Origin of the sequence: Mycobacterium sp. Root135 (assembly GCF_001426545.1) — a bacterium.
In the GTDB taxonomy this organism is placed as follows: domain Bacteria; phylum Actinomycetota; class Actinomycetes; order Mycobacteriales; family Mycobacteriaceae; genus Mycobacterium.
The window spans coordinates 1-56,795 of record NZ_LMEZ01000005.1; the positions used below are offsets into that span (position 1 = coordinate 1).

The window sequence follows — 56,795 nt, forward strand, 5'->3', positions numbered from 1 at the left end:
ACCGTGCACCCCGGCTTGGTGCACCCACCGTCGCGGGCGATCAGCATCAGCCGCTGCGCCCGCGACGCGGTGCGGCGGGCCCGGAACAGGTTCAGCGCCGACCCCGTCGCCCCGTCGAACACCGCCAGAAACAGGTTCGCCCGCCCCGCCAACCCGATCACGTCGCGGATCGGCATCACCGTGCCACCCCCGGTCACGCCGACCCCGGCCCGACTCTCCAAATCCTGCAGGGTGGTCCTGATGATGATGGTGGCCGGCAATCCGTTGTGCCGACCCAGCTCACCGCTGTCCAGCATCCGCCGCCCGACCGTCATCAGCGCGTCGTGCTGACGCTGGCCCAACGTGCGGTGGTCGTCGTCGATCTGCTGCTGGGTCGGGGTCCCCGACACACACGGCTGCTCGTCGTCCGGGTTGCACATCCCCGGCGCCCCCAGCGTGGCGAACACCGCCTCGAACACCGCCCACGCCTGCGGGGTCAGGGTCGCCGTGAGACGCACCATCCCGTCGGGCTGCTGCGGCCCCTTGGTCGCACTCCGGCGCCGGGCCCGTTCGGTGTCATCGGGTTCCGGGCCGTCTTGGTCGAGCAAGAAGATGGTCCGATCGGCGTTGTCCTTGAGCTGCTTGGGTCCCACGCTCATCGCCGTCCTGACCAGGTCGGCTTCGATCTGCCCGCGGGTGGTGTCGTCCACCGCCGGCGGAATGCGACTCATCGCATTGGCCAACACGGCCACGTGCTCACGGTTGACCAGACCGTGGGACTGCGCGATCGCCGTGCACGCCAACACCGGGTCCAGCGGTGCCCCGATCAGCGTCTGCCGGGCGGCCAACAACCCGGCCTCCTCCAACCGTCGACCCGCCTCACTCGGCGAGATCCGCCACCGCACGGCCATCACCTCACGCCAGGACTTCGCACCCAACGCCTTCGGTGTCGTCTCGGCCTGCAGCCGGGTCAACAACCGATGCCCCAACACGGGAAGCTGACACGACAGCGTCTCCAGATCGTCGAGCACGCCGAGCACCTCGGGTGAGGTCAGCTGGTCGAAGGACAACGCCGCCACCGCATCATGGGCCGCACGCAGCGCAGTCACCGCCGCCTGCACCCCACCCACGTCCATACATCGAACATACGTTCGAANGGTCGAAGGACAACGCCGCCACCGCATCATGGGCCGCACGCAGCGCAGTCACCGCCGCCTGCACCCCACCCACGTCCATACATCGAACATACGTTCGAAAATTGAAGACTCTCTGACGTTTTCCTTAAGAAGTTCCTAAGGCCTGTCGGTCTCCGCTCAGCCCTCCCGAAGCTCGACACCTTGACCGCCTAGTTCCTCGACGAACTCAATTCAGCGTCTGGCGCCGTCGGAGGCCGCGACAGCCCATCGGGAGGTGCGACGACGGCCATCACCAGCCCATCGATTCGCGGCTGCTGAGCACAGCGTTCAGCTAGCGGGCCATCCATTCAAGCGGCGCCACGCTCGAGGCCGGAGCGACGGTACAGGCTCGAGTTCTGAAGGGCGGGTGGACGATACGCCTGATCCAGGGCGAGCCTAGCTAGCGGGACCGTCACCAGGCTTGTCGGCGGTCTTGTTCGTCGGCTTATCTTGCCCGGTAACCGTTTTCACGGTCTTCTGTACGTTGCCCTGCACCTCGCCAAGAACCTTCTGGATCTGCTTCTGGCCGTCCTTGGCGATCTTGTCCAGCCGCGCGGTCGCCCTCTTGAGGGAGGCGTCGGCGTTGGCCTGCGCTCGCTTGGCCGCCGCCTCGGGGGTGGTCGACTTTGCGGGTGGGGTCTTCACCGGCGGCGTGGTGACGGCCGGGGCGGCCTCGGTCTCGGGGACGTCGGTCTTTGGGGCTTCGACCTTTGGGGCTTCGGTGTTGGCGTCGCCCTTGGGGACGTCGGTCTTGACGTCATCGCTCTTGGCAACACCGTTGTCGGACAACGGCTTCGCCGTCGGCGGCGCGGGAGTCTGCGACCGGGCCGCCAGTGGCATCAGGCCTTGCGCCCCCGCGGTACCGGCACCGATCGCGAGTGCGGGCAGGTCGGCGATGCCGTTCAACGGGTTCAGGACGTTGCCGGCACCCGGTAGTCCCTTCAGGCCAAGGAGACTGGCGATGATTGCCAGCGGGTTGACAACGGGGGTCTTGCTGACCGGCCCGTCGTCGATCGCCTTCTGGACACCCGCTGCCAATTGCAGCAGAAGGTCACCGGGCACCTTTTCCCAGTCGATTCCCGACGGCAGCGTGCCGAAGGGGGTGATCACATTGGCCTGGTCGAGGGTGCGGTCGTAGACCGGTACGCCGTCGACGACGGTGCGCTTGACGTCGGTGTAGCCGAGGTTGACCAGGGTGGTCAGCGCTGGCTCGAGTGCAGTGGCGAGCGGGTTGTTGAGGTTGGCGCCGGTGAAGAGGTTGATCAGGTCGATCGGCAGCTTGACCGGTTCCAGCAGGGGCAGGGCGTCGTTGACCGGGACCGTGACGTATAGGTTCAACGCGAGTGGTTCACCACCGGCGGTGTTGGCGAGCGCCGCGGCGAGTTGGGGCGTCAGCTGATTGGTGAGCACCTCGGTGAGGCTGGCCGCGTCGATTCCACGCAGCAGGTACGTCGGGAAGAGAAGTGCGGCACCGGAATTGAGGAGCGATACCGGGTTCGGCCAGGCAGGCACGTCGGACAGCGGGTCGTATTCGGCCGTGGCGTCGACCTTCACGGGAATGAGGTTCGCCGCACCGAGCACGATGCCGGTCTGGCCGATCGGGATGTCGAGTCCGGTCCCGTCGGAGCTGCTGGTCACCTCGGTGTCAGGGGTGACGGTGTCGATGCCGAACAACGCGGCCAGCGGGTAGGCGCGCGCGAAGAGTCCGCCGTTGGCGCGACCGGGGTTGCGGAGCAGGATCATCGGAAGGACGGTGAGGCTGCCGAGTAGCGGGTCGACGCCGACGTTGTTCGCGCCGCCCGGTTGGTTCGCGAGGTCCTTGACGATCTGCGGGTACGCCATGCCCGCGGCGAACGCACCGAGTCCGAAGCCGACGACGACCGGAACCCGGACGTCGACCACGCTCTGGTCGGCACCGGGGAGTCCCGACACGATCCCGATGATGGAATCGAGCGTGCCCTTTTCGATGATGTTCAGGTTGCCGGTCGGGATGGCCTTGAGCACGCTGACCAAGTTGATCCCGAGATAGGGCGTGCCGTTGACTTCGTCGGCCACGGAATTGGGGAACCCGGGCACCCAACCCAGGTCAATGCCAAGGAACTTCAACAGGCTGAACGGCGGGCCCGCGGTGATGACGTTGACGCCAAGCGCCGTGCCGGACAGGTTCAGCGGGTCGAGCAGGTTGAAGCCGAGCAGCTTGAGCAGCGCGGCGACGTTGGTGATGCCCGCAGCGTCCAGAATGGGGCCCAGCACCGGGATCGAGCCGACGTTGACGGTGACGCCGGTCAGCGCGTTGACCAGCGCGTTGCCCAACGCCGCGTTGACGGCGGCTTCCGGGTCGTAGCCCAGGTTCTTCAGTACCCCGGACAGGTTGACGTTGTTCAGCAGCGCCGTCTCCAGCGCCGCCCCAAGCGCCTGGAAGGAGTCGTAGGTCTGCCCGCCGAAGCCGAAGGTGAGATCAGGGATCGAGGCCGGATCAGGGGCGCCAGGCGCCAACTGCATCGGCGGCAGCCCCGACGACCCGGCGGTCGATGCGGCATTCGCCAAGGGTGGCGGCGCTGCACTGATTGCTAGTGCCGTCACGGTTGCGGTGGCGATACCCGCCGTGGCGATCCGGGTGGCCATGTGAGTGCGTTTCCGATGCTGTGATGCCACGACCAGTCCATTCACCGAGCTTTACAGGAATATGTGAGCACGGTAACACGCAGTACACAGGGAAAGAAGGGTTGCTGAATATTAACGTTGGCGTAATGACCAGATTCGCCAATTCGTTGCTATCGGCAAACGTGGGTGGCGTCTACTTTGCGCGAAGCAAGGGCGTCAGCCGCCGAATCGCGCGGATCTCGGAGTCCCGATACGGCCGCCCGTCCGGCCCGAGGAGGTCGCTGAACCACACCTTCGGGTTGGGGTCCGGCCGATCCCACGAGTCCCATGGCAGGAACGTCTGGGTCTTGCCCGCAACCAAACCCCAGTTGAACGCCCCGACGTCGAGCCGCTGGGCGATGGGCAAGATTCCCTCCACGCTGCTGCCCAGTGAGCGCGCCAGGTACTCGGTGCAGAGGATCGGCCGACGCAGGGGGGTCAGCTCGGCGACCCGCGCCTCGAATCCCCTCGGCTCGGCGTAGGAGTGAAAGGTGGTCACGTCGGAGTTGTCGAGCTGGATGCCCGCGATGGTGCTGCGTTTGCCGGGGTTCGCCCACTCGCCCTGCCACACACCGCTGGTCAGGGGCTGAGTCGGGTCGACCTCGCGCGCCCATTGGAAGACCTGCGGGAGCAGCGCCGCGACGAGGTCGTCCTTGTCCGTCCGCTCGACCTTGCGATAGACGGTCGCCGGATTGTCGGGCTCATTCCACAGATCCCACCCCAGCACGCGGTCGTCGTTGCGGAACTGGTTCATCACCCCCGTGACGTACTCCTTGAGGACGCCGACGTACTTCCGATCGCCGAGGCGTTCGGCGCCGGGGCTCTGCACCCAGCCGGAGTTGTGCACTCCTGGTGCGGGCGCACGCTGCGGGCCGAGCGCGGGTCGCGGGTCCCAGCAGGAGTCGAAGAAGACGAAGAGCGGTTTGATGCCACGCCGCGCCGCGACGGTCACGAACTGCATCAGGCGGCGGAGGAATCCGCGGCGGTCCTGGGTCCACAGCAGGTCGTGCAGGAACACCCGGATCGTGTTGAGCCCGATTCGCCGGGCCATGGCGAGCTCGGCGTCGATGCGCCGAATGTCGTAGGTCTCAGACTGGAACATCTCGAGCTGGTTGATCGCGTTGGACGGAATGTAGTTGGCGCCGACCAGCCCACGATGGGCGCGATGCCAACCCTGGGCCCGCTCGACCGACCATCGTCCGCCTCCCGCCGCGGTCGCCAGGGGCGTCTGGGTCAGCGCCGCCCCACCCGCCAGTATCAGCGGAATCTTGAGGGCCGTCCTGCGGTGAAGCACGCGATGTGCGGGTTGCCCTGGGCCGGGCACGGAATCGCCAACCAAGCTGCGGCCCTCGATTCTGAAGACGGCGAAAAGCGTTGTGGCACAACACCCCTGGCGATGACGTCACGACCACGAGGTCGTGCATCCCTCCCCACGCCCCACCGTACGTGAAGCCCGCGCCGGAGGCACCCTTCCTCAGCGGCGGGTCGGCACCGTCCAGGCGCTGCCCTGCTCGTGGTCGAGCACCGTCATCCCCTTGTTCTTCAGCGCGAAGACGTAGACCGCCAGGCTGACGCCGATGACGACGGTGACGTAGACGATGAACTCGCCGATGCGGTCGGAGCCCTTGGCCGCCTGATACAGCAGGGGCGCGGTGCCGCCGAACGCGGAGTTGGCGAGCGCGTAGCCCAGTCCGACGCCGAGCGCCCGCACCTCGGCGGGGAACAGTTCCGCCTTCACGATGGCGTTCACCGACGTGTACCCGGTGAGGATGACGTACCCGACCGCCGTCAGTGCGAAGGCCAGCAGCGGTGACGTGGCTTGCGGCAGGTAGGTCAACAGCACGTAGGTGTACAGCACGCCGCCGACGCCGAAGAACACCAGCAGCACCTTGCGACCGACCTTGTCGCTGAGCAGACCGCCAAGCGGTTGCAGGAGCATCAGGAAGATCAGCCCGGCGAGGTTGATCCACGTCGCGGTCAGCGCCTGGTCGGCGCCGAAGGTCGACTTGACGATCGCCGGCGCGTTGATCGTGTAGGTGTAGAACGCCACCGTGCCGCCCGCGGTGATGAGGAAGACCAGCAGCAGGGGTCGCCAGTAGGTGGTGAACAGCGCCTTCAACGATCCTGCGGCCTTGTCGGTGCCGGCCCGGACCGCCTCGAGGTAGGAATCGCTGAGCGACTCGTCCATCGAGCGGCGCAGCCACAGCACCACCAGGGCGGCGATGCCACCGATGAAGAAGCCGACGCGCCAGCCCCACGCCGTCACGGTCTCGACGTCGAGGAAGCTCAGCAGGATGAGGAGCGTGAACTGCGCGAGCACGTGACCGCCGATGAGGGTGACGTACTGGAACGACGACAGGAAGCCGCGCCGATGCGGGGTGGCCGCCTCGGACATGTAGGTCGCCGACGTCCCGTACTCCCCGCCGGTGGCGAAGCCCTGCACCAACCGGGCGAGGATCAGGATCACCGCCGCCCACCAGCCGATGATCTCCCGCGTCGGCATGACGGCCACCACGAACGCGCACGCCGACATCACCGTGATGCTGAGCATCAGCGCCGACTTGCGTCCGCGGCGGTCGGCGTATCGGCCGAAGAACCACGAGCCCACCGGCCGCATGATGAAGGTCACCGCGAAGATGCCGTAGATGTACAGCGTCGAGTTCTTGTCGGCCTTGTCGAAGAACTGGGCCTCGAAGTACGTGGCGAACACCGTGTAGACGTAGACGTCGTACCACTCGACGAGGTTTCCCGCCGAGCCCTTCATGGTGTTGAGCACCGCCCGTCGGGTGCTCGTCGGCGCGAGGGTGGGGCCGGAGGGTGTGCTCGGTGACGCGGCCGATTCACTCATCCGGCGACGATAACGGCCTGCCCCGCCGAGTGCACGCATGTTGACGGCCCTGCTCGACGTTTGCGTTCGTCATGCGTGCGGTCGGCGCGGCGATATGCGGCCCACCCGGGTGGGCCGGCGTCGCGTCCGGTAGTACATGGACCATGCGGAACGACTTCCACGGCGAGCTCAACTCCCTCATCGAGACGTTGAGCGAGATGTGCGGCCTCGCCGGTCTGGCGATGGAACGGGCCACCCAGGCCCTGCTGCAAGCCGACCTGCCGCTCGCCGAACACGTCATCACCGACCACGACCACCTGACCCACATGCAGGCCCAGGCCGAGGAGGCCTCCCTGCTTCTGCTGGCCCTGCAGGCGCCCGTCGCCGGTGACCTGCGCGTGGTGGTGAGCTCTATGCAGAACGTGGCCGACGCCGAACGGATGGGCGGCCTGGCGTTGCACGTCGCGAAGATCGCCCGCCGTCGGCACCCGGATTACGCGGTCCCCGAGGAGGTCAACGGGTATTTCGCCGAGATGGGGCGCATCGCCGTCGACCTCGGCAACAACGCGAAGGACGTCGTGTTGTCCCGCGACCCCGAGCAGGCCGCTCAGATCGGTCGCGACGACGACGCCATGGACCAACTTCACCGGCACCTCTTCTCCATGATGATGGACGACCGGTGGAGCCACGGGGTGGCGGCGGCGGTCGACATCACCCTGCTCGGACGCTTCTACGAGCGCTTCGCCGACCACGCCGCTCAGATCGGGCGCCGGATCGTCTTCCAGGTCACCGGGGAGAACCCAGAGACAACGTGACCCAACGGGGTTTGCTGGGCGGGGTGCCGCCCCGTCGCGGTGGCCCCGGTCACATCCCCGCCAATGTGGGCGCTACGGTGGCGCCCGCCACTCACCTGCTGTGATGCTCATCGCCCTGACGCCGTAAAACTTGGCAGCTCCCGGCACCGGTGCCACCATGGATGAGGTGTTGACGAGAACTGCCGAACTTCGACTTGGACCGCGCCGATGAGCGCCCAATCGTTTGCTCAGCACTTCCGCTGGAACGTTCGCGCGTTGCAGCGCAATCCACTCACCCGCGCCAGCGACCGACTCGAAGCACTGACGTTCGTGGCGCTGTTCCTGATGACCCTGCTGGCCATCCCCGTCGCGATGCACGTCGCCGACCGGGCGTACGACTCGACGATGCAGTTCGTCGACCAGGAAGTGCAGACCCGCCACTCCGTGCAGGCGCACGCGGTGACCAGCACCGCCACCCCGACCGACTTCGGCACGCCCCTCTACGTCGACGCCAAGTGGAGTGAGGGTGGCCGCGAACGCACCGAACGGATCGCCAGCCCAGGGTCCGTCGCCGCCGGCGCGCCGATCACCGTATGGCTCGACGATGCGGGCAAGGTCGTCGGCGCACCCCTTCGACCGGCCGACGCGTCGGTCAACGCCACCAGCGCGGGGTGGTCGGTCTGGCTGCTCGCGGTGGTCTTCTGCGGACTGGTCGGGCTGGCCGTCCGCAAGGCGCTCGACCGTTCCCGGGCCAGGTCTTGGGACCGGGCGCTACAACTCTTTGCCTACGGCGACGACGGCTGGGCCAACCGCCGCAGTTGAGTCCTAGACTCGATCGGGTGAACGAACCGGCGGTCACCGAGGACGGCCACTACTTCGTCATCAAGGGGCGCCGGTGGCGCGCGACCGATCCCGCGATCCCTGAGGCGCGCCGGGCCGAGCTCACCAAGATCCTGATGGCGTGGCGCAGAGAAGTGCGCCGCACCAAGGGAACTGACGAGGAACGGGCCGCCCGCGCTGGCGTGCAGGCCACCAAGGTTGCGCTCGGCGAGCGGGGAACGACACCGTGGTGGGAGCAGACCGACGAGCAGCGGCAGGCCAGGTGGGAGGCCGCCGTGCTTAGCCCCGCGTCGTCGAAACCAACGTGAAGGTGCGCACCCGCCCGGGAATCGTTGCGCTGCACTGAGACAGCAGCGGTTCGGACAACTGCTCGCCGACGACGACCTCGACTGCGCCGGAATCGGCGGCGAGTACCACACGCGTCGCGCCGTCGCCCGGCTCCAACCGCACCGGCGCCCAGGCCTGCACGCGGTCGTCCCCGTAGGTCTCGCGAGCGAAGTACTGCGCAGCCTGCACCACGTGCGGTAGCGACGTCCGACCGCGCAGCAGGCCGTTGTCCACCCGCCCCTGCGCGTACAGCGTCACCAGGTTGGCGGCGTCCGTCGACTCGACGCGGCCGTAGCACAGCCCCTCGGGCAGGATCAGCATCGTGGCCGCGAACCTGTCGCCACCCAAATGCGAGCATTCCCAAGTAGATTCGGGATATTGCGCCGCGATCGCCGCCGCCGCGCCGCGGCCCCGGACGGCGCAGCACTGGTCGTGCCGCCCGTGCGCGCACACGGCCACCAACGGCCCGTCGACCGCGTGCCCGTCGGACCCGTCGAGCGCCAGCTGCAGGTACCCGTCCGGGCCGTCCACCTCGCCGTGGAACAGTGCTTCGGCACCGAGCTGAGAACGGGCGACGAACCACCGCCAGCGCCGCGTCGCAGGCCGGCGGCCCGGCCGCCGGATGGCCGCGATCCGCATCCCCGCCTGCTCCGCCCTACGCACGATCGCCCGTCCCAGCCCCGGGTCGACCACCGACGGCGAGTCCATGAACGCCGAAGGCCCCCAGGCGCCACACAATTCGAGCATCAACCACGCCGACCCGGCCGACGCCGTGCCGTACATGGGGTCGACGCGCTCCCGCGACATGTCGCTGCAGGGCCTCCAGTCGGCAGGAAGCGTCATCCGCCGGCCGGCACGACGACCGCCTCGCGAAGCAGTCGACGGATCACCACTTCCCCGTCGGCCGCGTCCAACCCGGGCAGCGCACCGGCGTCGGCGACCAATCCGGCATGCAACGCGGCGATCGCGTCGGCGCAGACGTCGGGGAGGCTGATGGTGCGGTCGGCCAGAACCAGGTGCACCCGCCCGTCGTGGCGACGAACCGAGGCGACCAGGCCGTGGCGCCAACGGACCGCGACGGTGGCCGCCCGTTCCGCCGCCGCCAACGAGGCAAGCGGGCGGACCGCGACGGGCCGGGTCCGATCGGCGAATCGCGACCGCATCCTGGTCGCGGCGTCCTCGCCGAGCTCGTCGACGTGATCGCGCAGCCGATCGGCCAGCTCGGCGACGAGCTTGGTGGCGGTGGCGGCCATCTCGCTCTGGTCGGTGACGTCGACTGCCGCGGGCAGCGACCGTCGGAAGTCGGCAACGCCCTCCAACTGGTCGACGACCGCGCGCACCACGTCCATCCCGGTGAAGGGGGCGACGCCGATGGTCAGGTGCACCGACGTGTCGCCAAGCGCGCGAGCAGAATGGATCCACCCGCGGGGCAGATATAGCGCGTCGCCGGGGTTGAGCACGGCGTCGACGACGGGTTCGTCCCGGACGCGTTCAGCGATGGCGTCCCGATGATCGGTCCACGGTTGCGACGCCAGTGGGTCGACGTGGACCGGTTCGTGGACGGTCCAGTGCTTGGTGCCTGCGGTCTGCAACACGAAGACGTCGTGGACGTCGTAATGCGGGTCGAACCCGCGGTTCTGCGGCGGCGTCACGTACGCGTTGGCCTGCACGGGATGACCCAGGTCGTCGACCATGCCTCTGACGAAGTCGATGATCGGCGGCCACAGCCGGTGCAAACCCTGCAGCACTATCGTTGCGCCAGAAGCGAACTGGGCAAGTACCTTGGCCGAGTCGACCTGGTCGGGCATCTCGGCGCCGAAGCCGGCCGAACCCAGGTAGGCGTCCCGCGCCACCAGCCCGCCCTCTTTGGCCACCCTGATGAACGGGGCCCGCACACCGCGCTCGGCCAGCAGCTCGTCGACGTCGGTCGTCGAGAGCAGGTCGTCGAAGTCGCGGGGCAGATCCGCCGCCCTGGTAAGCAACGGCAACCGCCCCCAGTGTTCGCGGGCGAACGTCTGGGGGTCGGTGCCGATGCAACGGTTCAGCATGGTGCTGAATCAGGCAGTGCCGTCCGCGCCGCCGTCGTGACCATCGGGGTTCGAGCCACCGTCGGCCGGACCCTCGCCACCGGCGCTGCCGTCCGCACCACCGTCATGGCCCTCGGGGTTCGAACCACCGTCGGCCGGACCCTCGCCGCCGGCGCTGCCGTCCGCACCACCGTCATGACCACCGGGGTTGGAGCCACCGTCGGCCGGACCCTCGCCGCCGGCGCCGGTCGTCGTGATGTCGTCGTCGTTGATCGCCATGGAACCATCTCCTTCATCGAACCGCATCGGGGCTTGCGCAGGTAGGCCCTGCTACGTCGCGGTGACTGCGGGTTGCCCACCGGCGAGGTTCGTAAACCGAAGGTACGGCTGGCCTAACCGCCGGGTGTCCCGTCGGACGGCCGCGCGGCGAGGAGCGCGTCGATCATGGCGGGGTCGACGTCGGCGGCGAACATTCCGACCCGGCCGATCGGGAACGAGTCGAGCATCTTCTGCAGGTCGACGCCCTCGGGCATCAGAGTCGCGGCATCCGGTGCGCCACCCATCATCTCGGTGACCGCGGCCTGCAGGATCGGGCCGGCGACGGGATCGGCCAGCACCTCGCCGATCGACGACGCGCGCGACAGCGGCAGGGTCACGGGGTCGCCGGCGACCTCGACCGGCACCGTCGCGCGGACGTCGCGACTGGAGGCGGCGACCTCCAGAATGTAGGTGCCACCTTCGACGATCCAGGACTCGACGCGAACGTCCCAGTACGCCAGGTCCTTTCGCCGCACCCGCAGGGTCACCTCGCGCGTCTCGCCCGCCTCGAGTGCGACGGAGGCGAACGCCTTCAGCTCGCGCGGAGGGCGCTGCGTGACGGCCGCGGACAGCGACGAGTAGAGCTGGACCACCTCGCGGCCGGCCACCGACCCGGTGTTGGTCACCTCGACTCGGACGTCGACGTCTCCGTCGGCCAGGGTCGACGCGGACGCCGGTCCGTACTCAAAGATGCTGTAGGACAACCCATGACCGAAGGGATAGGCGACGTCGAGATCACGGGCGTCATACCAGCGGTACCCCACGAACAGCCCCTCGCCGTAGCGCACGTGAGAGAACTCGCCGGGGAAGTCCAGGTAGGCGGGGTTGTCCGCGAACCGCAGCGGAATGGTCTCCGACAGCTTGGCCGACGGGTTGACCACACCGAAGAGGACGTCGGCGGTGGCTCCGCCGCCCGCCTGGCCAAGCAGCCACCCCTCGAGGATCGCAGGCACACCGGCGGCGAAGGGCAGTGCGACGACGCCGCCGTTGGACAGCACGACGACGACGTTGGGGTTGGCGTCGACGACGGCCTGAAGGACGGCAAGTTGCGCGGCTGGGAGGTCGACGTCGTCGCGGTCGTAGCCCTCGGACTCCAGCCGGGCGGGCAGGCCCAGGAAGACGACGGCGACGTCGGCACCGGCCGCCGCGGCAACCGCCTCGTCCCGCAAGCCCGCCGACTCGGCCTCAGAGACGTCGACCGCGGTGCTGAAACCGGCGGCGTAGGTCACCGATCCGGTTGCCAGCGACCGTATTTCGTCGAGCGCGTTGTCCAGCCGGGTGGGGCTGATCATCGACGAGCCGGCGCCCTGGTACCGCGGTTCGGCGGCGAAGGCGCCGATCACGGCGATGTCGGCGTCCTTCGCCAGCGGCAGCAGGCCGCCGTCGTTCTTCAGCAGGACGATGGAACGCCCCGCCGCCTCCCGCGCCAGGGCGTGGTGGGCGTCGACGTCGAGCGAAGCGGACTGCTCGACGGCTCCCCTGGTCCGGTCGACAAGCGCCAGCACGCGACCGGCCGCGGCGTCGACCACGTCCGCGGCCAGCGATCCGTCGGCGACCGCCGCCACCAGTTGGGCGTTGGTCCTGCCGCGCGACCCCGGCATCTCCAGATCAAGGCCCGCGGCCAGCGCCCGGACGCGGTCGTCGACCGCACCCCAGTCCGACACCACCACCCCGTCGAAACCCCACTCCTCCCGCAGCACCGTGGTCAGCAGCCACCGGTCCTCCGAGGCGTACACGCCGTTGACGCGGTTGTAGGAGCACATCACCGTCCACGGGCGGGCGTCCTCGACGACGCGTTGAAAGGCACGCAGATAGATCTCGCGCAGCGGCCGTGGGTCGACGTCGGCGCTGACGCGCATCCGGTCGGTCTCCTGGTTGTTGGCCGCGAAGTGCTTGAGCGACGCACCGACGCCACGACTCTGGACGCCGTCGACCATGGCCGCGCCGAGCACCCCGGCGACGACGGGGTCCTCCGAGAAGTACTCGAAGTTACGCCCGCACAGCGGCGATCGCTTGATGTTCACGCCCGGCCCGAGCACCACGGCGACGTCCTCGACGGCCGCCTCGGCGCCGATCGCCTCACCGACGCGCCGGACGAGTTCGACGTCCCACGACGAGCCCATGGCGACGGCGGGCGGGAAGCAGGTGGCGGGCACGCTGTCGCCGAGCCCCAAATGATCGCCCGACCCACGCTGCTTGCGCAGGCCGTGCGGACCGTCGGTGAGCATGATCGAGGGAACGCCATGGCCCTCGAGCGCCACGGTGTGCCAGAAGTCAGCGCCGCTGAGCAGCGACGCCTTCTCCTCTAGGGACAGTCGGGCCAGGGGTGGGGTCGTCATGCCGTCCATGGTGCCTGCCGGCCCGTGGACCCCGTCAGTCGACGAAGCCGCCGAGCCACCTCGCCACGCTCCTGGCGAAGGACTCGGGCACCCGATCGGGATCCATCAGGTCGTTCTCGGCCCACAGGCTGCGCTCGTCGGCGACCGTCTCGGGTGTGAACCGAAGCAGGGTGCGGCCCGAACCGCGCAGCGCCTCGACGGCAGCGAGGAAGGACCCGCGTTCGGCGTGCTCCCGCTCGAAATCCTCGACCTCGACGCCGAGGTGCTCGCAGACGAGCGCGTTGCGCAGCGTCACGACCGTCCGGGCGACGTCCGAATCGTCTGGGCCAACCGCTTCTACCGCCACGTCACATTCGCTGTCGAAGCCCAGCGAGCGGTTGTTGAGGTTCGACGAGCCGACGCGGAAGAGTCGGTCGTCGACCGCCATGACCTTCGCGTGCACGTACACGGGGGTGCCACCGTCGGTCACCGGCCAGTAAACCCCGAGCCGGTCGTGCAGGTCGGCCGCCCACAACCTCTTCAGCATGCGGTAGCGGGCGCTGTCCATCGAGCGCTCCTCGAGCGGGCTCTCTGACTTGCGCGGAATCACGATCACGATCTCCGGACCGGCCTTCTCGCGCAGTCGCGCAGCGAGGGCGTCGACCAATGTCCGCGACGCGAGGTACTGGTTCTCCAGATAGATGGTCTCGCGCGCGGCCGCCATCCCCGCGAGGTTCAGCGCCTCAACCTCGCGTATCTCGGCACCGTCGCCGAGCCGGGGCATGGTGCGCGCGATGGCGACGTCGACGTCGTGCAGCGTGGGTGCCAGCGCGCCGGGCCAGACGTCCCTGGTGGACTCGACCGGCTCGAGAGATTGCCCGGTCGCGGTGAACCAGCGGTCGCGGGCGACGTCGCCGAGCGCCCGCGCCGCGGCGCCGTTCACCGCGGCCGCCACCTCGTGCCGGGGCCCGTGGGGCTCCCCGAGCGCGCGCCGGAGCCTGTTCTCGTCGAGGTGTTCCGGGGTGTCCCACCGGTCCACGGTGAAGTCGATGCCACCGCAGAAGGCCACGGCGTCGTCGACCACGACGATCTTCTGGTGGTGAACGGCACCCGTGGGGTGCGCGCCGTCGATGGCGAAGTGCATGCGCTCACTGCTGAAGCGGTTCATCACCGAGACGGGGGTGACGCCCGCCCACAGCCCTTCGAAGGCAGGCAGCAACCTCAGATTCGATCGCAGGACGTGCACCTCGAGCGAGGACCGCTTGCGGACCAACGACCGGAGGAACGGCCCCAGCTCGTTGTACCCGGGCAGCGTCTTGCCGCCGGGTTCGAACACCGTCCTGGCGTCGAAGTCCCACCCGATGAGCAGGATGCGGTGCTTGGCACGCAGCATCGCCGCCTTGGTGTGGCGGAAGTAATCGGCCGCATCCACGATGAAGGCGAACTGCTCGGCACGCTCGAGGCGCCAGCACGTCTCCCCCGGCACCAGCAGGCGGTCGCCGGTCACGCGCGGCGCTGACATAGCGCCGTGTCTATCACACCGAGGGCGCCACGCGGTCAGCCCATGGCAACGCTTGCTCGAGTTGGGCGGCCAGCCGGATCAGCAAAGCCTCACCCGCCAGGGGTGCGACGAACTGGACGCCAAGCGGCAGCCCGTCTGCCGTCTGGTGAAGGGGCAGTGAAATAGCCGGTCGCCCAGTGAGATTCGCGAGCTGCGTATAGGGCACCCAGCCGAGGTTCTTGTCCACCATGTCGTCGACGATCTTGGTGTAGCGCAACAGCCGGGCGGTGCGCGTCTTGAGAAGCACGTCGGCGCTGCGTTGCAACGCCACCGGAAGGTCGAATTCGCCGATCCTGGGCGGAGGGGTCGCCAAGGTGGGCGTCAGCAGCAGGTCATGGGTGTCGAAGAAGTCCGTCAGCCGGCGGGTGTGCTGGTGTCGTCGTTCGACGGCGGCCACGTAGTCGACGCCGCCGGTCGCGCGGCCGAGGGCCGCCATGATGAGCGTGTCCCGCTCGAAGGACTCGTCACCCGCACCCGTCAGCCGCTTGGCCTCGGCGACGTCCCACGCGACGTGGACGAACCAGGTGAGCAGGAAGTCCTTGGCCAGTACCGCGTCGTCGTATGGCGCCGTGGTCAGTTCGACGACGTCGTGACCGAGGTCGGTCAGGGCGCGGACGGTGGCGTCGACCGCCGCGAATGCCTCGGGGTGGGGCGACGGGTTGATCGACGACGGTACGTGCACGCCGATCCGCAGCCGTCCCGGATCCTCGCCGACGCACTGCGCGAACGGCGAGGTGGGCAGTCCTGGCACGTAGGGTCCGGACGACTCACCGCCGCTGATGACGTCGAGCATTCCTGCGGTGTCGCGGACCGTGCGGGAGACCACGCCCTGGACGGCGGCGCCGTGCATGGGCTCACTGCTCGCCGGACCCGAGGGCGTCAGTCCGCGGCCCGGTTTCAAGCCGACGAGCCCGCAGCAAGCCGCCGGAATGCGGATCGACCCGCCGCCGTCGTTGGCGCCCGCACACGGCACGATGCCCGCGGCAACCGCGGCGGCCGACCCGCCGGAGGATCCGCCGGGCGTCCGCCCCAGATCCCATGGATTGCGCGCCGGCCCCCACACCGCGGGCTCGGTGACGCCCTTGGCGCCGAATTCAGGGGTGTTGGTCTTGCCGAAGATGACCAGCCCGGCGTCGACCCACCGCTGGACGATCGTCGCGTGCTGCGCAACGGGAGTCGACGTGAGCGCACGCGACCCCGACGAGGTCGGCAGGCCCGCATAGTCCTGAGCCAGGTCCTTGACGAGGAACGGGACACCGGCGAACGGACCGACGAGATCGCTTGTCGGCGTTGCCGGTACGTCGCGGACGATCGCGTTGATCCTCGGGTTGACCGCCGCTGCCCTGTCACGCGCCAGCTCGAGCAACTCGGCCGCCGACACCTCCCTGCTGGCGACGAGGTGGGCAAGGCCGGTGGCGTCGTAGCCGCGGTACTCCTCGAAATTCATGCCTCACTGTAGAACTCGACGAACCGGGCCGGACCCCGAAGGATCCGGCCCGGCACGAGAAGAGACGATCAGTGCAGGTCGAACCGATCGAGGTTCATCACCTTCACCCACGCCGCGACGAAGTCCTCGACGAACCGCTCCCGGTTGTCGTCCTGCGCGTAGACCTCGGCGACGGCGCGCAACACCGAGTTCGACCCGAACACCAGGTCGTTGGCGGTAGCCGTCCACTTCAACTCACCGGTGACGCGGTTGGTCCCCTCGTAGACGTTCTCGCTGGTCTGCGACGGCTTCCACGACGTCCCCATGTCGAGCAGGTTGACGAAGAAGTCGTTGCTCAGCACGCCCGGCCGGTCGGTGAAGACGCCGTGCTTGTTGCCACCGTGATTGGCGCCGAGCGAACGAAGTCCGCCAATGAGCACCGTCATCTCGGGAGCGGTGAGGTCGAGGAAGTACGCCTTCTCGACCAGGAGCTTCTCCACCGCCGTCTTCTCGCCGGGCCGAATGTAGTTGCGGAACCCGTCCACCCGCGGTTCGAGTACCGCGAAGGACTCCACGTCGGTCTCGGCCTGGGTGGTGTCGGTGCGGCCTGGCGCGAAGTGCACGTCGATCTCGTAGCCCGCGTCCTTGGCCGCCTTCTCCACCGCGGCCGACCCGGCCAGGACGATGACGTCGGCGAGCGACACCTTCTTCCCATCGGTCGCCGAGGCGTTGAAGTCCTGCTGGATCTTCTCGAGCGCGGGCAGCACCGAAGCCAGTTCGGACGGCTCGTTGACCTCCCAATTGCGCTGCGGCTCAAGGCGAAGGCGTGCACCGTTGGCGCCACCGCGCTTGTCGGTGCTGCGGAAGCTCGACGCCGCCGACCACGCCGTCTTGATCAGTTGTGGCACCCCGATGCCGGCGTTCAGCACTGCGGTCTTGAGCGAGGCGATGTCGTTCTCGTCGACCAGGGAGTGGTCGACCGCGGGGACGGGGTCTTGCCACAGCTGCGGCTCGGCCACCCACGGTCCGAGGTAGCGGGTGACGGGTCCCATGTCACGGTGCAGCAGCTTGTACCAGGCCTTGGCGAACGCCTCGTTGAGCTCCTCGGGGTGGTCGAGCCACCGCCGGGTGATCGGGCCGTAGACGGGGTCGACCCTCATCGAGACGTCGGTGACGAGCATCGTGGGCTTGCGCTTCTTGGTGGAGTCGAAGGGGTCGGGGATGATCTCCTCGGCGTCCTTGGCCTCGAATTGCCATGCGCCGGCGGGACTCTTCGTCAACTCCCACTCGTGGCCGTACAGCAGTTCGAGGTAGGCGTTGCTCCACTTGGTCGGGGTGGGGGTCCACACCACCTCGAGCCCGCTGGTGACGGTGTCGCCGCCCTTGCCGGAGGCGAAGGCGCACTTCCAGCCAAGGCCCTGCTGCTCGATGGGAGCGCCCTCGGGCTCGGGACCGACGAGCTCGGCGTCACCGGCGCCGTGGGTCTTGCCAAGGGTGTGGCCGCCGACGATCAGCGCAGCGGTCTCCTCGTCGTTCATGGCCATCCGGCCGAAGGTCTCGCGGATGTCGTGGGCGGCGGCCAGTGGATCCGGCTTGCCTTCCGGGCCTTCGGGATTGACGTAGATCAGGCCCATGGTGGTGGCGCCGTACGGTTCGGCCAGCTGACGCTCGCCGGAGTACCGCTTGTCGGTGCCAAGCCAGGTGTCCTCCTGGCCGAACAGGATCTCCTCCGGCTCCCAGATGTCCTCGCGACCGAAGCCGAAGCCGAACGTCTCGAAGTCGGCCGACTCCAGTGCGACGTTTCCGGCGAACACGATCAGGTCGGCCCAGGAGATCTTGTTGCCGTACTTTTGCTTGACGGGCCACAGCAGGCGGCGGGCCTTGTCGAGGTTGGCGTTGTCGGGCCAGCTGTTCAGGGGAGCGAAGCGCTGGCTGCCCTGGCCGCCGCCACCGCGTCCGTCGAAGATCCGGTAGGTGCCTGCGGAGTGCCAGCTCATGCGGATGAACAGGCCGGCGTAGCTGCCGTAGTCGGCGGGCCACCAGTCCTGCGACGTGGTGATCACCGAGAGGACGTCGGCCTTCAGCGCGTCGACGTCGAGCTTGGCGAACTCCTCGGCGTAGTCGAAGTCGGCGCCGAGCGGATTGCCCTTCTCCGACTGACGATGCAGCACTGCGACGTCGACCTGCTCGGGCCACCAGTCCTGATTCCTCAGTGGCGCATGCGCTTTGGGCTCGGGAGAGTGGATCGCCGGATTTTCGCTCTCGCTGTTGGACTGAGTTCCGGAGGCGGGAGCTGGCGGGCGGCTATCGGATGTATCGGTTGACACGACATTCCTTCCAGGGTTGGCGAAACGGGCTGTGTTTCACGACTCTGATCGAGCTGGGCTCACCGTCGAGCAGTCGGGACAATAGCCCCAGTAGATGACTTCCGCCTCGTCGACCGTGAAGCCTTCGAGGTGGCCGTCGCCGTCGGCGGGGACGAGGCAGGGTGCGTCTCCGACGGCACAGTCGACGTCGGCGACGGCGCCGCACGATCGACACACCACGTGATGGTGGTTGTCGCCGACGCGGGACTCGTAGCGCGCCACCGACCCGGCGGGCTGAATGCGCCGCACCAAGCCGACGGCGGTGAGTGCGCTCAGCGCGTCGTAGACGGTTTGGTGGGAGACGTCGGGAACTTGGGCGCGGGTGGCGCGGGTGATCGTCTCGGTGTCGGCGTGCGGGTTTGCGTACACGGCGGCGAGCACCGCGACCCGTGGCCGCGTTACCCGCAGCGCCGCCTCTCGCAGCAGCCGCTGAAACTCGACTGAAGCACCCACGTCATCCGTTTTAGTACGTTGTCTGGAATGAGTCAAGAGTTCTTCCTGACTGGATCGTGACCCCAGTTCATCAGCGAGAAGCGCCAGGCGGAATCGTTCACATCACCCGACGGACGTTGCGCGAGATGGCGTTTGACGTACCCGACCACCTGTCGCATGTGGTCGTAGTCGCCAAGGGAGAGGTCTGACTTCTTCGTCCCCAAGATCTTCACGATGTGACGTCCGCTGGCGTGCCCCGTCGACTCGGTCGCACCGCCCAACTTCTGCCCAACTGCCTTCGACTCGTCGCTCTTCAGCCACTTCTCGAGCTCCGACGCCGTCATGTTGACCGCCGCGGAGAACTCCTTCCACGTCCGCTGCCGTTCGACGTCGTCTGCCACCAACAGCTCTTACCCCAGGGGTGAGCGGGAAAACACGGCCCTCGGCGATTGCGCGCTCAGACCTCGGGCTCGGTGCGTCCCGCCATCGTCGTGAAGTCCTCCTGAACGATCTCGCCGTCCTGGTTGACGATCCAGCTCTTGAGGGTGAGCACGTCCGCACCGAACGCCCGCCGCAGCGAGTCGATGCGGATGCGACATCGCAGGACGTCCCCGGCCTTGATGGGAAGGAACATCTTCAGGCTCTGCTCGGCCTGGATGAGCCTCTCGTCGGTGATGACGATGTTCGCGTGGTCGAAGAACGCCATCTGGGCTCGGTATCCGAGGATCGAGATGAACGTCAGCGGAGCCAGGATCGCGTCGTGTCCGAGCGCCTGAGCTGCATCCTCGTCGTGATAGGCGGCGTCCTGGTTCTTCACCGCCACCGCGTACTGGCGGACTTCTTCACGTCCGACCACGAACGGCTCGGGATGCTCGTAGGTCATGCCGACGATGTCTGGGGACAGGGCCATGGCTGACGAATGTAGCTGGTCGAATCCACCCAGTTCGCGAGTACGACCATCTGGGCGCATTGTTACAAGTCCGCGTTACGGGGTAAGTACGCACGGCCCGTTCCTTCCCCGGGCGAAAGGGCTGCGCATGATCGTCGTAAGACACCACCGGCTACCTGCATGACGTCGCGCCTGCACATAGCGCTCATCGCTCACAACCGGTTCCCCATCCGCCAACCGTTCGCCGGCGGCCTCGAGGCCCACGTCTGGCATCTGGCTCGCGCGCTCGCCGACGAGGGCCATCGCGTCACCCTGTTCGCCGACGCCAATTCGGACCTCGATTCCGAGGATCCCGGCCTGACGATCGCACCCTTGCCGCGCACCGCAGCCGCGGCCGTCCCCTTCCCGTTGCCAGGCGCGGTAAAGGAATCCGACCACCATGCGTTCCTCAATTTGATGCGGCACCTCGTCGACGAGAGCGCCCACGACATTGACGTCATCCACAACCACTGCCTTCATCACGTGCCGATCCATCTGGCACCGCGGTTGCGCACACCGATGCTGACCACCTTCCACACGCCGCCGTTCCCATGGCTCGAGTCCGCGATCGGTGCGACCGGCGGCGCGGGCTCCGCCTTCGCCGCGGTGAGCGGCTTCACGGCCGACACGTGGCGCCACGTCGTGGCCGACCGAATGCACGTGGTACCCAACGGCGTCGACCCGTCCCGGTGGCCGGCCGGCCCTGGCGGTGAGCATCTGGTGTGGTCCGGTCGGCTCACTCCTGAGAAGGGGACGCACCTCGCGATTGCGGCGGCGGCGGTGTCCGGACGTCGTCTGGTAATGGCGGGCCCCATCGGCAATGCGGACTACTTTCGCGAGGTCATCGCGCCCAAGTTGAATGAACGCGTCTGCTACGCAGGACATCTCGATCAGCAGGAGTTGGCGACGTTGGTCGGAGGCGCGGCGGCTGCCCTGGTGACGCCGCTCTGGGACGAGCCCTACTGCCTGGTCGCCGCCGAGGCGGCCGCGTGTGGCACCCCCGTCGTCGCCTTCGCGCGCGGTGGAATCCCCGAGGTGATCGACGCCAAGAGTGGTCGCCTCGTCGCCCCCGGCGACGTCTTCGCGATGGCAGCGGCGATCCCCGCGGCGGTGCTCCTGCCCCGAGACGGGGTGCGCGACAGTGCCATCGCCAGGTGCAGCGCCCGTTCCATGGTGACGCGCTACCTCGCCATCTATCGCGACCTCATCGACGAACGGAAGTCTGCCGACAATGATTGGCTACTACGTGCATCACCACGGTCGGGGGCATCTGGCCAGGGCGACCAGCATCTGCGCACACCTGCGTGAGCCCGTCACCATCCTGTCGTCACTCGCGGTCCCCGAGCGGCCAGGGGTCTCGGCGGTTCGGCTCCGGCGCGACGACGAAGGCACCACTGCCGCCGGGGCCGACGCAGGAGGGGCACTGCACTGGGCACCCCTGCACGACGCGGGCCTTCGCGAACGCATGGCCATGATCACCGAGTGGGTCTCGACCCACCGACCGCGGGTGATGGTGGTCGACGTGTCGGTCGAGGTGACGCTGTTGGTGCGCTTGCTCGGCGTCCCCGTCGTCGTGGTGGCCATGCCCGGCGACCGGACCGACCTCCCTCACGAATTGGCCTATGGCACGGCGGAACACATCGTGGCGGCGTGGCCGCAAAAGCTCTACGAGCCACCGTGGTTGGTGCAGCACTCCCGGAAGACGACCTACGTCGGCGGCATCAGCCGCTTCGGCGGTCGCCGACGGCCATCGCCTCCCGCGCGGGACCGCCCAAGCATTCTGGTGCTCAACGGATCTGGTGGTGCCGACCTGACGACTGACACGGTAGATCGTTGTGCTGCAGCACATCCCGAGTTCTCGTGGACGACGCTTGGCGTGAAGGGCGGCCCATGGGTTGAGGACCCCTGGCCCGCGTTGTGCGCGGCCGACGTGGTGGTCTCGTCAGCGGGCCAGAGTTCCGTCGCCGACATCGCCACGGCGGGGCGGCCTGCGATCATCGTCGCCCAGGACCGGCCGTTCGCCGAACAGCGGGCCACCGCAGGGGCCTTGCACCGCGCGGGACTTGCGGTGGTACGACCCCAATGGCCCGACCTCGCGGACTGGCCCCACCTCGTCGACGACGCACGCGCCCTTGGCTCGGACGTCTGGGACCGATGGCAGACGTCCCATTCGGCGGCACGGGCGGCTGCGCTGATCGACCAGGCGGCCGCGTCGTGAAGACCTCGATCGTGACGGCCGTCCGCGGTCGCGCCACACACCTCTCCAGGCAGTTGGAAGGCGTTGACCGCAGCGACATTCGGGCCGACCGTCACGTCGTGGTGGCGGTCGACGACGACCACGCGCTCCAGACGGTACGCAGCCGCGACGACCGGACGCTCGGAGTTCCGCTACGGACGGGTTCGGCGCGCATCCCGATGGCAGCGGCCCGCAATCTCGGCGCCCAGGTGGCGATCGACGAGGGCGCCGAGTTGCTCGTCTTCCTGGACGTGGACTGCATCCCCGCGCCCGAGATGCTCACCCACTACCTTGCCGCGGCACACGATCCCGCGCACGCCGGTGCGTTGCTCTGTGGACCCGTCACCTATCTGCCACCCCCTGGCACCGACGGGTACGACGTGCAACGCCTGTCCACCCTCGCCGATCCCCATCCGGCCCGACCCGCTCCGCCGGCCGGCGTCACCGAGAAAGGCGCGGAGTACGAACTCTTCTGGTCGCTGTCGTTCGCCGTCACCACGTCGGTCTGGCAGCGCGTCGGCGGTTTCTGCACCGACTACACGGGCTACGGCGGAGAAGACACCGACTACGCGCAACGCGCAGCCGCCCAATCGGTGGGGCTGCGGTGGGTCGGCGGCGCCCACGCGTTCCACCAGTTCCACCCGATCTCCGATCCGCCGGTCGAGCACCTGCGGGACATCGTGACCAACGCCGTCACGTTCCACCGATACTGGGGGTGGTGGCCGATGCGAGGGTGGCTCGACGCCTTCGAAGAACGGGGCCTGATCTCGCGCGACGCCGACGGCACCCCTCGGATCGAACAAGAACCCCTTGACCTCGGTTCCGTTTGACGTGCTCCGGGTGGGGGCACCCTCCCATGTGTCCCAATCGACGAATCACGACCTCGCCATGCGGATGGCCGAGATGTCGAGAAATCTGGTGCCCAAGCCCAGCTTGGACACCATTCTCGAAGAGGTCACCGCGGCCGCCGTAGACCTCATTCCAGGGGTGGACACCGCAGGCATTCTGTTGCTGGAACGGGGCGGCAAGTTTCGGTCGATCGCCACCACCTCGGAACTCCCCCACCAACTCGACATCCTCCAGGTGACGTTTCAGGAGGGTCCGTGCGTTCAGGCCGCCCTGGCCGACACGGTGGTCCGCACCGACGACTTCCGGCAAGAGACGCGGTGGCCGCAGTATTCGCCGGCCGTCGTCGAAATCGGCGTGCTCAGCGGGTTGTCGTTCAAGTTGTACACCGCCGAGCGCACAGCGGGTGCGCTCAACCTGTTCGGATTCGAACCGACGACGTGGGATTCCAACGCCGAGACGGTGGGCACCATCCTGGCCGCCCATGCCGCCGCGGCCATCGTCGCGACGCAAACGCAAAGCCAGCTCAACGCCGCCCTGCTGAGCCGAGACCGCATCGGTCAGGCCAAGGGCATCATCATGGAACGGTTCAACGTCGACGCCGTGCGCGCGTTCAACATGATGCGTCAGCTGAGCCAGGAGAGCAACGTCAAACTGACGGACATCGCTCAGCGCGTCATCGACAGCGAAGCGTAGTCGGTTCGAAACCGGCTCCAGACACCGAGATTCAGGCCAGGTCGCCCCTGATCACGGCCAACCTCTCCCGCCGTCTGCCGACATCGAGAAGCCCGATGCGTTCCAGCCACTGCGCCCGGGCCGTCAGCACCGGACCAAACGGAATCCAGCGCTGCGCAACCACTTCAGCCCGGAGCCCGGCCTCGCGCAACCCGTCGATGGTGAGGTCAACGTCGGCGAACTCCGAATGGACGATGAAGATCGATCCGCCGTCGACCAACAGCTCGGGGGCACGCTGGCACAGCGGGTCCAGAATCCGGCGACCGTCCCGGCCGGCGTTCCATGCCGTCGACGGGCCCGCTTCGTCTGGGACCACGCCGTCGTCGGCACCGTCGGCGAACGGCACATAGGGCGGGTTGCACGTCACGACGTCGAACGCCTCGAATTCGATTGCGCGCGTCCATGATCCGCGGTGCACCTTGACGTCGAGGCCGCTGGCCGCGGCGTTGCGCCTCGCGCACGACACGGCGACGGGGCTCATCTCGAACGCTGCCACCGATGCGGCGCCCTGCTCCGCGGCGGCCAATGCGACGACGCCGCTGCCCGAACACAGGTCTGCGACGCGACGTCCGACGGATCGGCCGGACGTTCGCAGCGCGTCGACGAGAAGGGCCGAGTCCTCCTGCGGCGGATACACTCCGGCCGGCACGTGGATCGGGGATCGGTCGACCAGTTCATCGGTGAAGATCGTGCTCACTGTGGTGCTCCGTCGCATCTTTGGGGGCGGTGTTCGCAACATGCCCCGTCCCGCGGCGTTCAATCATCGGATCACCGACGAATTCTCGGGTGTGCCAACCGCAGGAGCGTTAGTTCGACGCCATTGCGGGTAAGACCCCTCGATGGCCGCCTCGCACCCCGACGTCGACGCGACGGCCGACGTCGTCGTCATCGGCGGCGGCAACGCAGGGATCAGCGCCGCCGCGCGACTCATCCGGCGGGGCATCACCGACGTCACGGTGGTGGAACCGCAAGCCGTACACACCTACCGCCCGCTGCTGTCCTACGTCAGCGGCGGCCAGGCCAGTATGCGCAGCGCGGAACGCACGCAGCGATCGGTGACGCCGAAGGGGTGCACGTGGGTTCGCGATCACGCGGTCTCCGTCGACGCGGTCGAGCGCGTGGTGCGGTGTGCCTCCGGGCGCAGCCTTCGATACCGCGACCTCGTCCTGGCCACCGGCCTCGTCCCCGACACCGACGCGCTTCCCGGCATCGACGCGGCCATGGACTCCCCCGCGGTCACCAGCAATTATCTGGACGCGGCCGAGAAGACGTGGAAACTGGTGCAGCGCATGCCCGCCGGTGGTCGCGCGATTTTCACCGTGCCCCGGCCGCCGGTGAGTTGTACGGGGACGACGGTCAAACCGTTGTTCCTGGCCGCGGCCCACTGGAAGCGCACCGGCCTGCTGCCTGGCGTCGACGTCACGTTGCTCGTCGACCGTCCGAGGATCCTGGATGCACCGGATCTCGACGTCAAGATTCGTCGCGAGTTGCGCGAGCTGGGGGTTCGGGTGTTGTACGACACTGCCGTCACCGGGCTGTTCCCCGACGAGCATCACGTCACCGCGACCGATCGACGCGACGGCACCGTCCGGCCACTGGCCTACGACCTGCTGCACCTGGTGCCGCCCTTTCGGGGACCGCAGTGGCTGGTGGATTCTGGATTGGCGACCGCCGAGGGTGCCGGCCTCGCCGACGTCGACCCGAGGACCTTCCGGCACCGCACCCATGCCGACGTGTGGGGGGTCGGGGACGGGGCGAGCGTCGAGACCGACCCGTCAGGAGGCGCCCTGCGGCGCCAAATCGCGATCCTGGTCGACAACGTGGTGGCCGCGCGCGGCGGTGCCGCCGCGATCGCCGAATACGACGGCTACACCGTGGCCCCCGTCGCCACCGACGCACACCACCTCATCGCGGGCGAGTTCACCCGCACCGGCGCGCTCGCCTCGCCGCTGCCGCGGTTCATGGATCCCGTGAAGCCGCGGCGCTCGGCGTGGGCGTTCGACCGCTACGGCCTGCCGCAGATCTACTGGAACCTGCTTCTGCGCGGCAGACTCTGACGTCGACGACATCTTCGGTTGACCCGACGGTCGCCGGGTAAGGGCACCTCATGGATGATCTGACACAGAAGTTCGTGAACGCCCTCGGCGAATTGCACCGAGGCGACGACGTCGAACCGCTGGTGGCGCTGTTCTCCGACGACGCCACCCTCAACAAGGCCGGCATGCCACACGGGCAGAGCGGCAAGGACGGTGCGCGTACGTTCTGGGAGCAGTACCGGCGTGTATTCGGGGACATCGATTCGACATTTCACAATGTCGTCGCCGGAGACGGCGTCGCCTTCCTGGAGTGGACGTCGACTGGCACGTTGAGCGACGGTTCGGCGTTCAGTTACGACGGCGTGAGTGTGCTCGAGTCCGGCGGTGACGAGATCGAAGCGTTCCGCACCTTCTACGACACCGCGGCCTTCCTGGAGAAGCAGAGCGCGATCCGCTCGTAGCTTGCTTTCCACCAAAGAGCCCCATTCCCAACGGGAATGGGGCTCTCGGGCGGCCGCCGACGTCACTCCGACGGCGGCTCGAACAGCTGAAGGTCGTTGCCTTCGGAGTCCTTGAACGCCGCGATGCGGCCCCACGGATGCTCACTGACTTCGCCGACGAACGTCACACCCGCGTCGGTGAGGCGGACGAGCTCGTCGTACAGGGTGCCGTCGGGCTGCAGCGTGAGCACTGCCCCGCCGGTGTGCTCCCCGTGGGTTTCCTCGCGGCCGTTGAGTCCGATCGACACCCCGTTGGCGTCGAGCTCGGACCAGTCGTCGCCCTCGCTCTTGACCTTCAGACCGAGAGTCTCGCCGTAGAACTTCAGTGCCCGACCCATGTCTTCGACGGGCATCCACACCGTCGCAACGCCACTAGCCATAATTCCTCCGCTCGATGATTCCCGTTGAACCGTCAGCTTCCTTACCCGGTGCTGCGGGGGCTACACCCGTCGCGACGGACCAGCTTTCATTGAGCGGCAACGCATTCCCGTGGCGGGGCGCTCTCCAGGAAAGACCCTTTGGGGTGGTCCGGATACACCCTTAGGGCGGTAATGTCGGCGATGTGTCGTCATCTGCGAAGCGTCCGATCACCGTTGCGCTGGTCGACGACTACGACGTGGTGGTGATGGGTGTTGCCAACATGTTCGACAACTACCGCGACCGGATCGTCGTGGCCGAACTCGACGCCACGATGGGCGTCAGCGACGACGTCGACGTCGTCCTCTACGACTCGTTCGCCCAGCCGGAGTCCGACCACCACGAGATCGGTGTGCTCGTCGCGAATCCACATGCTCGCCGAGTCGTGGTGTACACGTGGAACTTTCATCCCGATCTCATCGAGAGCGCCAAACGGCACGGGGCGCACGGGTACCTGTCGAAGACACTTCCTGCACGGGACCTCGTCGCCGCGCTGGAGGCCGTCCACGCCGGCGAATTGGTCGTCAGCGACGCGCCGGCGCGGACCAAGACCGCGGTCGGCCTGGACTGGCCTGGCCGCGGTGAGGGGTTGAGCGACCGGGAGTCGGAGATCCTGGCGCTCATCACGCAGGGCAAGAGCAACGCCGAGGTGGCGGCCTTGACCTACCTGAGTCCCAACACCGTCAAGTCCTACATTCGGACCATCTACCGCAAGATCGACGTCGACAGCCGGACCAAGGCCGTGCTGTGGGGCGTCAAGCACGGCTTCACCCCCGACCACAACCGCATCGAGCACTGGAAGGGCGGGCCGTAGGCGTCGGTCATCCCTCGGCGGGAAACTCGACGGGGTACGGCTCGGCGAAGTCGGCGGATCGGCCGACGGCGGCCCACTTCCGGTCGGTCTCGAGCAGCTGCTCGTCCTGCCGGATCGAGCCCTCGACGGCGTTCACGCCGAGCGGCAGGTGGTACGGCAGGTCCTCGCGGCGCGACAGCCGAACCAAGATCTGGGCCGCGCGCGCCGGATCGCCCGCGGACACGGCGTCGCTTTCGCGGACGGCGTTCATCATTCCGACGGTGTCGGCGTAGCGCTCGGGAACGTCGGCTATCGCCATCGACGACCCAGCCCAGTCGGTGGCGAAACCGCTGGGTTCGACGACGAGGACCCCGATGCCGAACGGCGCCGTCTCGGCCCGAAGCACTCGGGAGAAGCCGTCGAGCGCGAACTTCGCGGCCTGGTAGGACGCGATTCCGGCGGACCCGCCGACCCGACCGCCCATCGACGAGAACTGCACGATCAGTCCTCCACCTTGCTCGCGGAGGACGGGGATCGCGGCCTTCGACACGTGGTAGACGCCCCAAAAATTGGTTTCGAACTGGGCACGGAAGTCCTCCTCGTCGCCCGTCTCGATGGGCGCGACGTTGGCGTATCCGGCGTTGTTGACCACGACGTCGATGCGCCCGAACCGATCCTGGGCCGCCGCCAGCGCCGAGGCGGCTTGCCCCGGGTCAGTGACGTCGAGCGTCAACGGCAGGACGCGCTGCCCGAAGGTCTCGACGAGATCCGAGAGTTGCTCGGGCCGGCGGGCGGTTGCCACGACGTAGTCCCCGGCCTCCAGTGCGGCTCGGGCCAGTTCGCGGCCGAATCCTCGCGACGATCCCGTGATTAACCAGACCTTGCTCATGTTCTTCCTTTCACGCCTCGGATAGCTATGTGATAGTTGGACTATCAGATAGCTGTAACGAGCCGACGCTAGATTTGCTTCCCACCGGACGACTCAGGGGGTGGACCGCCGTGCGCCGAGACGCCGCCGTCAACCGCGAACGGCTGATCAGCGCTGCCGAGGCCGTGTTCGCCGAACGTGGGCCCAGCGCGACGCTCGACGACGTCGCCAAGGCGGCAGGCGTCGGACCCGCGACGCTGTACCGACGATTCGCCAACAAGGACGCCCTCGTCCACGAGGTGCTCAGCGCATTCTTCGGCCGCCTGGTCGACGTCGCCACGGCCGCCGCCGGCGGGCCGCCGGAGACCGGGCTCGAAACGTTCCTTCGGACCGTTGGCGTCGAGCTCGCCGAAAAGTCGGGTCTGTCGGCCCCGGTGTGGGGCGAGCTCGCCCCCACGCCCATCGTGGAAGACCTTCGCCGACTGTCCACCGAACTCCTGGTCGGAGCGCAGCGCGCCGGTGCGGTACGCGCGGACGTCACTCCCGACGACGTGGCCGCGGCGGTCTGGGCGTTGCGCGGCGTCATCCACTCCGAGCGCAACGACCCGACCCACCGTGGCGCCGAGCTGTGGCGACGTCATCTCGAGACGATCCTGCGGGGCTTTGGCGACACCGCCCCCGGGGGCGGCCGCTCGACCGTTTGACCCGCACCGCCCCGGGCATGCACACCAGGGACACCATCTCATCGCGCAGAACGGAGTGACCATGCCGCGAGGTAGCGGAATCTACGAGGACGAACCGCGCGAGCACCGCAAGACGTACTCGCAGGAATCGAGCGACGATTCGACCGCCGGCCGCGAGGACGCGGCGCCGGACGACACCTCGGCCGAGGACTCGGGGGAACCAACCGGCTGACCAGCCCCGACCCGGGTCGAAGGATATTCATGTATCGCGCTCCCGGCATTCCCAGGTAGGGTAAATCGCAAGCGGACGTTACCGAGACCCCGTTTCGCCGCAGATTTGGCAAATGCGCGCAGCGTTGCTGCGCTCCGGTTTACCGGCCAGCTGGGGGAGCTCGATCGTGAAGGCACTTCGATGGTGGTGGCGTCAGCCGGACCACTTCGACTGGCTGAGTGCCTTCCTCCGTGTGCGCCGCATGGCGACGATGACGCGAGGCGTGCTCGTCGGCGTCATGGTCTGCCTGGTGATCGTGCCGGCGGGGATGTTCCTCGGGACCGCTCCGCCAACTGGAACGTTCCACCGCGTCTTGTGCGTGCTGGCCGGTATCGGCGGCTTGGCAGGCACACTGCTCTGGTTACACCGGTTCCCGACGAAGAACCAGTCGATCATCTTCTCGATGGCCACGAGCTTCAGCATCGCCTGCGCGGTGCTGGCTCAAACCGATCCGCTGACGGCACTCCTGGGGTGCACCGCGTTCGCGACGATCTCCGGCTATATCGCGCTCTTCCACACACCCGCGCTGATGGTGGCGAACCTGGGAATCGTCCTTGCGGTGTCCGCCGTACCGGCCCTGGCGCTCGCCGTCACCGACGGCTACGTCCGCGCGGTGAGCGCATACGGGGTGGTGCTGATCGGCAACATCGTCGTTCCCTACGGCGTTCAAATCATCGTGCACACCCTCGGCGTCGACCTGCTCAAGGCCGACCGCGATCCACTGACGGGGTTGTACAACCGCAGGGCGTTCTATCGGCGGACCGCTGCGCTGGCCACCGCCGACGACGGCCACGGTGAGCTCTTGATCGCGATGATCGACCTCGACAAGTTCAAGCGACTCAACGACACTCACGGCCACACCCACGGCGATCTTGCCTTGGCCGCGGTCGGGCGGGCGTTGCGCGACCACGCGCCCCACGGCTCGATCATCGGACGGGTCGGCGGCGAGGAGTTCCTCGTGGCCGTCGACGGCGCTGGCACCCACCCCATCGCTGTCGGCCAAGCCCTGTGCAGAGCCGTTGAGGCACTGTCCTTTCCGATCACCGCCAGCGTCGGCACCGCCTGCGCGCCACACAGCTCGGTGTCGGCCAGCGAGGACGCATATTCGGTGATCACCACCGTCATCGCCGCGGCTGACGCCGCCATGTACGACGCAAAACGTAGCGGCGGCAACCGAACCCGACACCACGGTGTTCCCGCCAAGTCCCACGACCGGTCGCCTCGTAGCCGGACCTGGAGCCCGACCACTCGCCGCTGGGAGGCGCTATCTTCCGCCAGCAGCCCGAGGTCGGCTCCTGGCGACCACCGTCAGCGGCGGCGGGACCGAGACTGGTCCGCCTCCTGGTGAGGGACGGTCACCAGCGATCCATGAGGCCGGCAACCTGCAGCAGATAGACCACCGCGACGACCAAGAAGATTGCGAAGATCACGCCGACGGCGATCAGCGCCGCGACTCCGGTCGGCGTCATCTTGCTGCGCGGCGGTGGATCCTGGTTGGCCGACTGCGTCGTCGACCCCGAGTCCGGTGGGGTCTCGCCCGGCTCGACGCCGTGGACACTGCCGACGGACGGGGTCTCGACGGGATCGGGATCCGGTGGCACGGCCGTCATCGCCACGTCACCGCCGAGCCGACGGCCCGACCGTCATTGGTGTCGGACGCCGCCATCAGCGCCAGGAGCGGAACGTGGGGTTTCGCGACGACGCGTCGTCCCCCCGTCGGGCGGACGAACTCCAAGGTCTTGTCCAACGCACTGGTGAAACTCACGGCCACCCTCCTGTTCAGCTCGGTTGCAGGAACATCCCCGCGCCCGGCACGTCTCAAACGCGTCGGCCTGATTGCCGTTACCGCCACCTGGGTACGAATGTCGGATGACGCCGATGCTCAATCAGCTGGTGACCACTGCGACGCAGATTGCCGAGGCCGCCCTGGGGATCGTCGGAATCCGAGTGGGCACCGAGGAGCCCCCTCATGACAGCGAGCGACTGACCGAGGGCCTCGAAATTCGCCGGTACCGGCCCCGCATCGCCGCCGAGACGACCGTCGAGGCGCCCGAGGAGCAGGCCCGCAGCGAGGGCTTCCGGCGGGTGGCCCGCTACATCTTCGGCGGCAACACCGGCTCCGAGAAGATCGCGATGACCGCTCCTGTCAGCCAGTCGTCGACCCGCGGCACCAAGATCGAGATGACGGCACCGGTGTCGCGCACGGGTGACGACGAGAACGGCTGGGTGATCCGGTTCTTCATGCCGTCGACGTGGACGATGTCCACGTTGCCCGTCCCCGACGACGACAGGGTGCGCCTGGTGGATGTGCCCGCGGAGACCATTGCGGTGTTGCGCTTCACCGGCGACCGGGGCCAGGCCGCGGTCGCCGCCCGGTCGGCGGAGCTTCTCGACGCCTTGCGTGACGCGGGGATCGACGCCATTGGCGAACCGCAGGCCTGGTTCTACGACCCGCCGTGGACGGTCCCCTTCCGACGACGCAACGAAGTCGTCGTACCGATATCGGCGGATCGGGAATAAGGGCGAGACATCCGGTGTTGTGCGGCCCGTGACTGACAACGCCGGAACCGACGCCGAACTAAGCCCCACCGACTGGGTACGCGAACAGACCCAACGCATTCTCGAGCAGGGCACCACAGACGGCGTCGAGGTACTCGACCGCCCGATCGTGCTGTTCACCACCACCGGCGTGAAGTCCGGCAAGAAGCGTTACGTGCCGCTGATGCGCGTCGAGGCCGACGGCAAGTACGCCATGGTCGCCTCCAAGGGTGGCGACCCCAAGCACCCGTCGTGGTACTTCAACGTCAAGGCCAACCCCGCCGTCCAGGTTCAGGACGGGGAGAAGGTCGTGAACCTCACCGCCCGCGAGATCGAGGGCGCCGAGCGCGAGCAGTGGTGGAAGCTGGCCGTCGAGGCCTACCCGCCGTACGCCGAGTACCAGACGAAGACCGACCGTCAGATCCCCGTCTTCGTCCTGGAGTGACTCCGGCGGGCGCCGAGTCACACCTCGGTGACCCGACCATGGTCGACCAGCCACGTCCGGTCCAGCCGCACGTTCTGCAGCATCCGGCGGTCGTGCGTCACCAGCAGCAGCGCACCGTCGTAGGTGTCGAGTGCCTCCTCGAGCTGTTCGATCGCCGCTAGGTCGAGGTGGTTGGTCGGCTCGTCGAGCACCAGCACGTTGGTGCCGCGGGCCTGCAGCAGCGCCAGCCCCGCACGGGTTCGTTCACCAGGTGACAGGTCGTCGACCCCGCGTTCGACGTGGTCGGCGCGCAGCCCGAACTTGGCAAGCAGCGTGCGTACGTCGGCGGTGGTCCAGTCCGGCACCCGTTCGGAGAACCGGTCGACGAGGCGTCCTGCCCCGGTGAAGTCGGCACGGGCCTGGTCGACTTCACCGATCGCCACGTTGGCCCCGAGGCTGGCGCGGCCCTCGTCGGGCAGTTGGCGCCCCAGCAGCAACCGCAGCAGCGTCGACTTCCCTGCGCCGTTGGGGCCCGTGATCCCGATCCGTTCGCCGGCGTCTACCTGTATCGACACCGGGCCGAGGACGAAGTCGCCCTGCCGGACGACGGCGTCGGCGAGGGTCGCGACGACGGAGCTGGACCGCGGCGCGGCGCCGATGGTGAACTCGAGCGTCCACTCCTTGCGCGGTTCGACGACCTCCTCCATGCGCGCGATCCGGCTCTCCATCTGCCGCACCTTCTGCGCTTGCTTCTCGCTGGACTCGGTGGCTGCGCGCCGCCGGTTCTTGTCGTTGTCTGGAGCCTTGCGCATCGCGTTGCGGACGCCCTGGCTCGACCATTCCCGTTGAGTTCGGGCCCGCGACACCAGGTCGGCCTTCTTCTCGGCGAATTCGTCGTACTGCTCACGCTTGTGTCGGCGACCGACCTCGCGCTCCTCGAGATAGCTTTCGTACCCGCCACCGAAGACGGTCGTGGTGTTCTGCGCCAGGTCCAGTTCGAGGACGCGCGTCACGCTCCGCGCGAGGAACTCGCGGTCGTGGCTGACGAGCACCACCCCGCCGCGAAGGTCGTGGACGAACTGCTCCAGCCGGGCGAGGCCGTCCAGGTCCAGGTCGTTGGTCGGCTCGTCGAGCAGGACGACGTCGAAGCGCGACACCATCAACGCCGCCAACCCCACGCGCGCCGCCTGCCCACCCGACAGCGCCGTCATCGGGGTGACGTCCGGTCGCACCGCCGTGGTGTCCAGCCCCAGGTCGGCCAACACCGCAGGCAACCGCTCGTCGAGATCGGCGGCACCGCTGGCCAGCCACCTGTCCAGGGCAGCGGAGTAGACGTCGGCGGGGTCGACTCCCGCCGCGCCGTCGGGCGGATCCGCCAACGCCGCCGCCGCGTCGTCCATGGCCTTCGTCGCGGCGGTGCAGCCCGCCCGGCGCGCGACGTAGGCGGCGACGGTCTCCCCCGGCACCCGCTCGTGTTCCTGCGGCAGCCACCCCACGAACGCGTCGGGCGGGGCGAGGCTCACCGAGCCGTCGAGTGGTTCGAGGTCGCCGGCCAGGATCCGCAGGAGCGTGCTCTTGCCTGCACCGTTGGCGCCGACCACCCCGACGACGTCACCCGGCGCCACCGTCACGTCGAGTCCTTCGAACAGGGTGCGATGGGCGAATCCGCCAGCCACGTTCTTCGCGACGAGGGTTGCGGTCATGGGGCAATGGTCTCACCGCCGCGGTGCGGCACGAGTACCCCGCCGCTGTGCGGCACGAGTACCCCGACGCGGTGATTGGCACTTACGCCCTCGGGCCGTTAGCTTTTCTGGGGTGATGACCTCAGCTGCCTGCGCAGTCGCACGGTGGATTTCCCCGTTCCTGGCGGTTGCCGCCGTCGCCACCACCGTGATCGCCTCGGACCCCGTCCACGTCGTCAGCGCACCGGCGGTGCGGCTGGCCGCCGACGGAAACCCGTTGGCCACCTTGCCCTTCTACGTGAACCCGAACTCCAAGGCAATGCGTGCGGCGAACGGCGCGGGCAACCCCGAGCTGACCGCCATCGCCAACACGCCGACGGCGTACTGGATGGACCACCTGTCCACCCCGGCGGTCGACGCGAAGTACATAGCCGACGCCCAGGCCGCGGGCACCATGCCCATCCTGGCGCTCTACGGCATCCCGCATCGTGACTGCGGCAGCTTCGCCGCGGGCGGGTTCGGTTCGGCGGGGGCGTACCGCGGCTGGATCGACAACGTGGCGGCCGACATCGGCGGCGGGCCGGCAGCCGTCATCCTCGAGCCGGACGCGCTGGCGATGGCCGACTGCCTCTCGGGTGATCAGCGCCAAGAACGCTTCGACCTGATGAGCTACGCGGTCGACACGCTGACCCGCAATCCGGGCACCGCCGTCTACGTCGACGCCGGCCACTCCCGCTGGGTGAGCGCCGACGACATGGCCGCCCGACTGAACCAGGTCGGCGTTGCCAAGGCCCGCGGCTTCAGCCTCAACACCGCCAACTTCTTCACCACCGGTGAGGAAATCGGTTACGGCGACGCCATTTCCGGGATGGTCGGCGGCAAGCCGTATGTCATCGACACCTCGCGCAACGGCAACGGCCCCGTCGAGGGCGACCCGCTGTACTGGTGCAACCCGAGCGGCCGCGCATTGGGCGCTGCCCCCACCGCCAACACTGGCAACGGAAACGTCGACGCGTTCTTGTGGGTAAAGCGCCCGGGCGAGTCCGACGGCTCCTGTCGGGGAGCCGCCGGCGCAGGCACGTTCGTCAACCAGTTCGCCATCGATCTCGCCCGCAACGCGGGCCAGTAGGGGTCAGGGCTTCGCGGCCCGCTCGGCCTGACGCTTCTCCTTCTCCACGTCCGCCAGCTGTTCGAGGCGGTCGGCGTCGGCGCGCTTGGCCCGGGCGTCGTCCCGCTTGTCCTTGGCGTCGTCCAACGTCGCGTCGGCTGCCGCGGTCGCGCGCCTCTGGGCGGCGTTGATGCGCTGCTCGTCGTTGCGCTTGGCAGCTTCGGCCGAGCTCTTGAGGCGGGCGGCGATGTCGTCTGCCTCCTTCTTGGTGGCGCCGGCGCGCTTCTGCGCGGCCTCCGTCGCGGCACGCTTGCGCTTGTCCGCGGCGGCCTCGGCGTCCTCGACCGCCTGCTCCTTGGCGGCACGCGCGTCCTGCACCTCGTCGACGACCTCTTGCCGGGAGGACTTGAGCTCCTCGTCGGCCTGTCGCAGCTCTTCATTGGCCGCGGCCTCGAGGCGAGCCGCCCGCGCGAGTTCGTCGCTGCGCTTGGCAAGGGAGGCTCCGCGTCGCTTGAGGCGCGCGTCGCCGAGCGCATTGCCGACGGTGGCGTCGAGAACGCCCAACGACCGCTCGTAGGCGAGTCGCGCCGGGGCTTCGGCGTCCATCCTCGACACCACGCGCTCCTCGATGAGCTGCAACGGAACGCGGACGAACTGGTACTGGAACCGCAGGATGGTGCGGGGGATGGTCATGATGCTCATTGTCGAATCCTTGGTGTGGTCGTCGTTCACGGCAGGTCGGCGTTGTCGGTTAGTTTGTCGGCACGCGCTCTGGCCTCGTCGGCGGCAGCGCGGACGGCTTCGGCGTCGTCAACGGCGGCCCGGTGCTCGTCGACGGCCTCGGTGGCGTCGCTGGCGGCAGCGCGAACGTCGACGCGCTCCTGCGCTTCGGCGCGCTGCACTTCCTGCTGCGCCGCGACCTCGGCCTGGGCCGTCGCGCGCTGGGCTTCCTGCTGGGCGGCGCGTTCGGCGGCAGCCTTCTGCTCGGCTTGCTGGGTGACGATCGAACTCTCGACCGAGGCGGTGCGCGCGTTGACGGCGATCCGTTCCTCGGCGCCCTCCAAGCGTGCTTCGGTCGCCTGCACCCGAGCTTGTTCGGCTTCGGCGTCGGCAACGGCCTGCATGCTGTTGGCGTCCTTGCGCTCCCGCGCCTGGGTCTGCTCCAGCTGACCCTCGGCCGTCAACGAGTCGTTGCCGATCACGGCGCCGGCGATTTCCTTGGCCTTGCCCTTGACCGAATCGATCAGACCCTTGCGGGCCTCGTCGGACATGTCGTGCTCACTCAACTGAAACTCCTCTGCCATTGAAAGCGGTCACCAATCGGTTCAAGCGTGGGGACGCCATGGGCCAGACGGCCCGTGGTAGGGGGATGCTCGGTTCGAGCCGAGTTGAAACGCTCCGCGGCTGTGACGCGGCCGACGCTGCCAGGGCCAATGTCGTCGCACAAGCGAATTCTGCTCGGCTGGAAGCACTTACGCGAGTCGGACTTCTCGGGGAGGAGTCCGCGTTTGCGCGGTGCCGACCGGGGTAAGGGCCTAGAGCCGCCAGCTTTCAGGAACGTGAGCACCGCCGGTGAATTTCCCCACCAAGGGCTTTCGTGCCCGCGTCTCATCGTCACGTCGACGGCGAAGCCACCTCGAACACTTCGCAGCGCCGATCTCGGCGTCATCTGCGTCTCCAACTGGCGCGCTCCGCTCCCAACGCATGACGAACGAGGAGAAACATGTACCTGCACACACAACAACTGATCAACGAAATCGCCGTCGACGAGCCGGATCCAGCAGCGGCCAACGCACTGCAGGAGGGTCTCGGCGGCCAGTTCGGCGAGATGCGCACGATGATGCAATACCTGTTCCAGAGCATGAACTTTCGCGGTGATCAGGCCTCCAAGCCGTACAAGGACCTGATTCAGGGCGTGGGTACCGAAGAGATCAGCCACGTCGAACTCATCGGCACCACCATCTCGCGACTGCTCGACGGATCGCCCGCATACAAGGGCAAGAAGACCGACCCGGTCGACGAGCCAGGCGCCAAGGGAGCGACCCCACTGAGCATCGCGTTGGACACCGGCAACATTCACCACTACCTGGTGGGTGCCCAGGGCGCGCTTCCGGTTGACTCGGCGGGCAACCCGTGGAGCGGGTCGTATGTCTACAACAGCGGCAACCTGGTGTTGGACCTGCTGTACAACCTCATGCTGGAGTCGACGGGTCGGCTGCAGAAGTGTCGGATCTACCAGATGACGGACAACGCGACCGCGCGCTCCACCATCGCGTATCTGATCGTTCGGGACCAGGCGCACGAGAACGCGTTCGCCAAGGCACTGGAGAGCCTCGGCGTGAATTGGGGTGCGGCCCTTCCCATTCCGAAGACGAACGCCGAGCAGTTCCCCGAAGTCAAGAAGCTGGTCGACATGGGGTTGCAGAGCATCCAGTACACCTTCAGCGCCGATGACGAGAGCCAGGCCGACAAGCTGTACCGCGGCGCGTCACCGTCGAACGACGGAACCGAGCTCAGCACCGCCGTCATGCCGGAGGGCTTCCCGATGACCATCGCCCCCGAGCGCCGCGAAGAGTTCTCGCCCGGCCTCGACAAGGAGCTGTTGGCCCTCATCCAGGCCACCGCGGAGGCCGAGATCAAGGCCAACGGCCAGGCCTAGCCACACCGGTACCGGGCGGGTGGATTGGTGTCGAGGCCGATCCACCCGCCCACCGGCACGTCACGCCGGGCGCATCACCTCGTCGAGCACGACGGTCACCCGGAAGCCGCACAGCACCAGGATATGCAGTACGAAGAGCCACAGCGCCAGTGCCGACACCGCCCCGACGATCGGCAGACCGCCAAAGGGCGCCGACCATTCGACGGGGATGGCCAGGAACAACACGAAACCCTGCAGGAAGCCGGCCACGATGGCCCCCGTCGAGAACGCCCCGACGGCCAGGGCCCGCGGGGCGATCCGCCCAGGACCGATCAGCCCGAACACCCCGACCAGCGCCGTCGACACAGTGAGCCACACGACGTGGAACGCCACCACGACGCCCCACACCAGTGACCACCCGCTGCCCGCGTAGAGCGGGCCGACGTACGGCGCGGCCACCAGCACGGCCAGGACCAGGAACGGGGCGACGGCGGCGACGCCGAGAAGACCGGCTCGCCCGCGCCAGCCGGTGAGGGTGTCGTGGGCGGCCGACATCTGGACGAACGCCCGGCGCAGGCCCTCCCCGTAGAGGCTGGCCGGAAACAGCACGACCAGCGCCTGCAGCCACGACATCGACAGCGCCACCTCGGTCAGCTTGCGCAAGGCCGCGGGCGTTCCGTGCCCCTGCGGCAACCCGGCGACGCCCGCGTCCATCGCCGCGGTGACGGTGTCGTGGCCGACGAGCGCCCCGACGGCCCACAGCGACGCCAGCGCCAGCGGGACCAGTCCGATCACGCCGAAGTACGTCGCGCCTGCCGCCCAGAGCGCGAGATCGCTGCCGGGGAAGGTCTTCCGGACGCCCGATGCGAGTTCGCGGACGCGTCGTGCCGCGCTCACGCGGCACCCTGGCAGTCTGAGTTCATGACGCCAGATCGTTCCGACGACGAGGAGTGGTCGGACGTGCACGGCGGCGTGCAACCGTCACCGGTCGTGCGCGGCTGGCTGCGGTTGATTCGGGTGTTGGCATCCGGTCCGATTATCCGGATCCCGCCCGACGCCCTGTCCGTGGCCGGGGTACTCGCGCTCGCGGCGGCGTGGGGTGCCGTCGTCGGACCGGGTTGGCCCGCGCTCGTCGTGCCACTGGTTCTGCTCGCCGGCGTGCTCGACGGTCTCGACGGTGCGGTGGCGCTGCGGACCGGCCGGGCCCGTCCGCTGGGGGCCGTGGTGGATTCGGTTGCCGACCGCGTTGGCGACGTGCTGCTCGGCGCGCTACTCGTCGCAATCGGCGCCCCGCTGGGGTGGGCGCTGGCCGCGGTGGCACTGGTGTTCCTGCTCGAATACGTGCGAGCTCGTGCGCAGGCGGTGGGCATGCCGGGGGTAGGCGCCGTGACCGTCGCCGAACGGCCGACGCGGCTGATCGTGGTGGCGATGGCCGCGGGAGGGGCCGCCGCGTCGCCCGCCGGGCTGCCGCTGCTCGGCTGGGGGTGGGGAGTCACCTTCGCGGTCACGTGGACCGCCGTCGGCGTCGTCGGAATGGGGCAGCTCCTGCTCGGCGTGCGCCGCTCGATTCCTCCGGACTTTCCGCGGACCCGATGAGGGTGGCGACGATCTCGGCGGACATCAGCACCAGCGGAATGCCTCCGCCGGGGTGTGCCGAGCCGCCGACCAGATAGAGGCCGGGGACGGGACTGCGATTGGTAGGCCTGCGTAGGGCGGCCCGTGGTCCGTGCGAGGCCGTCCCGTAGATCGCGCCGCCCGGCGCTCCGGTGCGCCGTTGCAGGTCGGCGGGCGTGATCGTCTCGGCGAATCTGAGGCGAGGTCGCACGTCGACCCCACGGTCGGCCAGCACGTCGAGGACGTGCTCGGCGTACCGCTCGCGCAGCCCGCCGGCGTCCCAGTCGACCCCGCGATCCGGGTCGTGCGACGGGGCGTTGACCAGCACGAACCATCCCTCGGAATCGTCGTCGGGGCGAAGTGCCGGATCGTCGGGCGCGTGCACGTAGACCGTCGGGTCGGGCACGGGATGAGGGTGCCGTCCGAAGATCGCGTCGAATTCGGCGTCGTAGTCGCGGGGGAAGAACACCCGGTGCGCCGTTCCCGGCTCCCTGCCGGACAAACCGAGCAGCAGAACGAAGCCGGCCATGGAGCGCGGGGCGCCCCGCAGCGACCGTCGCACCGTCCCGGTGACGTCGCGCGGCAGCAGTCGGTCGTAGAGGACGCTCGCGTCGGCGTTGCTCACCACGACGTCGGCGGGCACGTCGCGACCGTCGACCCGGACACCGGTGGCGCGTCCGCCCGCCGTCGTCACCGCGTCCACTTCCGTACCGGTGTGGATCTGGACGCCCAGCTCGACGCAGCGCGCCTCGAGCGCGTCGACGATGACGCGCAGCCCGCCGGCGACGTACCAGGCACCGAACTCCTGCTCGACGTACGACGTCACGGCGAGAACGGCAGGCGCACGACGTGGGTCCGACCCGGAGTAGGTGGCGTACCGGTTGAGCCAGGTCCGCAGCCGCGCGTCGGGCAGCATCGTGCGGCCGAGGCCGTCGATCGTCCGCCATGGCGCCACCGTCAACAGGTCGGCGGGACGCAGGCTCATCCGTGCGATTTCGAGCAACGAAATGGGTTGGCGGAGAACCGGTTCACCGACCAACTTCCACAGCCGTCGCGAACGCTCGTGCAATCGCCGCCATGACTCCCCCGCACCGGGACCGAAGGCCGCGTCGAGAGCGGCTGGCACGGCCGTCGCGTCGTGCGGCATCGACAACTCGGTGCCGTCGGCGAAGCGGTAGGCACTCGCAGGGTCGACCGCGATCGGCTTCGGCCCCGTCGGAGCGCCGGTGTCGGCGAACAGTCGGTCGAGCACGTCGGGCATGGTCAGCAGCGACGGGCCGGTGTCGAAGGTGAAGCCGTCCCGTTCGACGACGCCGAGCTTGCCTCCGACGGTGGGGGCGCTCTCGTACACGGTGACGCGATGGCCCGCCGCGGCCAGGCGGGCGGCGACCGCCAGCCCGCCGAGGCCGGCGCCGATCACGACCACGTGACTCAAATTGCCCGCCCCTTCCAGCTCAGCGTGCCCCGGACGCGACCCACCCACGACGAGGCCAGCAGGCCGAGCACGGCGAGCACCGACAGGGGGTGCGCGGCGGCATCCCATGGCCGCCCACACCATCGTTGCGCGAAAACCCGACCGGTGACGGCGGCGCCGTACCCGACCAGGCCGACCCGGGACCCGGTCGCCGCCGCGGCGGCGGGCAGGACGTAGACGACGGTTAGCGCCGTCGCGACCGCGAGTGCCCCCGCCGGCGAGCCGAACGCCGCCCACAGCGACTTCCGGTAGCCAGCGCTCAGTTCGCGGCCGGTCGCGTACATGTGACAGGTGGCCAGCGTCGAGCCGTCGGCGATGCCGGTGCGGCCGCCCACCGCGCGGACGGCGCGGGCCAGCCCGATGTCGTCGAGTACCTCACCCGAGACGGATTGCCATCCACCGGCCCTGCGCAGGGCGTCGGCGTCGACCAGCAGGAACTGGCCGTTGGCCGCCGCCATGGACGGCCGCGTCGACAGCTCAGCGATCCGCAGCGGCAACGTCGTCGACCACGACCACGCCAGGAGGGGTTGGACGAGCCGCCCCAACAGCCCCGCCGCGACCTGTCGTGGCCACGGGCAGAGCAGGTCGAGGGGCTGGGGGCCACGCAGGACCGCCACCGCCGCGGCGACGGCTCGCGGGGCGAGGATCACGTCGGCGTCGACGTAGACCAGGGTCTTGCCGCGAGCCGCGGCCGCAAGCTGGTCGCATGCATGCGGTTTGCCGAGGGCGCCACCGGTCGGTGCGGTTCCGGTGATGACCCGTACCCGGGGGTCGGCTCCGGCCGCGGCCCGGACCACGTCGGCGGTGCCGTCGGTGGAGCCGTCGTCGAGCACCAGGATCTCGGCGTCGTCGAGATCGCGCTGAGCGAGCAGGGATTCGATCGTCGGCGTGATCCGGTGCGCTTCGTCGCGGGCCGGGACGAGCAGCGACACCGCCGATCTCACCGGGGGTGGGTCAACGGGTGGGCGGCGTAGCAGCCGCAGGTTGACGAGTTGGTGGATCGTGAGGATGCAGGCGAGCGCCGATCCCACCGCGACGAGCGCGGCTGGGGGTTTGATCAGGCCTGCGTGGGGCACCTACGAACTCTACGGAGTCGCGGCCGGCCACACCGCCGGTGGGCACGGGTAGCCTCGGCGTTTCCGACTCGTGACGGTGGAGGTGCTGCGCGTGGCCTTGGCCGAGCTTCGGGCGCCCGTGCGCTCCCACTACGCGGTGTGGGCGTTGGTCGCGGCCGCCGTCGGCATTCAAATTCTGTACCCCCTGATGCCGGAGTCGTGGCGAACCCCGGTCACCATCGCCAGCGTCGTCGTCTTCTTCCTGGCGTCGGTGACGGACGCGTACCGCGTGCTCGGTGCGGTGAGCGCGACCGTGCTCGTTGCCGTCGCAGGCGGTGGCGGCCTGGTCGCCGAGTCGATCGGCGTGGCCACGGGGTGGCCGTTCGGTCAGTACGCCTACACCGGAACCCTCGGCCCGGAGGTGCTCGGCGTGCCGGTGGTGGTGCCGATGGCGTGGGTGATGATGGCGTGGCCCGCCCTGGTGGTCGCCAGAACCCTCGCCCGCGGGGCCGTGGCCGTCACCGCGGTCGGCGCGGTCGCGCTGACCACGTGGGACGTCTTCCTGGATCCGCAGATGGTGGCGGCAGGCCATTGGCGGTGGTTCGCCCCGGAGCCCGGGCTGCCGCTGATACCGGGTATCCCGTTGACCAACTACCTGGGCTGGCTGCTGGTGTCGGCCGTGGTGGTGGCGACGCTGAATGCCTCGCTCCGCCGCACCGATCGGCCCTCGGCGCCCGCGGCGACGCTGTATCTGTGGGTCTACTTCTCCTCGGTGCTGGCCCACGCGGTCTTCTTCGGGCTGCCTGGCTCGGCGGTCACCGGCGGCGTCCTGATGGGCGCCGTCGCGATTCCGTTCGCCGTCTCGCTGGCCCGCAGGCGTGGTCCACGTCAGACGCGACTCAGCTCGTCGATGCCCGCCGCGCGGCCGAACAAGTAGCCCTGAGCGAGCCGGCAGCCCGCCGCGAACACGATGTCGGCTTGCGCTTCCTCTTCGATTCCCTCCGCGATTACGTCGAGGCCGAGTGCCGAGCACAGGCCGATCACCGAGCGGTAGAGCGCCAACGCCCGGTGGCGCTCGTCCCCGACGGCCAGGCTGCGGTCGAGCTTGACGACGTCCACCGGCAGGGCATGGAGATAGCTCAGGGAGTTGTAGCCGGCCCCGAAGTCGTCGAGTGCCACGTGGACGCCGAGCGCGCCGAGTCGCTCGATGGCCGCGGCCCCCTCGCGCAGATCCACGATCGGGACGGTTTCGGTGATCTCCAGGACGAGTCGCCCCGGGTCGACGTCGTGCCGGTCGAGGGTTCGCATCACCTGCTGTTCGAAACCCCGGTTGCCCAGCCGTGCTGCACCGACGTTGACGTGGATGACCAGCTGCAAGCCGGCCGCCTGAGTCTCGCGACACGCAAGGTCGAGCACCATCGCGTCGAGCGCGCCACCGAGGCCGGCGCCTTCGGCGACGGAGACGAAGGTGGCCGGCGGTATCTGCATGCCATTGGGTGCGGACCACCTGGCCAGGGCTTCGACCGCCACCGGTGTGCGGTCGGGCAACCGGACCACGGGCTGGTAGGCGAGGCTGAAACCCGGCGGCACCCCGCCGTCGGCCTTCCGCAGCGCGCCAGGGAAGTCGACGACCACGCCCGAGGCCGGGCGGTACATCACCGCGGTGTTCTTCCCGAGTCGCTTCCCCGCGTACATCGAGATGTCGGCTTGCCGCATCAGGTCGTCGGCCGTCGGCGCCGGGTCGTCCGCCCCGTGTTGAACCAGACCCATGCTGGCCCGCACGCGCACCGACGACCCGTGCACGGCAAACGGGTCCCGAAGCGCCACCCGAAGACGGTCGGCGACCACTTCCGGCGGATCGTCGTCGGTCTCCACCAGGACCGCGAACTCGTCCCCACCGATGCGGGCCAGCGTGTCCGACGGACCTACGCATCGGAGGAGGCGCTCGCCGACGGCGCGCAGCAGTTCGTCTCCCGCCGCATGGCCGAACTGATCGTTGACTTCCTTGAAGTCGTCGACGTCGACGAAGATCAGCACGAACCGCCCGTCGCGCATCGCGGCTTCGAGTCGCTGCCCGAAGAGCAACCGGTTGGGTAGCCCGGTCAGCACGTCGTGGTTCACCTGGTGGGCCAGCCGGCGCTGCGCCTCGTACAGCCGCCGGGTCAGCCGACGGGCGGCAACCACTGCCACGATCTGTCGCACGGCGACGAGCACCACCATCGCCATGCAGAGCCAGACCACGACCGCGGGCAGAGTCAACCCGACCAGTACGTGCGTGGCGCACAGCATGAGGATGCTCAGAAACCCGAGGTACGGCCACACCAACTGCGCCCAGTCCAACGCCTCGTCGCTGGCGCCGCGGTCGTCCCGTGGGCTCAACGCCTGCACGGAAAACGCAATCATCAAGGGGCCCAGGACGTTTCCCGCGCCACCCCACACGTCCGGAGCATTTACGCCGACGCTCCACAGATAGGCGATGAACCGGTCGGAACCGGCGATCAGGATGACGCCGCCCGCGAGAAGGAGGAAGTTGCGTCGATGCGGGCGATCGCGCCGATAGGCGGTCGCCCCCATCACCGCCAGCACCACGACGCCCAGTTCCAACACGGAGTAGCCGGCCACGACGGCCTCGTCGTAGGACCGGGGAAGGGCAGCGGTGGTCGTGGCCCCCAGTCCGCCGAGGAAGACGAGGATGGAGAACGCCGCCACGGCGACGAGTCCGTCCAGAACGGCCAGGGCGAAGGCACCGTGCGGGGCCCCGTCCCGTCGCCTGGTGAGCCCGCCGCTGCTTCGGACCAGCAGGACCATCGCGAAGAACGACAGGATCGGCGGGCCGAAGTAGGCCACCACGGCGGGCAGTGGCGCGGCGGCACCGTCGTGGCGGCTGTCGCTCAGCCACCAGAAGGCCTCGCCGACCAGCCAACTCGTCATGGCGGCAATGACGAGGATTCGCCAGGTTCGGGAGATACCGGTCGTCCGTCGCACGTTGACCACCGCGCAGGTGAGAGCTCCGATTCCGATCACGGACTGCAGCACCAGCGCGACGTATCGGGCCACGTCGCCGCCGTAGGGCGCAAGCGCGTTCAGCAACACCAGAGCGCCGGCGACCACGAACATCCCCAGTCGAACCCGGCCCCCTGAGATCGACACGAAACCCCCGTTTCGTCGTGCGCCGAACGATGGCCCATCTTGGCACGGTGCGGCCTCCAGCGATCCGACACCGACATCTGCGTATGCCTTATCGTGACCTTAGCTTTTCCTTAGATTCCTTATTTTTGGTGTAGCGTCAACCCGGACGCCGAGCGAGCATCCCGACGGAAGGAACCGCACGTGCACCACGTACCCGAACGAATCGTCTTGGTGACGGGCGCCTCCAGGGGCATCGGCGCGGAGGTCGCGCGGCAGCTCGCCGACCCGAACACCCACGTCATCGTCAACTACCGCGAGAAGGCCAAGCGGGCCGAGGACATCGCCGAGGCCGTCCGCGACGCGGGTGGCCACGCCTCGACGCTGCGCGCCGACATCTCCGACGAGGCCGACGCCACGGCGATGATGGAGTCCATCGAAACCCGCTTCGGACGCTTGGACGCCCTCGTCCTGAACGCCTCCGGCGGCCTGGAGATGGGTGCCGACCCCGGTTACGCCATGCGCCTCAACCGCGACGCGCAGCGGCGGCTGGCCCAGCTGGCCGTGCCGATGATGCCGGTCGACGGACGCATCGTCTTCGTCACCAGCCACCAGGCCCATTTCTTTCCCAACAAGGCGGTGCCGAAGGGCTACTCCGCAGTCGCCGCGAGCAAGCGCGCCGGTGAGACCGCGTTGTATGCCATGCGTGCGGTGTTCAGCCGGGCCGGCGTCCGCCTCACCGTGGTCTCCGGGGACATGATCGACGGGACCATCATCGTTCGGCTGCTGCAGCGCCGCGATCCCGATGCCGTCAAGGCGCGCCGGGTCCACGGAACGCTGCCGACGGTGACCGAATTCTCCGGGGCCATCGTCAGCTCCGTCACGATGCCGAGCCCTCCCGGCATCGTGTACGTCGGTGGCGCCGACTACCTGATGACCGCCTGAGTCCGGCGGGGCTCAGCTAGGGGTTAGCTCGACGGCTCGCCAAGAGCACGCGCGAGGATCGTGCCGAAGTCGCGATGCCGGTCGTAGTCCTCCAGCCACCCGCGCAGCTGCCCGACCATCTCCTCGGGCAGCGAAATGCGTTCGCGTACCACGACTTCGAGCACGCACCGAAACACCGGTGGGTAGTCCTCGACACCAAGGGCGATGAACGCGGTGTTGCGTTCGCCGTCGGTGAGGTGCTCGCGGACGTGATCGATCAGGTCCCACGCAAGGGTGGATTCTCGAGGTCGGTCGGTGGCCTTCACTTCAGTACCTTCGCAGCGTGCACGGGCGTCGGCGCTGGCGTCCTGCGGCTGCTGGCTAAACCGCGCAAGGAGGGGCGCATTGGACCGCCTCACCGTATCCCGAATCGGTCGCCGCCGCAGTCCGGGAAGGACGGTCTTCGTCACACCCGCCCGCCGCGTGTACGCACCGCATTCTTGGGTATGAGAGCACGGTGTCCTCACCGCCGACCCCGTCCCCTGCCCTCGACTCGGCCATGCCGGAGGACCTTCGCCAGATCGCCGCGGCACACGGCGTCGCGACGTCCTATCGCAACGAGCGCCGCGTCCCGGTAGAGGTCGACGCCGACGTCGTCGTCAAGGTGCTGTCGCTGCTCGACGTCGACGCGAGTACCGAGACCGCAAGGCGCGCCGAGCTGACCAGACTCGACGAACTCGACCGTGCCGGAATCCTGGCACCCACGGTCGCCGTGCGGCTGACCGGACGTCCCGTGCCGTTTCCCGGGGCGGTCGAACTGGTCGACGAAGATGGCTCGCGGATCGACGTAAGCGACGAACTGCCCGAGGACCTGGTCCCGGGCTGGTACCAACTGCGGATGCGCGACGGTCAGCAGACCACGCTGGTGGCGGCACCGCCGAAAGTGCCTCAGGCACAACCGACGTGGGGTTGGATGCTCCAGCTGTACGCGCTGCGGTCAGCCGAATCCTGGGGCATCGGCGATCTCGGCGACCTGCGAGAGTTCGTGGAGTGGACCGCGCGCGAACACCAGTCCGGCGCGGTGTTGCTCAACCCGCTGCACGCCCCCGGCCCGACACATCCCGTGCAGCCCTCCCCCTACACGCCGTCCAGTCGACGGTTCGCCAACCCTCTGGCGCTGCGGATCGAACACGTCGACGCCTACCGCCGGGCCGAGCCCGACACCCGCGCGGAAGTCGACGCCCTTCGCGTGTCAGCCAGCACCCCGCGCATAGACCACGACCTGGTATGGGCCGCGAAACGTTCGGCACTGGAACTGCTTTGGCGATCCGACGGTCGCCCCGACCCGTTCGACGCACCGGAAGCGGAACTGTCCGACGGGTTGCGCGACTGGGCCACCTACTGCGCCTTGGCCGAGCGCCACGGGGGCCGGTGGAGCCGGTGGCCCGAAGCGCTGCGCGACGTCATCAACCCGGCCGTCGCCGCGGCGCGCCGCGAGCTGGGACCCAGGATCGCCTTCCACGCCTGGGTACAACTGCAGTGCGCCGAGCAGCTGGGCGCCGTTCGCACCGCCGCGTCGGACGCCGGCATGTCGTTGGGCGTGCTGCACGACCTCGCGGTGGGGGTCGACGCGGACGGTGCCGACTCCTGGGCGCTGGCCGACGTACTCGCCACCGGCGTCAGCGTCGGCGCTCCCCCCGACAACTTCACGCCGCGCGGCCAGGACTGGGGGCTGCCGCCATGGCGACCGGATCGCTTGGCCGCCACCGGATACGCCGCGCTTCGCGACATGCTCCGGGCGGTCCTCGTGAACGCCGACGGGCTGCGCATCGATCACGTCGCCGGACTGTGGCGGCTCTGGTGGGTCCCGCCGGGCGACGGGCCCGACCGCGGCACCTACGTCTACTACGACGCCGAGGTCATGCTGGCGGTGTTGGCGTTGGAGGCCCATCGCGCCGGAGCCATCGTGGTCGGCGAGGACCTGGGCACCGTGGAGCCCGAGGTGACCGAGGCACTGGCCGCCGACGGGATGCTCGGCTGCGCCGTCTCCTGGTTCACCAGGGACGTCGACGCGCCGGGGGAACCGCTTCTCGCACCCGGTGATTGGCCTACGCGGGCGGCGGCGAGCATCTCCACCCACGACCTGCCGACCGCCGCGGGCTTCCTTCGTGGCGAACACGTCCGCGCCCGCGCCGACCTCGGTCTGCTCGACGACGTCGACGCCGAGCAGGCCAACGCCGACGCCGAGCGGGCCGAGTGGGTGACGCTTCTGCGTGCTGAGGGGTTGCTACCGCCCGCAGACGCCGACGCCGAGCCCGACGAGGCGTCGATCATCGTTGCGCTGCATCGTTTCTTGGCGTCGACCTCGAGTCAGCTGAAGCTCATCTCTCCCTACGACGTCGTCGCAGAGCCGCGACAGCCCAACCTGCCGGGAACCGTCGACGAGTACCCGAACTGGCGGTTGCCGTTCCCGATGACGTTGGAGCAATTCCGTGAGGACCCCAGGGTCGCCGAGGTTACGTCGGCATTCCGCGTCACGCCGCCGTGACCGTTACGGATCACCAACCCTCGGTGAGTACCCGGTCGAGCACGTCGGCGTGGTGATCGGCGCCATCCATGTCAATGCACAACGGCGGCTTGGTCTTCAGAATGTTCTTGCGCTCACCGGTTGGCTGAATCACGACTCCAAAGCGCTAGCCCAAGAGCCGGATCGTCGGCATGGTAGACAATGGATCGAATGCTGACGGATGGAGAGGGGTAGCGTCCGTGGTCTCCACGCCCGGCGAGCACGCCGAATTGCGCGCGCCCTTGCCGTCCCGCAGCACGACGGGCGAGCAGGTCGCCGACCTCGTCCGCGAGGAGATTCTGACCGGTGAGATCGGCCGCGGTGCGGCGTTGCGCGAAGAATTGATCTCCGAGCGTTACCAGGTGTCCCGTCGAACCGTCCGTGACGCCCTGCGGGTGCTCGAATCAGAGGGTTTGGTGCGTCACCAACGACACAAGGGTTCGACGGTCGTCGATTTCAGCGCCAGGGACATCACGGACATGTACCGCTCGCGGGAAGTACTGGAACTCGACGCGGCCAAACGCTGGTGCACATCGGATCAGCCCAGTGGCAGCCAACGCTTCGACAAACTCACGACGGCCGTCGACCAGCTCGAACGCGCCTCACGCGGCACCGACTTCCGCGTCATCGTTCAGTCCGATCTCGACTTCCACGCTGCCATCATCGGACTGCTCGACAGCCCCCGAATCGACCGTTTCTTCAACGCCATCGAAGCCGAGATGCTCTATGCCCTCGCCATTCTCGAGGCGAGCTCGGGGGAATACAAGACCGACGCGCCGCAGGCATTCGGAGAGCACCGGGCAATCTACGACGCACTCGAAGCGCGTGACGAGCACCTTTCCAAGCGGCTGATAGCCGAGCACCTCCACGTCAACCGGGACATCTTGATACACATCGTCGCCAGCTGATCGGCGTCGGGCGCGGTGACGGCCATTGCCAAAGCATCAGCCCTCCACTAGTTTGTGACATTGGTGAACAATGAGGCAATAAGGGGCTGGGTTTGACGGAGGAGGCAGCCGATCGGCGAATGGGGTTGGCAACACACGACATCGCCGCTGCCGTCGGCCACCTATACGGATGGGGCGTTGCCGAGTTGCGCCGACTCGGTGGCGAGTACGACCAAACCTTCGCCCTCACAACCGATGGCGGCCGACGCGCCGTCGTCAAGGTCTATCGGGCCGACGAAGTCGGTACCGTGCGTTGGCAACACCAGCTGCTGGATCGCCTCGCCGGGCGAGTTCCCGTTCCGGAAGTGCTACGTGGAAGCGACGGCGGCGACGTTGCCCTCGTCGACGATGAGCTGTGCTTGAGCGTGTACTCCTGGATCGACGGCTCACTGGTGTCCGACTTACCAGAGCATCCCGGCGAACTGCTGGTCGACTGGGGGCGCACGGCGGGAAACATCGTGGCCGGGCTGGCTGGCATGCCCGAGAACCGGCAGGTGGCCAAGACCCACGCGTGGGACCTGCTTGCCGCACCCCTGACGATTGGCACGATTCTGCCCCTGATCGACGATCCGGCGCAGCGCGAGGTGGCGCTGGCAGCTGTCGAGACGTTCGACACGGTGGTCGCGCCCCATGTCGCCGACCTCCCCAAAGGCGTTGTGCACCAAGATCTCAACGATTTCAACGTGTTCGGAGATCCAGCTCGGGGACGCATCACCGGCGTGATCGACTTCGCCGACTCCCTCCATACCGCTCGAGTATGCGAACCGGCGATCGCCGGGGCCTACGCGATGCTCCGGAAAGCCGACCCACTCAGCGCCCTCGTCGACGTCGCCGCCGGGTTCGACCAGGTGGTCCGACTCGACGACACCGAAATCTCACTGCTCTTTCCCTTGGCGATGATTCGCCTGGTCTGCAATGCGACGATCTGGACTGCGCGCCGCGGCGGCCCGGCGGACGACTACGGCACAGCGCGTTCCCAGCACACCTGGCATGCCCTCGCCGCGTTGCGGCCGATCCAGCTCGACCAGGCCGAGGCCCGGTTGCGCGCGACCCTCAACCGTTAGTCCTCGAATGCAAGGAAGCACACCATGACTGTCCTTCGAGATCCGGAGTCGCCGTGAATTCCCAGCCCATGAACATGGCCAACGCGTACGACAGCACGGGCGCAGCGGAATTGGATCCAGACAGCCGGGCACTCAACGAACGCCGCGATGCCGTCCTCGCACCGACGTACCGGCTGTTCTACCGCGAACCGGTTGCGCTGGAACGCGGCGCCGGCGTGTGGCTCTACGACACCGCGGGGCAGCGCTACCTCGACGCGTACAACAACGTCCCGGTGATCGGCCACAGCCATCCCCACGTGCAGCGGCTCGTCAACGACCAACTCGGCGTGCTGAACACCCACACTCGCTACCTCACCGAATCGGTGGTGCGGTATTCCGAGCGCCTGTTGGCACTCTTCCCGCCCGACCTGTCCAAGGTCGTCTACACGTGCACGGGCAGCGAAGCCGTCGACCTTGCCCTGCGCACCGCGCGCTATCAGACTGGCGCACAGGGGATCATCTGCACCTCACACGCCTACCACGGCGTCACCACAGCGGCCGCGGAGATCTCGCCGAGCCTGGGACCACACAACCCGATCCCGCCGCACGTAGTCCTCGTCGACGCACCCGACTTCTACCGCGAAGAACCACGCGAGGCGGGCGAGGCCTTCGCCGAACGCGTCCGGGCGGCCATCGCCACCCTGAGTCAACGCGGGGTGGGTGTGGCCGCCATGATCGTCGACTCGGTGTTGTCCAGTGACGGAGTGCAGTGTGACCCCGCCACCTTCCTGCATCCGGCAGCGGAGCTGGTGCGCGCCGCCGGGGGGCTGTGGATCGCCGACGAAGTGCAGTCCGGATTCGGGCGGCTGGGCACCGGCTGGTGGGGATTCGAGCGGCACGGACTCGAACCCGATCTGGTCGTGCTCGGCAAGCCGATGGGCAACGGCATCCCGATTGCAGCGCTGGTGGGACGCGAACAGGTGATGGCCACGTTTGGCCGGGACATGCGCTATTTCAACACCTTTGGCGGAAACCCCGTCAGCATCGCCGCAGCCAGCGCTGTCCTGGACGTCATCGAAGAGGACCGGCTGATCGACAACGCCCGCGATGCCGGTGCCTACCTGATCGCCGGATTGCGGGAGTTGGCGCAGCGCCACCGAGCTCTGGGTGACGTTCGCGGGACCGGATTGTTCGTCGCGGTGGAGATCGTGGACGACGACGAACGCAAAACCCCCGACGCCGAGGCCGCGGCCCGGATCGTCAACGAGATGCGGCAGCGGCGAGTGCTGATCAGCGCGTCCGGTCGACGTCACAACGTTCTGAAGATCCGGCCGCCGCTGCCGTTCACCTCGGCGCACGCCGACGTACTCCTCGCCGAGCTCGACGCAACCCTCTAACACCGAGCGCCTCGGAGTGTGGGGTGGGCTCACACCCCAAGAGCGGCAACGCATCGCGCCGTAGGGTCAGGCGGCCATGGCCGTCGCGCGTTCCCATAGACGGTGGCCCACCACCGCGGTGCCCAGCGTGGCGATCGCCGCGGCATACACCGGAACGCAGATGTGAAGCTTCATCAACAGGCCACCGACGAGCGCTCCTGCGAAGATCGCCATGACGGCCCACAACCGGCGATGGGTGAACCACGCGAGGCCACCGGCGAACAGCGTCTCGCTGGCATACGAGGTGATGGTCGAGGTCACCACCACCGTCGTCATGTCGGTCACCGCCAGGAAGCGTGCGACGGACGCCTGGGCTCCCATGGCCACGGCGATCGTGGCCGCCGCGATGACGCCGCCCAGCGACTGTCCCTCCATTGGCACCAGCAGCAAGGCCGTGGCGACCGCCGCGAGCAACGCGGCGTTGGTGCCGAGGGTCGCCGTAACGGCTGGGCCCCAACCACGTTCGCCCCGCTGCACGAGCCTGCCCGCGACCGCCGCACCCACCACGTATCCGAACAGTGCGATCAACGGGCCTGCCACCGGGAGGTCGTCCTCGGCGGCGATGCCCATGCCGAGGATGACGACGTTGCCCGTCATGTTGCCGGTGAACACCCGGTCCAAGCCCAGGTACCCGACGGCGTCGAGGGCACCGGTCACGACGGTCAACGTCATCATCGACCACAGGTGCAGATGACGCTGCACCAGCGAGTTCGGCTGCACCTACACCCTCCGGTGATGCCGGGAGTACTGCACCACGACGGCCGAGCCGTCAGCGCGTGGGTCTGCGGCCGCCGTCAGCTGTCCGCCCGAGCCGACCTGCACGACGTTGGCCTGGCCGAGCGACTCCGAATGCCTTGGCAGGATTACGGTCTCGAAGGCAGACTCGTGCAGGGACGCCATCGCAGCGTCGTCGGCGTCGGCCTCGACGACGACGGAGTCGTCCGTGCAGCCCATGGCCTGCTGACCCACGACCACGCGCGGCGCCGCCACGGCGTCGGCGGCGGACTCTCCGTCGAGCATGCGAAGCAGCACCTGGGTGAGGATCTGGGGCTGCCCCTGGCCGCCCATCGTCGACACGACGTGGCTGAGTTCGCCGTCGCGCGTGACGATCACCGGCATCAGGGTGTGCAGCGGGCGCTTCCGCGGGGCCAGGACGTTCGGCGATCCGGCATCCAACGAGAAGCTGGTGCCGCGGTCGTGGAACAGGATGCCGGTCTCGGGGTCGACGAGCCCCGATCCGAAGGCGTGGTAGACGCTCTGGATCAGCGACACGGCCCATCCGTCGGAGTCGGCGGTCGCGATGCCCACCGTGTCTCCGCGAGGCACCGACCGTGCGGCCTTGGCGTCTCCGATCGGGGTGGCCGCCCGAATGTCGTCGTACACCAGGGCCTTGATGTCTACTTCGGCGAGGCGTGGGTCGGCCAGGTACTCCGACCGCAGGCGGTTTGCGTGGTGGAACACGCGCATCAAGGTGCCGATGTCGGCGCCCAGCGGCGCCGCGGTCTGAAACTCGTCGACGGCCGTCAGTGCGCGAAGCATGATGAACCCGTGCGTGTTTGGTGGGCTCGTCGACACCGTCAGGCCGCAGAATTCGACCGACTCGGGGGCCGTGATCTCGGGCTGGAAGTCGGCGAAGTCGTGCGCGTCGAGGACGGAACCGTGCGAGCGCAGATACTTCACCGAGCTTGCGGCGAGGTCGCCGCAGTAGAACTCGTCGGGGCCACCGTCGGCCAACGCGGCGAACGTCGCCGCGAGGGCGGGTTGCCGAAATTCGTCACCGGTCTGCAGCAGGTGCCCGCCCGGTCGGAACACGCGGTCGAAGTCGGCCGACCCGTGCAGATCGGCGTTCTCGGGGTCGGCGAGGTGCGCGCCGAGTGACTCGGCGACGGGAACCCCCGCCTCGGCGGCCTGCTGAGCTGGCTGCAGCAGGCGCGCCCATGGCAGTCGTCCTGCCATGCGGTGCAATACTTCCCACCCGCGGACGCCACCAGGAACGCTGACGGCGTCGGCGCCGCGCGCCGGCAGTTCCGATCCGTGCGCGGCACGCATCGCGTCGACGTCGGCGGCCGCGCCGGACCAACCGGAGGCGTTGACGCAGGTGATCTCGCCTTCCGGGCTGCGCACCAACGCGATGAGGTCGCCGCCGAGGGCGACGTTGTGCGGGTAGACCACGGTCAGGACGGCGGCCGCGGCGATGGCGGCGTCGATCGCGCTGCCCCCGTCGCGAAACACGTCGGTCGCCGCGTCGGTCGCCAGGGTGTGCGGGGTGGCGACGGCGCCGGTGAACGACGACGCTGAAGAAGCGGGCACGGCAGACGTCCTATCTGAAGATGTGTTGGGGTGGTTGAGAAACGGGTCGGTCAGTGGATCGTCGAAAGGAACGTCTTGGTACGTTCGTTCTTCGGGTTGGCGAAGAGCTCCTCAGGAGGCGCATCTTCGATGATGCGGCCGGCGTCCATCACGATGATGCGGTCGGCGACCTCGCGGGCGAACCGCATTTCGTGAGTCACCGCCACCATGGTCATGTCGTCACGCGCGAGTTCGCGCATCACCTCGAGCACCTCGCCGACCATCTCGACGTCCAGCGCGCTGGTGGGTTCGTCGAACAGCATCACCTTTGGGCGCATGGCCAGTGCCCGTGCGATCGCGACGCGCTGCTGTTGCCCACCGGAGAGCTGGCTCGGACGCGATTCGGCCTTGTCCGACAACCCAACTCGTTCCAAGAGCGCGACGGCGTTCTTGCGTGCCTCGTCCTTTGACTGGCCGAGCACCCGAACCGGGCCGTTCCACACGTTTTCCAGCGCCGTCATGTGCGGAAACAGGTTGAAATGCTGGAAGACGAAGCCGATCTCACGTCGTCTGCGGGCGAGCTCGGTGGTGCCGATCTTCTTGCCGTGCGCGCCGTGCGCGATGGACACGCCCCCGACGAGAACCTCCCCGCTGGACAGTTCTTCGAGGTGGTTGATGGAGCGCAGCAGCGTGGTCTTTCCCGCTCCCGACGGTCCGATCAGCACCACGACCTGGCCGCGCTCGACGTCGAGGTTGACCTCGTTGAGTACCCGCTTGCCCCCGAGCACGCAGCAGGCGTCGCGCACCGACACGATCGGTTCGGTGGTGGTGGTCATCGAGCCCCCTCTTCTTGCAGCGTTGCGCTGGCCGCCGCGCGCCGGGCGCCGAGCAGCCGAGACGTGATGGGTACGCGCTGTTCGATGCCGAGCTGTCGGGCCAGCCTGTTCTCGATCCATGCCTGGATGAAGGTCCAGATCGTGGTCAGGGCAAGGTAATAGATCGCTGCGACGATGAAGATCTCGAAGGTGTGAAACGTCGCCGAGCTGATCGACTGGGTGACCAGGAACATCTCGCTGACGCCGATCACCGACAGCACCGACGTGGTCTTCATCATGCCGTTGAACGAATTGCCCAACGGCGGGACCATGACGCGCAGCGACTGCGGCACGATGATCCACCGCATCAACCTGCCAGGTGTCATGCCCAGCGAAGCGGCCGCCTCGAACTGGCCCTTCGGCACCGAATCCAAACCGGCTCTGATGATTTCAGCGATGTAGGCGCTTTCGTTGACCATCAGTCCGATGATGGCGGCCTGGACGGCGGCCTTCACCGACAACCCAAGCAACGAGGCGTCGTTGAACTGGTAGATGCCGACCGCCGCGAAGCCGGTGTAGATGATGACGAGTTGCACGAGCAGGGGCGTGCCGCGGATCACCCAGATGTACACGCTGGCACACGAGCGCACCACGGCGTACTGCGAGCGCCGCATCAGCGCCACCACCAGGCCCAGAAGGATCGCCAAAATCATTGCCACCAGGGAGATCCCGATGGTCAGGCCGAGCCCCTTGAGGAACGCGTCACTCGGGGCGAACAGCGACTTCCAAAAGAATTGCCAGTCGAATTGCATGGGCTACTTCTGAATGCTCAGGTCGGACATGCCCCACTCGCCGAGAATCTTGGCGTAGGTGCCGTTGCTCTCCAGCGTCGACAGCGCAGCTGCGATGGCGTCGTGGAGTTGCGTGTCGTCCTTGCGGGTGGCGGCGCCGATGTTGATGGTGCCGAAGGGTTGTCCGACGGTCTTGATCTTGGCACCGGTCTTGGTCTCGTAGTAGCCCAGCGTCTCGGCGGTGTCCATGAAGGCGTCGACCTGGCCGTTCTGCAGCTGCTGCAGGGACACGTCGGCCTGGTTGCTCCGGTTCACGTCGACCGGGGGTTTTCCTGCGGCGGTGCACTTGTCGGACTGTTCCATGGTCAGCGCCTCCGCCGTCGTCGCCACGGCGACCATGACCTTCTTGCCGCACAAGCTGTCGTCGAGACCCGTGACGGCGGCCGGCTTCTCCTCCGAGACGGCAATGCCGGTGCCCGACTTGACGTAGGGGACGAAGTCCACGACCTTCTCCCGCTCGGGCTTGATGTAGAGCTGCGCCATGATGACGTCGCACTGCTTGGCCTGCAGGGTGGGGATGACCGTGGCGAACGACGACTGGACGAAGTCGGACTTGAGCCCCATCTCGGCGGCCAGCGCCTTACCGAGGTCGACCTCGCTGCCGACGAGCTCGCCCGATTCGTCGTGGTAGACGTTGGGCGGCGTGCCGTCGTTGGGCGCGCAGATCTTCAGCGTGCCTGCCTCCAAGATGGCCGGGGGTGCTACCTTCGCGGGCCCACTCGGCTCCGGCGCGGCGGTGTCCGACGACGAACAGGCGACGAGCGGCAGGGCCGCCGCCGCGAGTACGGCAAAGAGTGCTTTCTTCAAGATTCCTCCAAGGGTCGGCGCCGCAGGGTGACGTCGATCACCCGGTGGCCTATCGAACGATAGGCCAGAAATGGCCGTTGTGCGACCTTTGCGGGAATCTTTAACACGGCCG

At 68.3% G+C, this 56,795-nt stretch carries 57 protein-coding genes; 24 read left to right on the forward strand and 33 right to left on the reverse strand.

Features of this window, described 5'->3' with window-relative positions; translation table 11 throughout:
- The 4 genes from ASD37_RS11155 to ASD37_RS11170 form a co-directional block, all read right to left on the reverse strand.
- A partial coding sequence (locus ASD37_RS11155; protein WP_056551082.1) for a DUF222 domain-containing protein occupies positions 1-1,115 on the reverse strand: 1,115 nt, incomplete at its 3' end.
- Positions 1,116-1,550: 435 nt separating this feature from the next.
- Complete coding sequence (locus tag ASD37_RS11160; RefSeq protein WP_056551083.1) at positions 1,551-3,779, reverse strand: PE-PPE domain-containing protein; 2,229 nt, start codon at positions 3,777-3,779, stop codon at positions 1,551-1,553.
- 172 nt (positions 3,780-3,951) lie between these two features.
- Entirely contained in the window at positions 3,952-5,091 is a 1,140-nt protein-coding gene (locus ASD37_RS11165) for a cellulase family glycosylhydrolase (RefSeq protein WP_056551084.1), read from the reverse strand.
- 180 nt (positions 5,092-5,271) lie between these two features.
- Entirely contained in the window at positions 5,272-6,645 is a 1,374-nt protein-coding gene (locus tag ASD37_RS11170) for an MFS transporter (RefSeq protein ID WP_056551085.1), read from the reverse strand.
- A gap of 143 nt (positions 6,646-6,788) precedes the next feature.
- Here ASD37_RS11170 and phoU point away from each other — a divergent pair, with 143 nt between their 5' ends.
- From phoU to ASD37_RS11185, 3 genes are all read left to right on the forward strand, one after another.
- The gene (phoU, locus tag ASD37_RS11175; RefSeq protein WP_056551086.1) at positions 6,789-7,439 is read left to right on the forward strand and encodes a phosphate signaling complex protein PhoU; all 651 of its coding nucleotides are present in this window, start codon (positions 6,789-6,791) and stop codon (positions 7,437-7,439) included.
- A gap of 207 nt (positions 7,440-7,646) precedes the next feature.
- A complete protein-coding gene (locus ASD37_RS11180) occupies positions 7,647-8,240 on the forward strand; it encodes a hypothetical protein (protein WP_056551087.1) in 594 nt (197 codons plus the stop codon).
- 17 nt (positions 8,241-8,257) lie between these two features.
- The gene (locus ASD37_RS11185) at positions 8,258-8,566 is read left to right on the forward strand and encodes a hypothetical protein (protein ID WP_056551088.1); all 309 of its coding nucleotides are present in this window, start codon (positions 8,258-8,260) and stop codon (positions 8,564-8,566) included.
- On the opposite strand, the gene ASD37_RS11190 is transcribed toward ASD37_RS11185, so the two are convergent.
- From ASD37_RS11190 to ASD37_RS11235, 10 genes are all read right to left on the reverse strand, one after another.
- Positions 8,538-9,428, reverse strand: a complete 891-nt coding sequence (locus ASD37_RS11190; protein WP_056551089.1) for a sucrase ferredoxin — start codon at positions 9,426-9,428, stop codon at positions 8,538-8,540. The genes ASD37_RS11185 and ASD37_RS11190 overlap by 29 nt on opposite strands.
- Positions 9,425-10,633, reverse strand: a complete 1,209-nt coding sequence (locus ASD37_RS11195; protein ID WP_056551090.1) for a cupin domain-containing protein — start codon at positions 10,631-10,633, stop codon at positions 9,425-9,427. The genes ASD37_RS11190 and ASD37_RS11195 overlap by 4 nt, the downstream gene beginning before the upstream one ends.
- A 9-nt stretch (positions 10,634-10,642) precedes the next feature.
- The gene (locus ASD37_RS11200; RefSeq protein ID WP_056551091.1) at positions 10,643-10,891 is read right to left on the reverse strand and encodes a hypothetical protein; all 249 of its coding nucleotides are present in this window, start codon (positions 10,889-10,891) and stop codon (positions 10,643-10,645) included.
- 113 nt (positions 10,892-11,004) lie between these two features.
- The gene (locus tag ASD37_RS11205) at positions 11,005-13,269 is read right to left on the reverse strand and encodes a glycoside hydrolase family 3 C-terminal domain-containing protein (protein WP_056552988.1); all 2,265 of its coding nucleotides are present in this window, start codon (positions 13,267-13,269) and stop codon (positions 11,005-11,007) included.
- 34 nt (positions 13,270-13,303) lie between these two features.
- Complete coding sequence (locus ASD37_RS11210; RefSeq protein ID WP_056551092.1) at positions 13,304-14,770, reverse strand: phospholipase D-like domain-containing protein; 1,467 nt, start codon at positions 14,768-14,770, stop codon at positions 13,304-13,306.
- Positions 14,771-14,783: 13 nt separating this feature from the next.
- Positions 14,784-16,256 (reverse strand): amidase, encoded by a 1,473-nt coding sequence (locus ASD37_RS11215; RefSeq protein ID WP_056551093.1) that lies wholly within the window; start codon positions 16,254-16,256, stop codon positions 14,784-14,786.
- A 68-nt stretch (positions 16,257-16,324) separates the two neighbouring features.
- A complete protein-coding gene (katG, locus tag ASD37_RS11220; protein ID WP_056551094.1) occupies positions 16,325-18,562 on the reverse strand; it encodes a catalase/peroxidase HPI in 2,238 nt (745 codons plus the stop codon).
- A gap of 36 nt (positions 18,563-18,598) precedes the next feature.
- Positions 18,599-19,054, reverse strand: coding sequence for a Fur family transcriptional regulator (locus tag ASD37_RS11225; protein ID WP_056551095.1), 456 nt, complete (start codon positions 19,052-19,054; stop codon positions 18,599-18,601).
- Positions 19,055-19,086: 32 nt separating this feature from the next.
- Positions 19,087-19,434, reverse strand: a complete 348-nt coding sequence (locus ASD37_RS11230; protein WP_082570088.1) for a DUF3140 domain-containing protein — start codon at positions 19,432-19,434, stop codon at positions 19,087-19,089.
- A gap of 56 nt (positions 19,435-19,490) precedes the next feature.
- The gene (locus ASD37_RS11235; RefSeq protein ID WP_056551096.1) at positions 19,491-19,943 is read right to left on the reverse strand and encodes a MaoC family dehydratase N-terminal domain-containing protein; all 453 of its coding nucleotides are present in this window, start codon (positions 19,941-19,943) and stop codon (positions 19,491-19,493) included.
- A gap of 159 nt (positions 19,944-20,102) precedes the next feature.
- Here ASD37_RS11235 and ASD37_RS11240 point away from each other — a divergent pair, with 159 nt between their 5' ends.
- The 4 genes from ASD37_RS11240 (at position 20,103) to ASD37_RS11255 (ending at position 23,739) form a co-directional block, all read left to right on the forward strand.
- Positions 20,103-21,269: a glycosyltransferase gene (locus ASD37_RS11240; protein ID WP_056551097.1), complete on the forward strand. Its 1,167-nt coding sequence runs from the start codon at positions 20,103-20,105 to the stop codon at positions 21,267-21,269.
- Positions 21,193-22,179, forward strand: coding sequence for a glycosyltransferase (locus tag ASD37_RS11245; protein WP_056551098.1), 987 nt, complete (start codon positions 21,193-21,195; stop codon positions 22,177-22,179). The genes ASD37_RS11240 and ASD37_RS11245 overlap by 77 nt, the downstream gene beginning before the upstream one ends.
- The gene (locus ASD37_RS11250; RefSeq protein ID WP_056551099.1) at positions 22,176-23,027 is read left to right on the forward strand and encodes a glycosyltransferase family 2 protein; all 852 of its coding nucleotides are present in this window, start codon (positions 22,176-22,178) and stop codon (positions 23,025-23,027) included. Before ASD37_RS11245 ends, ASD37_RS11250 begins: the two co-directional genes overlap by 4 nt.
- Before the next feature lie 73 nt (positions 23,028-23,100).
- Positions 23,101-23,739, forward strand: a complete 639-nt coding sequence (locus tag ASD37_RS11255) for a GAF and ANTAR domain-containing protein (RefSeq protein WP_235568069.1) — start codon at positions 23,101-23,103, stop codon at positions 23,737-23,739.
- Positions 23,740-23,770: 31 nt separating this feature from the next.
- Here ASD37_RS11255 and ASD37_RS11260 read toward each other — a convergent pair whose 3' ends face one another.
- A complete protein-coding gene (locus tag ASD37_RS11260) occupies positions 23,771-24,475 on the reverse strand; it encodes a HemK2/MTQ2 family protein methyltransferase (RefSeq protein WP_056551101.1) in 705 nt (234 codons plus the stop codon).
- A gap of 142 nt (positions 24,476-24,617) precedes the next feature.
- Between ASD37_RS11260 and ASD37_RS11265 the strand changes: the two genes are divergently transcribed.
- Together ASD37_RS11265 and ASD37_RS11270 are read left to right on the forward strand one after the other, a co-directional pair.
- Positions 24,618-25,835 carry an NAD(P)/FAD-dependent oxidoreductase gene (locus ASD37_RS11265; RefSeq protein WP_056551102.1) on the forward strand — a complete coding sequence of 406 codons (1,218 nt, stop codon included), beginning with the start codon at positions 24,618-24,620 and terminating at the stop codon, positions 25,833-25,835.
- Between the two features lie 50 nt (positions 25,836-25,885).
- Complete coding sequence (locus ASD37_RS11270) at positions 25,886-26,275, forward strand: nuclear transport factor 2 family protein (protein ID WP_056551103.1); 390 nt, start codon at positions 25,886-25,888, stop codon at positions 26,273-26,275.
- 62 nt (positions 26,276-26,337) lie between these two features.
- Here ASD37_RS11270 and ASD37_RS11275 read toward each other — a convergent pair whose 3' ends face one another.
- Entirely contained in the window at positions 26,338-26,694 is a 357-nt protein-coding gene (locus ASD37_RS11275; RefSeq protein ID WP_056551104.1) for a VOC family protein, read from the reverse strand.
- 182 nt (positions 26,695-26,876) lie between these two features.
- Between ASD37_RS11275 and ASD37_RS11280 the strand changes: the two genes are divergently transcribed.
- A complete protein-coding gene (locus tag ASD37_RS11280) occupies positions 26,877-27,545 on the forward strand; it encodes a response regulator transcription factor (RefSeq protein WP_056551105.1) in 669 nt (222 codons plus the stop codon).
- Positions 27,546-27,552: 7 nt separating this feature from the next.
- On the opposite strand, the gene ASD37_RS11285 is transcribed toward ASD37_RS11280, so the two are convergent.
- Positions 27,553-28,413, reverse strand: a complete 861-nt coding sequence (locus ASD37_RS11285) for an SDR family NAD(P)-dependent oxidoreductase (RefSeq protein ID WP_056551106.1) — start codon at positions 28,411-28,413, stop codon at positions 27,553-27,555.
- Positions 28,414-28,523: 110 nt separating this feature from the next.
- On the opposite strand from ASD37_RS11285, the gene ASD37_RS11290 reads away from it, so the two are divergent.
- From ASD37_RS11290 to ASD37_RS11295, 3 genes are all read left to right on the forward strand, one after another.
- The gene (locus ASD37_RS11290; RefSeq protein WP_056551107.1) at positions 28,524-29,096 is read left to right on the forward strand and encodes a TetR/AcrR family transcriptional regulator; all 573 of its coding nucleotides are present in this window, start codon (positions 28,524-28,526) and stop codon (positions 29,094-29,096) included.
- A 61-nt stretch (positions 29,097-29,157) separates the two neighbouring features.
- The gene (locus tag ASD37_RS31425; protein WP_156720852.1) at positions 29,158-29,307 is read left to right on the forward strand and encodes a hypothetical protein; all 150 of its coding nucleotides are present in this window, start codon (positions 29,158-29,160) and stop codon (positions 29,305-29,307) included.
- A gap of 166 nt (positions 29,308-29,473) precedes the next feature.
- Positions 29,474-30,694, forward strand: coding sequence for a diguanylate cyclase (locus ASD37_RS11295; protein ID WP_056551108.1), 1,221 nt, complete (start codon positions 29,474-29,476; stop codon positions 30,692-30,694).
- Between the two features lie 7 nt (positions 30,695-30,701).
- Here the strand turns inward: ASD37_RS11295 and ASD37_RS11300 are convergent, their stop codons facing one another.
- Both ASD37_RS11300 and ASD37_RS31430 read right to left on the reverse strand, forming a co-directional pair.
- Positions 30,702-30,956: a DUF6480 family protein gene (locus ASD37_RS11300; protein WP_200959878.1), complete on the reverse strand. Its 255-nt coding sequence runs from the start codon at positions 30,954-30,956 to the stop codon at positions 30,702-30,704.
- On the reverse strand, positions 30,953-31,111 hold the full coding sequence (locus ASD37_RS31430; RefSeq protein ID WP_156720853.1) for a hypothetical protein: 159 nt from the start codon (positions 31,109-31,111) through the stop codon (positions 30,953-30,955). The genes ASD37_RS11300 and ASD37_RS31430 overlap by 4 nt, the downstream gene beginning before the upstream one ends.
- A gap of 113 nt (positions 31,112-31,224) precedes the next feature.
- Here ASD37_RS31430 and ASD37_RS11305 point away from each other — a divergent pair, with 113 nt between their 5' ends.
- Both ASD37_RS11305 and ASD37_RS11310 read left to right on the forward strand, forming a co-directional pair.
- Complete coding sequence (locus ASD37_RS11305; RefSeq protein ID WP_056552995.1) at positions 31,225-31,866, forward strand: heme-binding protein; 642 nt, start codon at positions 31,225-31,227, stop codon at positions 31,864-31,866.
- Positions 31,867-31,894: 28 nt separating this feature from the next.
- Positions 31,895-32,329, forward strand: a complete 435-nt coding sequence (locus tag ASD37_RS11310; protein ID WP_056552998.1) for a nitroreductase family deazaflavin-dependent oxidoreductase — start codon at positions 31,895-31,897, stop codon at positions 32,327-32,329.
- A 17-nt stretch (positions 32,330-32,346) separates the two neighbouring features.
- On the opposite strand, the gene ASD37_RS11315 is transcribed toward ASD37_RS11310, so the two are convergent.
- Positions 32,347-34,011, reverse strand: a complete 1,665-nt coding sequence (locus tag ASD37_RS11315; RefSeq protein ID WP_056551110.1) for an ABC-F family ATP-binding cassette domain-containing protein — start codon at positions 34,009-34,011, stop codon at positions 32,347-32,349.
- A 115-nt stretch (positions 34,012-34,126) separates the two neighbouring features.
- Here ASD37_RS11315 and ASD37_RS11320 point away from each other — a divergent pair, with 115 nt between their 5' ends.
- The gene (locus ASD37_RS11320) at positions 34,127-35,119 is read left to right on the forward strand and encodes a glycoside hydrolase family 6 protein (protein ID WP_056553001.1); all 993 of its coding nucleotides are present in this window, start codon (positions 34,127-34,129) and stop codon (positions 35,117-35,119) included.
- A 3-nt stretch (positions 35,120-35,122) separates the two neighbouring features.
- Here the strand turns inward: ASD37_RS11320 and ASD37_RS11325 are convergent, their stop codons facing one another.
- On the reverse strand, positions 35,123-35,800 hold the full coding sequence (locus ASD37_RS11325; protein WP_056553004.1) for a hypothetical protein: 678 nt from the start codon (positions 35,798-35,800) through the stop codon (positions 35,123-35,125).
- A 26-nt stretch (positions 35,801-35,826) separates the two neighbouring features.
- On the reverse strand, positions 35,827-36,384 hold the full coding sequence (locus ASD37_RS11330) for a CsbD family protein (protein ID WP_056553006.1): 558 nt from the start codon (positions 36,382-36,384) through the stop codon (positions 35,827-35,829).
- A 437-nt stretch (positions 36,385-36,821) separates the two neighbouring features.
- On the opposite strand from ASD37_RS11330, the gene ASD37_RS11335 reads away from it, so the two are divergent.
- A complete protein-coding gene (locus ASD37_RS11335; protein ID WP_056551111.1) occupies positions 36,822-37,757 on the forward strand; it encodes a manganese catalase family protein in 936 nt (311 codons plus the stop codon).
- 60 nt (positions 37,758-37,817) lie between these two features.
- On the opposite strand, the gene ASD37_RS11340 is transcribed toward ASD37_RS11335, so the two are convergent.
- Positions 37,818-38,633: a YhjD/YihY/BrkB family envelope integrity protein gene (locus tag ASD37_RS11340; RefSeq protein WP_056551112.1), complete on the reverse strand. Its 816-nt coding sequence runs from the start codon at positions 38,631-38,633 to the stop codon at positions 37,818-37,820.
- A gap of 24 nt (positions 38,634-38,657) precedes the next feature.
- On the opposite strand from ASD37_RS11340, the gene ASD37_RS11345 reads away from it, so the two are divergent.
- Positions 38,658-39,332, forward strand: coding sequence for a CDP-alcohol phosphatidyltransferase family protein (locus ASD37_RS11345; protein WP_056551113.1), 675 nt, complete (start codon positions 38,658-38,660; stop codon positions 39,330-39,332).
- Here ASD37_RS11345 and ASD37_RS11350 read toward each other — a convergent pair.
- A complete protein-coding gene (locus ASD37_RS11350) occupies positions 39,241-40,776 on the reverse strand; it encodes a phytoene desaturase family protein (RefSeq protein WP_370072747.1) in 1,536 nt (511 codons plus the stop codon). The two genes, ASD37_RS11345 and ASD37_RS11350, sit on opposite strands and share 92 nt — an antisense overlap.
- 5 nt (positions 40,777-40,781) lie before the next feature.
- Positions 40,782-41,900 (reverse strand): glycosyltransferase family 2 protein, encoded by a 1,119-nt coding sequence (locus ASD37_RS11355; RefSeq protein ID WP_200959879.1) that lies wholly within the window; start codon positions 41,898-41,900, stop codon positions 40,782-40,784.
- A gap of 91 nt (positions 41,901-41,991) precedes the next feature.
- Here ASD37_RS11355 and ASD37_RS11360 point away from each other — a divergent pair, with 91 nt between their 5' ends.
- Positions 41,992-42,816, forward strand: coding sequence for a carotenoid biosynthesis protein (locus ASD37_RS11360; protein ID WP_235568070.1), 825 nt, complete (start codon positions 41,992-41,994; stop codon positions 42,814-42,816).
- Here ASD37_RS11360 and ASD37_RS32695 read toward each other — a convergent pair.
- Positions 42,768-44,996, reverse strand: coding sequence for an EAL domain-containing protein (locus tag ASD37_RS32695; RefSeq protein WP_082570092.1), 2,229 nt, complete (start codon positions 44,994-44,996; stop codon positions 42,768-42,770). The genes ASD37_RS11360 and ASD37_RS32695 overlap by 49 nt on opposite strands.
- Before the next feature lie 213 nt (positions 44,997-45,209).
- On the opposite strand from ASD37_RS32695, the gene ASD37_RS11370 reads away from it, so the two are divergent.
- Positions 45,210-45,950, forward strand: coding sequence for an SDR family oxidoreductase (locus ASD37_RS11370; RefSeq protein ID WP_056551115.1), 741 nt, complete (start codon positions 45,210-45,212; stop codon positions 45,948-45,950).
- Between the two features lie 23 nt (positions 45,951-45,973).
- Here the strand turns inward: ASD37_RS11370 and ASD37_RS11375 are convergent, their stop codons facing one another.
- The gene (locus ASD37_RS11375) at positions 45,974-46,255 is read right to left on the reverse strand and encodes a hypothetical protein (RefSeq protein ID WP_056551116.1); all 282 of its coding nucleotides are present in this window, start codon (positions 46,253-46,255) and stop codon (positions 45,974-45,976) included.
- Positions 46,256-46,488: 233 nt separating this feature from the next.
- Between ASD37_RS11375 and malQ the strand changes: the two genes are divergently transcribed.
- A complete protein-coding gene (gene malQ / locus ASD37_RS11380) occupies positions 46,489-48,477 on the forward strand; it encodes a 4-alpha-glucanotransferase (RefSeq protein ID WP_056551117.1) in 1,989 nt (662 codons plus the stop codon).
- A gap of 10 nt (positions 48,478-48,487) precedes the next feature.
- Here malQ and ASD37_RS32520 read toward each other — a convergent pair whose 3' ends face one another.
- Complete coding sequence (locus ASD37_RS32520) at positions 48,488-48,610, reverse strand: hypothetical protein (protein WP_255354843.1); 123 nt, start codon at positions 48,608-48,610, stop codon at positions 48,488-48,490.
- 85 nt (positions 48,611-48,695) lie between these two features.
- Between ASD37_RS32520 and ASD37_RS11385 the strand changes: the two genes are divergently transcribed.
- From ASD37_RS11385 to ASD37_RS11395, 3 genes are all read left to right on the forward strand, one after another.
- Positions 48,696-49,403 (forward strand): GntR family transcriptional regulator, encoded by a 708-nt coding sequence (locus ASD37_RS11385; RefSeq protein WP_056551118.1) that lies wholly within the window; start codon positions 48,696-48,698, stop codon positions 49,401-49,403.
- A gap of 92 nt (positions 49,404-49,495) precedes the next feature.
- Positions 49,496-50,506 carry a phosphotransferase gene (locus tag ASD37_RS11390; protein WP_156720854.1) on the forward strand — a complete coding sequence of 337 codons (1,011 nt, stop codon included), beginning with the start codon at positions 49,496-49,498 and terminating at the stop codon, positions 50,504-50,506.
- 68 nt (positions 50,507-50,574) lie between these two features.
- The gene (locus ASD37_RS11395; protein ID WP_056551120.1) at positions 50,575-51,882 is read left to right on the forward strand and encodes an aspartate aminotransferase family protein; all 1,308 of its coding nucleotides are present in this window, start codon (positions 50,575-50,577) and stop codon (positions 51,880-51,882) included.
- A gap of 66 nt (positions 51,883-51,948) precedes the next feature.
- On the opposite strand, the gene ASD37_RS11400 is transcribed toward ASD37_RS11395, so the two are convergent.
- From ASD37_RS11400 to ASD37_RS11420, 5 genes are read right to left on the reverse strand one after another with little or no spacing between them, the layout of a single operon-like run.
- Positions 51,949-52,641 carry a YoaK family protein gene (locus tag ASD37_RS11400; protein WP_235568071.1) on the reverse strand — a complete coding sequence of 231 codons (693 nt, stop codon included), beginning with the start codon at positions 52,639-52,641 and terminating at the stop codon, positions 51,949-51,951.
- A complete protein-coding gene (locus tag ASD37_RS11405; protein ID WP_235568072.1) occupies positions 52,642-54,231 on the reverse strand; it encodes a gamma-glutamyltransferase family protein in 1,590 nt (529 codons plus the stop codon).
- A gap of 50 nt (positions 54,232-54,281) precedes the next feature.
- Positions 54,282-55,046: an amino acid ABC transporter ATP-binding protein gene (locus tag ASD37_RS11410; RefSeq protein WP_082570094.1), complete on the reverse strand. Its 765-nt coding sequence runs from the start codon at positions 55,044-55,046 to the stop codon at positions 54,282-54,284.
- Entirely contained in the window at positions 55,043-55,837 is a 795-nt protein-coding gene (locus tag ASD37_RS11415; RefSeq protein WP_056551121.1) for an amino acid ABC transporter permease, read from the reverse strand. Before ASD37_RS11415 ends, ASD37_RS11410 begins: the two co-directional genes overlap by 4 nt.
- Positions 55,838-55,840: 3 nt before the next feature.
- A complete protein-coding gene (locus ASD37_RS11420) occupies positions 55,841-56,683 on the reverse strand; it encodes an ABC transporter substrate-binding protein (RefSeq protein WP_235568073.1) in 843 nt (280 codons plus the stop codon).
- Positions 56,684-56,795 lie beyond the last annotated feature (112 nt).

Excerpts from the sequence above, each read along its gene's own strand:
- ASD37_RS11200 (WP_056551091.1), bottom strand. The coding sequence starts at position 10,891 with ATGGCGATCAACGACGACGACATCACGACGACCGGCGCCGGCGGCGAG.
- ASD37_RS11345 (WP_056551113.1), top strand. The coding sequence starts at position 38,658 with ATGACGCCAGATCGTTCCGACGACGAGGAGTGGTCGGACGTGCACGGC.
- ASD37_RS31425 (WP_156720852.1), top strand. The coding sequence starts at position 29,158 with ATGCCGCGAGGTAGCGGAATCTACGAGGACGAACCGCGCGAGCACCGC.
- ASD37_RS11210 (WP_056551092.1), bottom strand. The coding sequence starts at position 14,770 with ATGTCAGCGCCGCGCGTGACCGGCGACCGCCTGCTGGTGCCGGGGGAG.
- ASD37_RS11395 (WP_056551120.1), top strand. The coding sequence starts at position 50,575 with ATGAACATGGCCAACGCGTACGACAGCACGGGCGCAGCGGAATTGGAT.
- ASD37_RS11305 (WP_056552995.1), top strand. The coding sequence starts at position 31,225 with ATGCTCAATCAGCTGGTGACCACTGCGACGCAGATTGCCGAGGCCGCC.
- ASD37_RS11240 (WP_056551097.1), top strand. The coding sequence starts at position 20,103 with ATGACGTCGCGCCTGCACATAGCGCTCATCGCTCACAACCGGTTCCCC.
- ASD37_RS11190 (WP_056551089.1), bottom strand. The coding sequence starts at position 9,428 with ATGACGCTTCCTGCCGACTGGAGGCCCTGCAGCGACATGTCGCGGGAG.
- malQ (WP_056551117.1), top strand. The coding sequence starts at position 46,489 with ATGCCGGAGGACCTTCGCCAGATCGCCGCGGCACACGGCGTCGCGACG.
- ASD37_RS11265 (WP_056551102.1), top strand. The coding sequence starts at position 24,618 with ATGGCCGCCTCGCACCCCGACGTCGACGCGACGGCCGACGTCGTCGTC.
- ASD37_RS11275 (WP_056551104.1), bottom strand. The coding sequence starts at position 26,694 with ATGGCTAGTGGCGTTGCGACGGTGTGGATGCCCGTCGAAGACATGGGT.
- ASD37_RS11205 (WP_056552988.1), bottom strand. The coding sequence starts at position 13,269 with ATGACGACCCCACCCCTGGCCCGACTGTCCCTAGAGGAGAAGGCGTCG.
- ASD37_RS11215 (WP_056551093.1), bottom strand. The coding sequence starts at position 16,256 with ATGAATTTCGAGGAGTACCGCGGCTACGACGCCACCGGCCTTGCCCAC.
- phoU (WP_056551086.1), top strand. The coding sequence starts at position 6,789 with ATGCGGAACGACTTCCACGGCGAGCTCAACTCCCTCATCGAGACGTTG.
- ASD37_RS11315 (WP_056551110.1), bottom strand. The coding sequence starts at position 34,011 with ATGACCGCAACCCTCGTCGCGAAGAACGTGGCTGGCGGATTCGCCCAT.
- ASD37_RS11235 (WP_056551096.1), bottom strand. The coding sequence starts at position 19,943 with ATGGCCCTGTCCCCAGACATCGTCGGCATGACCTACGAGCATCCCGAG.
- ASD37_RS11285 (WP_056551106.1), bottom strand. The coding sequence starts at position 28,413 with ATGAGCAAGGTCTGGTTAATCACGGGATCGTCGCGAGGATTCGGCCGC.
- ASD37_RS11180 (WP_056551087.1), top strand. The coding sequence starts at position 7,647 with ATGAGCGCCCAATCGTTTGCTCAGCACTTCCGCTGGAACGTTCGCGCG.
- ASD37_RS11195 (WP_056551090.1), bottom strand. The coding sequence starts at position 10,633 with ATGCTGAACCGTTGCATCGGCACCGACCCCCAGACGTTCGCCCGCGAA.
- ASD37_RS11410 (WP_082570094.1), bottom strand. The coding sequence starts at position 55,046 with ATGACCACCACCACCGAACCGATCGTGTCGGTGCGCGACGCCTGCTGC.
- ASD37_RS11325 (WP_056553004.1), bottom strand. The coding sequence starts at position 35,800 with ATGAGCATCATGACCATCCCCCGCACCATCCTGCGGTTCCAGTACCAG.
- ASD37_RS11245 (WP_056551098.1), top strand. The coding sequence starts at position 21,193 with ATGATTGGCTACTACGTGCATCACCACGGTCGGGGGCATCTGGCCAGG.
- ASD37_RS11300 (WP_200959878.1), bottom strand. The coding sequence starts at position 30,956 with ATGACGGCCGTGCCACCGGATCCCGATCCCGTCGAGACCCCGTCCGTC.
- ASD37_RS11335 (WP_056551111.1), top strand. The coding sequence starts at position 36,822 with ATGTACCTGCACACACAACAACTGATCAACGAAATCGCCGTCGACGAG.
- ASD37_RS11255 (WP_235568069.1), top strand. The coding sequence starts at position 23,101 with ATGTCGAGAAATCTGGTGCCCAAGCCCAGCTTGGACACCATTCTCGAA.
- ASD37_RS11415 (WP_056551121.1), bottom strand. The coding sequence starts at position 55,837 with ATGCAATTCGACTGGCAATTCTTTTGGAAGTCGCTGTTCGCCCCGAGT.
- ASD37_RS11270 (WP_056551103.1), top strand. The coding sequence starts at position 25,886 with ATGGATGATCTGACACAGAAGTTCGTGAACGCCCTCGGCGAATTGCAC.
- ASD37_RS11160 (WP_056551083.1), bottom strand. The coding sequence starts at position 3,779 with ATGGCCACCCGGATCGCCACGGCGGGTATCGCCACCGCAACCGTGACG.
- ASD37_RS11170 (WP_056551085.1), bottom strand. The coding sequence starts at position 6,645 with ATGAGTGAATCGGCCGCGTCACCGAGCACACCCTCCGGCCCCACCCTC.
- ASD37_RS32695 (WP_082570092.1), bottom strand. The coding sequence starts at position 44,996 with ATGTTCGTGGTCGCCGGCGCTCTGGTGTTGCTGAACGCGCTTGCGCCC.
- ASD37_RS11320 (WP_056553001.1), top strand. The coding sequence starts at position 34,127 with ATGACCTCAGCTGCCTGCGCAGTCGCACGGTGGATTTCCCCGTTCCTG.